The following is a 57,671-nucleotide window of genomic DNA, read 5'->3' as shown; positions in this document are numbered from 1 at the left end:
CGATCCAGGCGGCGATCGGGTCGAAGATCATCGCGCGCGAGAACATTCGTGCGATCCGCAAGGACGTTCTGGCGAAATGCTACGGCGGTGACATCAGCCGTAAGCGCAAACTGCTCGAGAAGCAGAAGGCCGGCAAGAAGCGGATGAAGACCATCGGTCGTGTCGACGTGCCACAGGAGGCGTTCGTCGCCGCCCTGTCCACCGACGCGTCCGCGGACAAGAAGAAGTAGGTCCGCGGTCGCTCCCGCGGGGACACCCATGACCAGGACCCCGCCGGCCGGCACCGGGTCCGCCGCCGACGACGATCCGCCGTCGCTGGCCGACGCGGACCTGCTCCGTACTCCGCCGGCGACGCCGCGCGGAGTGCGCACGCGCGCTGCGCTCGTCGCGGCGGCGCGGGTGGTGTTCGAGCGTGCCGGGTACCTCGACGCCCGTCTCGTGGACATCACCGCCGAGGCTCGCTGCTCGTCCGGCACGTTCTACACCTACTTCGCGAGCAAGGAAGAGATCTTCGCGGCGGTGCTCGAGGTGTCGCAGGACGACATGATGCACCCCGGTACCGAACACGTGCCGGACGACGGTGATCCGGTCGCCGTCATCGAGGCGAGCACGCGCGCGTACTTCGAGGCGTACGAACGCAACGCGAAGCTGATGGAACTGCTCGAACAGGTGGCGGCCATCGACATCCGGTTCCGGCGGCTCCGACGCAACCGTGCCGACGCGTTCGTCCGTCGCAACGCGCGCAGCATCGCCGGTCTCCAGCGACGAGGCCTGGCGGACAGCGGCGTGGATCCCGTCGTCGCATCACTTGCGTTGTCGGGCATGATCTCCCGACTGGCGTTCACCCATTTCGTGGTGGAGCCGTCCCTCGGCGAGCCGCCGACGTGGTCGTCGGATCAGCTGGTGCACGCGGCGACGCGCCTGTGGGTCAACGCCCTCCGACTCGACTGACCGTCAGGAGTGCGGGTGGCCGTGGGCGGGCTGGAACTGCCCGGCCTGCGCTGCCTCCTCCGCCCGGATGACGTGCACCACGGCGTTGATCAGCGCGAGGTGGGTGAACGCCTGCGGGAAGTTGCCCAGGTGCCGACCCGTCTTCGCGTCGATCTCCTCCGCGTAGAGCTTCAGCGGGCTCGCGAACCCGAGCAGCCGTTCACACAGTCGCTTCGCGCGGTGCAGTTCGCCGATCTCGACCAGTGCGGACACCAACCAGAACGAGCAGATGGTGAAGGTGCCCTCCTCGCCGGAGAGCCCGTCGTCCGTGGTGTCGACGCGGTAGCGCAGTACCAGGCCGTCCTCGGTGAGCTCATCGGCGATGGCGAGCACCGTCGCCCGGACGCGCTCGTCGTCCGACGGCAGGAACCGCAGGAGCGGCACCAGCAGCAACGAGGCGTCGAGTGAGTCGTCGCCGTATCGCTGGGTGAAGACTCCGCGCGAGTCGACGCCGTGCTCGAGAACGTCGGCCTTGATCTCGTCGGCGATGCTCGACCATTCCTCGGCGTACGCCTTCTCGCCGTGCAGCACAGCAAGTTTCGCTCCGCGGTCGAGCGCCACCCAGCACATCACCTTGGACGACGTGAAGTGCTGCGGTTCCCCACGTACCTCCCAGATGCCCCGGTCGGGCTCGCGCCAGTGCTCTATCGCTTCCTCCACCTGACGCTTCAGCAAGGGCCACAGCGACTCCGGAACATTCTCCCGCGAGCGCACGTGCAGGTAGACGGAATCGAGCATCGTGCCCCAGATGTCGTGCTGCACCTGGTTGTAGGCACCGTTACCGATGCGCACGGGGACGGCTCCGTCGTACCCGGACAGGTGTCCGAGCTCCTCCTCCTCGAGCGTGCGTTCGCCGCCGATGCCGTACATCACCTGCAGCGGAACGGGTTCGCCGTCCGGGCCCGACGTCACGTCGGAGATGAAGGCGAAGAAGTCGTTGGCCTCGCGATCGAGGCCGAGCGTGTACAGACCCCACAGGGCGAAGGTGGAGTCGCGTACCCAGGCGTACCGGTAGTCCCAGTTCCGCTCTCCGCCCGGCGTCTCCGGCAACGACGTGGTGCTCGCGGCGAGCAGCGCGCCGGTCGGTGCGTACGTGAGACCCTTGAGGGTGAGCGCGCTGCGCTGCAGGAACCCGCGCCACGGATGGTCGGGAAAGCGGCCGATGGTGATCCACTGGCGCCAGCACTCCGCCGTCTGCCACATCTTCTCGGCTGACTCCTCGAAGGTGCGGGGAGGATCGAGCGTCGACCACGACAGCGCGACGAAGACGTTGTCGCCCTCCGTCATCCGAGTCCGGGCGCGGGCCTCTCGCCCCTCGAGGCCGATGCGCAGATTGGTGGTCAACTTGAGGGTGGGTTCGGTGCCGTCGCCCGCCGTGGCGGTGGCCGTCGCCTCCTCGTAGACGTTGCCGGTGTACTCCCACACGGCAGGCTTGCGGTGGTAGTCGAACGCGGGCTCACAACTCATCTCGAGCTCGACCGTTCCACTGACGCACTTCACGCTGCGGATGAGGCAGTGCTCGGCGTCCCAGTCGGACGGGGCCCGGCGGTGCGTGCGGGAGCGCTCGTCCGTGTTGTGCCACTTGCCCATCACCAGAGCGTCGCGGACCACCAACCATCCGGTCTCGGTCTGCCACGTGGTCTCGACGATCAGACCGCCCGGGAGATAGCGCCGCGCCGCGGGCACGTTCTGACCGTAGGGGCCGATGCGAAACTGCCCGGCACCGCGATCGAGCACCGCTCCGAAGATGCTGGGGGAGTCCGGTCGCGGAATGCACATCCACTCCACCGCACCGTTGCGAGCGATCAGACACGTGGTCTCGCAGTCCGACAGGAAGGCGTAGTCGTCGATCGGCGGAAACGTCGTGCGATGCGGCAGCCAGGTCTGGGCCGTGCCGGGAACGGTGTCGAGCGCGCCGCCCTCCTCGGCCGGCTCGGCCGCGCCGGGGCCGAAGACGGCTTCCCCCGCGCTGGCGACGCGGGGGACCACGGACTGTTCGTCGAACGGGCTCATCCGCCCATCATGAAGCCGTCCGGCGCCCCAGTCCACCGCGGAGAGCGAGGGACTACTGTCGTGAGGTGTGAACGCAGTGGCCACGTGGTGGGACGGAGTCGAACTCTGGATCGCCGGGTTGCCGTTCGTGCCCCAGGTCGCCGTCGTCCTGCTGGTGGTCGTGCCGGCAGCGGCACTCACCGCGTACGTCGTCGACATCGTGTTGTCTGCGCTCTTCGATGCCAGGCGGCGCTACTTCCGCCGGACGCCCGCCGACCGGGATCCCGCAGCCGTGACCACCGGCAACTCCGACCCCCGAGAGAAGTGACACCGTGCCCCGCTCCCGTGTGACCCTGGCCCTCATCGCGCTGATCGTGCTGGTGATCGTCGCGTGGCTGTTGACTCGGTAGCAGGCTCTCTCCGACTTTCTGCTAAATTCTCGGCTGTGTCCGACGCAGCCCCGCACCCGATCCGCCATGAACTGGCGCTGATCGCTGTCGGCATGCTCGCGGTCGCTGACGTCGACTGTCGCTGACCCCACACGGCGCGCCCTCACCGATTCCGGCGCGTTCCGCTCGTCAGTTCCGTCCATCACCGCTGTTCATGTCCGTGCCGCCGCGCCCTTGCGTGTGCCGCACTCCTCGAGAGGTCCACCGTGTTCCCATCACGTCGTGTCCGCCTGCTGTCCGCCGCCGCCGTCGCGGCCGCCCTCACCCTGACCGCGTGCTCCACCGGGTCCTCCGACACCGTCGGTGAGACCGCCGCGTCCACGTCCGGTCCGTCGCTCACCCTCGTCGGGTACGCCGTGCCCAAGAACGGGTGGGATGCCATCGGCGCCGCGTTCGCCTCCACCGAGAACGGCGACAACGTCACCATCAACGCCGACTACGGCGCCTCGGGCAACCAGTCGCGCAAGGTCGCCGACGGCGCACCGGCCGACATCGTCAACTTCTCGGTCGAGCCCGACGTCACCCGACTGGTGAAGGCAGGCAAGGTCGACGAGGCCTGGAACCAGAACGCCTACGGTGGCGTGCCGTTCGGCTCCGTGGTGACCATCGTGACGCGACCGGGCAACCCGAAGAACATTCGCACGTGGGAGGACCTGATCCGCCCCGACGTGCAGGTCATCAGCCCCAGCCCGCTCAGCTCCGGCTCGGCGAAGTGGAACTTGTTGGCGCCCTACGCCTCCGTGAGCAACGGCGGCCAGGATCGCCAGGCCGGCCTGGACTACGTCACCGAACTGGTGAAGCACTTCCCGGTGCAGCCCGACTCCGGCCGCTCCGCGTCCGAGGCGTTCCTCCAGGGCCAGGGCGACGTCCTGCTCAGCTACGAGAACGAGGCGCTGTTGCTCGAGGGGCAGGGTCAGCCGGTGGAGCACATCGTTCCGGACCAGACCTTCCGCATCGACAACCCCGTCGCGGTCGTCAACTCCAGCGCGAATCTCGAGCAGGCCAACGCGTTGAACGACTACCTCTACACCGCGGACGGCCAGAAGATCTGGGCCGACAGCGGTTTCCGTCCCGTCGACCCCGCAGTCGCCGCCGACTACACCGACAAGTTCCCGACGCCGCAGAAGCTGTACACCATCGACGACCTCGGTGGCTGGGCTGCGGTGGACAGTGACCTGTTCGGTGAGAACGGTGCCATCAACGCGATCTACAAGGCATCGAGCTGACCATGACGACAGAGGTCGCCGGTCGGCGAAAGTTCCTCCCTCGCCGGCCGGCCTCCGGCCTTCCCGCCCGTCGCCGGCCGGCCTCCGGCCTTCCCGCCTCTCGCCGGCCGGCCTCCCATCTTCCCGGGGGATCGCTCACGCTCGGCACCGTCGTCCTGTGGCTCTCGATCATCGTCCTGCTGCCCCTGGCAGCCGTGCTGAGTCGCTCCCTGTCCGACGGACCCGCCGAGTTCTGGGACGCGGTCACCGATCCGCGGGCGCTGGCCACCCTGCGCGTGACGGTGCAGGTCTCGGTGGTGGCGGCGCTGATCAACGTGGTGATGGGCACTGTCATCGCCTGGGTGTTGGTGCGCGACGACTTTCCGGGCAAGTCGGTCGTCAACGCACTGATCGACCTGCCGTTCGCCCTACCCACCATCGTCGCGAGCCTGGTGCTGCTGTCGCTGTACGGACCGATGAGTCCGGTGGGCATCACGTTGAACGCCACCAAGGCCGGTGTCGTGCTCGCCCTCGCCTTCGTCACACTGCCGTTCGTCGTGCGCGCGGTGCAGCCGGTCCTCATCGAGCTCGACCAGGAAGTGGAGGAAGCGGCCGCCTCTCTCGGTGCGAGCAATCTGGTGATCTTCCGGCGGGTCGTGCTGCCGGTGCTGCTGCCGTCGATCCTCTCGGGTGCCGGACTGGCCTTCTCGCGGGCACTCGGCGAGTTCGGATCCGTCGTCCTCATCGGTGGCAACATTCCCGGCGAGACGCAGATCGCGTCGCAGCTCATCCGCGAGCAGATCGAGACCGATCAGCCCGTCGACGCGGCCGCGATCTCTGTGGTGCTGTTGCTCATCGCCTTTTTGGTGCTGTTCGTGCTGCGCATCGCCGGTAGCCGCCTCGCCCGGCGGGAGGAGCAGAAGTGAAGCTGTCCACCGGAACTCGACTGAGCCTCCGTACGGTCGCGTTGCTCTATCTGGCCGTGCTGGTGGTGTTTCCGCTGGGTGCGATCCTGTACCGCACGTTCGAGAACGGCATCGTCTCGTTCTTCCAGCTCATCACCACACCGGCCGCACAGTCGGCGTTGCAGTTGTCGCTGATCATCGTCGCGATCGTCGTGCCGCTGAACGTGGTGTTCGGCGTCGTCACGGCCCTGGCTCTCGCGCGCGGCAACTTCCGTGGCAAGGGTCTCGTGCAGGCGGTCGTCGATCTCCCGTTCGCGGTGTCCCCGGTCATCGTGGGTGTCGCGCTCATCCTGCTGTGGGGTGCCGGCGGCTGGTTCGGCTTCCTCGCCGAGTGGGGCATCACGATCATCTTCGCGCTGCCCGGCATGGTGCTGGCCACCATCTTCGTCACGCTGCCGTTCGTGGTGCGCGAGGTGGAACCGGTGCTGCACGAGATCGGGCAGGAGCAGGAGGAGGCCGCGGCCACGCTGGGCGCGACGTCGTGGCAGACCTTCTGGCGCATCACACTTCCCGCCATCCGCTGGGGGCTGACGTACGGCGTCGTCCTGACGGTCGCCCGCGCGCTCGGCGAGTTCGGTGCCGTCATCATCGTCTCCACCAACCTGCCGGGCATCTCGCAGACGCTGACCCTGCTGGTGAACGCCAGGTACGAGGACTTCAACCAACCGGGCGCGTACGCCGCGTCGACACTTCTCATGGTCGTCGCCGTCATCGTGTTGCTGCTGATGACGGTTCTGGACCGCAAGCGAACCAAGGAATGAGCACCGTGACGACGACGACCACGACGACAGAGAAGCGCACGGGCGGCATCGAGATCTCCGTCCGGGGAGCGCGGAAGAACTACGGCGACTTCGCGGCCCTCGACGACGTGTCCCTCGACATCCCGTCCGGATCGTTGACGGCGCTGCTGGGGCCCAGCGGGTCGGGCAAGTCGACACTGTTGCGGTCGATCGCCGGACTCGAGGAGCTGGACTCCGGCGTGGTGGTCATCGCCGGCGACGACGTCACCACCGTCAGTCCGCAGAAGCGCGACATCGGATTCGTCTTCCAGCACTACGCCGCGTTCAAGCACCTCACCGTGCGCAAGAACGTCGCCTTCGGGCTCGAGATCCGCAAGCGGCCCAAGGCCGAGATCGACGAGCGCGTCGATCAGCTGCTCGACATCGTCGGCCTCTCGGGTTTCCAGACGCGCTTCCCGGCGCAACTGTCCGGTGGACAGCGTCAGCGCATGGCCCTGGCCCGCGCGCTCGCCGTGGATCCGCGGGTGCTGCTGCTCGACGAGCCGTTCGGTGCCCTGGACGCCAAGGTGCGGGCCGATCTCCGCACGTGGCTCCGTCGACTGCACGACGAGGTGCACGTCACCACGGTGCTCGTCACGCACGATCAGCAGGAGGCGCTGGACGTCGCCGACCGGATCGCGGTCATGAACAAGGGCCGGATCGAACAGGTGGGCGCCCCTCGCGATCTCTACGACACCCCGGCGAACGATTTCGTCATGTCCTTCCTCGGCGAGGTGTCGCGGCTCAACGGCCAGCTGGTCCGTCCGCACGACATCCGGGTCGGCCGCACACCGGATCTCGCGAACGCGCAGCAGACCGGCACGGCCGAGAACGCGGGGGTGTTGCGGGCGACCGTCGAGCGTGTCGTGCACCTGGGCTTCGAGGTGCGGGTGGAGCTGCGCAACGGCGCCACCAACGAGCTGTTCTTCGCGCAGATCACCCGCGGCGACAACGAGGCGCTGGGGCTGCAGAGCGGGGAGACCGTGTACGTGCGTGCCACGCGCGTGCCGGTGATCCCCGGCTGACTCACGCGCGGCCCCGACGCGGGGACGTGCGTCGCGCAACGTGAGTGCTCCGCGGCTGAGCGCACACCACTTGTGTCGAGTGAACACAGGGTGCGGCCTGCCGTAGGGGGTGTGCGCTCGCTACAACTCGTGTGCACACACCGTGCAGCGTCTGCGCTTGCCGCGTGAGTGCTCCGCGGCCGAGCGCGCACCACTTGTGTCGAGTGAACACAGGGTGCGGCCTGCCGTAGGGGGTGTGCGCTCGCTACAACTCGTGTGCACACACCGTGCAGCAACCCCCGACGACCCTGATCCTGGGCACTTGCCCCCGGTTACCGGTGGCTGGAGTCCACGATCAGGGCGCAACCCCTTCGACGGAGGCTACTTCTCCAGGGCGCGCAGCACGGCTGCCGCGACCTCGGCCGGTGTCGCGGTGTCGTCGGCATCGACGTGGTGATCGGTGACCGGGATCCCGGCCGCAGCGATCTCGACTCGCGCGGCAGCGAGATCCTCGCCGTCCGCCGACGAGATGGGCACGATCGCGACCACTCCGGCATCCGCGAACAACCGGGCCAACCGGGCGAGTTGCACCGTCGCGGCGCGGGTTCCGGCTGCGGCGTCGATGTCGAGGACTCCGCGGACGTTGTCACCGCCGACGATGTAGGCGGTGCGACCGGAGGCGGTCAGTGCGTCCTCGAGCGCGACGGCGACGGCGGCCTTGTGCGAGGACGGGTGGCCGGTGAGCCAGATCGTCGCACCGTGCTGACCGGTACGGCGGACACGCTCGTCGCGGGTGATCGACGACGGAACCCAGGACGGGGTGTCCGAGCGGTCGAGCACCGCGCGGGACCCCTCGATGATGCCCGCGGCCACGGTGTCGTTCGTGTGCTCGTCCAGCAGGATGAACGCACCGGAGTCGCGGTTGTCCGCGTAGTCGTCGGTCACGATCACCGCACTGGTCCGCAGCGTCACCCGCGCGATGTCGTTGAGTGACAGGTTCTCCGAGCCGGGATGCTCGTCGAGCGTCTCCGGATCGAGTCGCGAGTGGATGCGCTGCACCGTCGCGCGCACCGTGGTGGTGGTGTGCTTGATCGCCAGTCGGTCGCCGACACCGAGAGGTGCCTCCGCCAGCCAGCACACGGTGGCATCGAATTCCCGTGCGAGCGTGGGCAGGTGGGCGTCGGGCTCGCCACTGACCAGGACGTCGCCGCGGGCCACGTCGATGTCGTCGGCCAGTTCGACGGAGACGCTGAGCGGAGCCACGGCGACGTCGCGGGCGTCGTCCAGCGTGTCGAGTGCCGTGACCACACTGCGCGAACCGGACGGCAGCGCGACGATCGAGTCGCCGATCTGCACGGTGCCGGCGGACAGCCGGCCGGTGTACCGACGGCGTTCGCCGTCGGTGGGGCGAGAGACCCACTGCACGGGCAACCGCAGCTCCGTGGCGACCGGTGCGGGAGCGACCAGGTCGATGCTCTCGAGGTGATCGAGCAGAGTGGGGCCCGTGTACCAGGGCATGGTCGAGGACGGCCGAACGACGTTGTCGCCCAGCTTCGCCGCGATCGGGATGACCAGGATCTCCGTGCCGAGGCGGGCACCGAGGTCGGCGAGCTCGCGCTCGACGTCACGGAAGCGGGACTCGTCGAAGTCGATGAGATCCATCTTGTTGACGGTCGCCACCAGGCGGTCGACACCCACGAGCGTCGCGATCCGGGCGTGACGACGCGTCTGCCGCAACACGCCGGCGCGGGCGTCCACGAGCAGGATGGCGACGTTCGCGTTGGAGGCTCCCGTGAACATGTTGCGCGTGTAGCGCTCGTGTCCCGGGGTGTCTGCGAGGACGTAGCTGCGACTCGGCGTGGAGAAGAAGCGGTAGGCGACATCGATGGTGATGCCCTGCTCGCGCTCGGCACGCAGACCGTCCGACAGGGCGGCGAGGTCGGCCACGCCCTCCTCGTCGGTCACGGCGTCGAGGTGATCGAGCGGAAGACTGTCCGTGTCGTGCAGCAGCCGCCCGATGAGGGTGGACTTGCCGTCGTCGACGGAGCCGGCCGTGGCGATGCGCAGCAGCTGACGCGGGGCGGTGGGGGCCGGGGACACCGGAACGTCCGACATCGGAAGCGGATTGGTGATGGTCATCAGAAGTACCCCTCGCGCTTGCGATCTTCCATCGCGGCTGTGGACGTGCGGTCGTCGGCGCGGGTCTCGCCGCGCTCGGACACGGTGGCCGCGGAGATCTCCGTGATCACCCCGGCGATGTCGGTGGCGTGCGAGCGCACGGCGCCGGTGATGGTGAGGTCGCCCACCGTGCGGTAGCGCACCATCTCGACGGCAGCGGTCTCGTGCTCGGTCGGGGAGGTGAACTCCGAGGTGGCGAGCAGGATGCCGTCGCGCTCGAACACCTCGCGCTCGTGGGCGAAGTAGATGGACGGCAGTTCGAGCTGCTCGAGCTCGATGTACCGCCAGATGTCCAGCTCGGTCCAGTTGCTCAGCGGGAACACGCGGACCTGCTCACCGCGCTTGATGCGGCCGTTGTACAGCGACCACGGCTCGGGGCGTTGGGCCCGCGGATCCCACTGGCCGAACTCGTCGCGGAAGCTCAGCACACGCTCCTTGGCGCGCGCACGCTCCTCGTCGCGCCGCGCACCACCGAAGGCGGCGTCGAACTTGTTCTCCTCCAACGCGTCCAGCAACGTCCGGGTCTGGAGACGGTTGCGTGAGCCGGAGGACCCGCCGACCTCGCGGACGCGACCGGAGTCGATCGACTCCTGGACGGACGCGACGACGAGGCGATGGCCGCCCTCCTCGAGTCGTCGGTCGCGGAACTCGATGACCTCGGGGAAGTTGTGTCCGGTGTCGACGTGCATCACCGGGAAGGGAACGGGGGAGGGGCGGAACGCCTTCTCCGCCAGGCGGAGCAGGACGATGGAGTCCTTGCCCGCCGAGAACAGCAGTACGGGTCGTTCGAGCTCGGCCACCACCTCGCGGATGATGTGCACGGACTCGGCCTCGAGTGCCCGGAGCTCGTCGACGTGGGTGACGTCCACGCTCGTGGCGGCTGTCATCGGGTTCCTTCCTCGGTCGAGTGCAGTCCGCACTCGGTCTTGGTGCTGCCGGCCCAGCGACCGCTGCGCGGGTCCGCTCCGGGAGCGGGCTTGGCCGTGCACGGTGCGCACCCGATCGACGGGTAGCCCTCGTCGACGAGCGGGTTCACGAGGATGCCGTGCTCGTCGATGTAGGACTGCATCTCGTCGTCGGACCACGCCGCGATCGGGTTGATCTTCACCAGGCCGAACGCCTCGTCGAAGGAGATCAGCGGCGAGTTGGCGCGCGTGGGTGCCTCGACGCGGCGGATGCCGGTGACCCAGGCGCTGTAGTTCGCCAGCTCACGCTTCAGCGGCACGACCTTGCGCAGTGCGCAGCAGCGTGCGGGATCGCGGGCGAAGAGATCCTTGCCCTCGAGCCTGTCCTGCTCGGCCACCGACACGGTCGTCTTCGCGTCGATGACGTTGACCCCGTAGACCGACTCGACGGCGTCACGAGTACCGATGGTCTCGGCGAAGTGGTAGCCGGTCTCCAGGAAGAGCACGTCGACACCCGGATGCACCTGCGCGGCCAGATGGACCAGCGCGCCGTCCTGCATGTTCGACGCGACGATGTAGTCGTCGCCGAAGGTGTCCTCGGTCCAGCGTATGAGCTCGTCCGCCGAGGCGCCGTCCATCTCCCGCGCACCCCGCTCGGCGATGGCGCGGAGCTCGGACTCGGTCAGGTGGCGATGGGTGGCGACGCTCATGAGACAACCTTTCGCGGGCGGACGGTCCAGGAGACAACGCGAGGGCGGGACACGCGATTCCCGTGCTCGCTCACTGCAGATCCGCGTCGTCGGCGCGTACGGCCCACTGCGCGAACCGCTCGCCCTCGTCGCGCTGCTTGACGAAGTTGCGGACGACCCGGTCGATGTAGTCGCCCAGCTCGGCGCTGGTGACCTTGTGCTGGCGCAACTTCCGGCCGAAGGCACTGTCGAAGCCGAGGCTTCCACCGAGATGGACCTGGAAGCCCTCCACCTGTCCGCCGTCACCGTCGTCCACCAGTTGGCCCTTGAACCCGATGTCGGCGACCTGCGAACGAGCGCACGAGTTGGGGCAGCCGTTGATGTTCACGGTGATGGGGGCGTCGAGTTGCGCGTTGACGTCGGCCAGCCGCTGCTCGAGTTCGGGGACGAGCACCTGCGAACGCTTGCGGGTCTCGGCGAAGGACAGCTTGCAGAACTCGATGCCGCTGCACGCCATCAGGTTCTTGCGCCAGATGGACGGCCGCGCCGGCAGACCCAGCGCGTCCATCTCGGCGATGAAGTCCTCGAGCTTCTCGTCGGAGATGTCCAGGACGATGAGCTTCTGGTACGGGGTGAACCGGATGCGATCCGACCCTGCCCGCGCGGCCGCGTCGGCGACCTTCGTCAGGATCGTGCCGGACACGCGGCCCGCGATGGGGGCGAGTCCGACGGCGTTGAGGCCGTTCTTCAACTTCTGGACCCCGACGTGGTCGACGGGCCGGGTCGGCTTCTCCGGGGCGGGGCCGTCGAGAAGCGGCCGCTTCAGGTACTCGGTCTCGAGCACTTCCCGGAACTTCTCCACGCCCCAGTCCTTGACCAGGAACTTCAGCCGCGCCTTGTTGCGCAGACGCCGGTACCCGTAGTCACGGAAGATCGAGACGACGCCTTCCCACACGTCGGCGACCTCGTGCAGCGGCACCCAGACCCCGAGCCGCTGCGCGAGCATGGGATTGGTGGACAGACCGCCGCCGACCCAGACGTCGAGGCCGGGACCGTGCTCGGGATGGTTCACCCCGATGAAGGCGATGTCGTTGACCTCGTGGACCACGTCCTGCTGGCCGGAGATCGCGGTCTTGAACTTGCGGGGGAGGTTCGAGTACTCCGGCCGGCCGATGTAGCGCTCGACGATCTCGTCGATGGCAGGCGTGGGATCGAGGACCTCGTCGAGCGACTCGCCGGCGAGCGGGGAGCCCAGCACGACGCGCGGGCAGTCGCCGCACGCCTCGGTGGTCTTCAGACCGACCGACTCGATGCGGCGCCAGATCTCGGGGACGTTCTCCACCTCGATCCAGTGGTACTGCACGTTCTCCCGGTCGGACAGATCGGCGGTGTCGCGGCCGAACTCCTGCGAGATCTCACCCAGAGTGCGCAACTGCAACGCGCTGAGTGCGCCGGCATCGCAGCGGATGCGCATCATGAAGTACTTCGCTTCGAGCAGGTCGATGTTCTCGTCGCCCGTGAAGGTGCCGTCGTAGCCCTGCTCGCGCTGGGTGTAGAGCCCCCACCAGCGGAAGCGCCCGCGCAGATCGGCCTTGTCGATGCTGTCGAAACCCTGCTTGGAGTAGATGTTCTCGATCCGCGCGCGGACGTTGAGCGGGTTGTCGTCCTTCTTGCTCTGTTCGTTCGCGTTGAGCGGTTCCCGGTAGCCGAGTGCCCACTGGCCCTCGGACCTCCGCTTGGCGGGACGGGTCGACCGTGCGCGCGGCGCAGCGGTGTCGGGGGTGTTCGTCATGGGCGCTCCAAGGTCGGGCGCCGAACAGGAAGGGGTGTCTCGGAGGGCTGGTCCGCACACCTCGTCCCTGACCGGCCGGGGGGTGTGCGGGCTGGCGGGAGGGTCAGACGAGCGGCCTCAGACAGCTGCAGACGCGTGCGAGATCGACGTGGCGCCGAGCCACGAGCATGATCTCCACGACTGTCATGAGCCCCATTCTGCCACGACGCGGGTGCCTCCCCCGACCAGGGCGTCGACGAGGAGGGAGGAGGACACTGGTCCGGTGATCCCCGTTCCACTCGCTCCTCCCGCTGTCGGTGTGCTCGCACCCGAGTCGTTCGTCGATCGTCCGGCCGCGCCGTTCGGCCTCTACCTCCATGTGCCGTTCTGCGCGACGCGCTGCGGTTACTGCGACTTCAACACCTACACCGCCGGGGAGCTCGGAACGTCGGCGTCACCGCAGTCCTGGCTCGACGGGGTGCGCCGCGAGCTCGACCTCGCCGCGGCGACGTTCGCGCGGGAGTCGGGCAGCGTGCCCAGCGTCGACACCGTGTTCGTGGGCGGCGGAACGCCGTCGCTGCTCGGTGCCGACGGCCTCGCCGATCTCCTCGGTGCCGCGCGCTCGTCCTTCACGTTCTCGGCCGATGCCGAGGTGACGACGGAGTCGAATCCCGAGTCGACGTCGCCGGCCTTCTTCGACGGAATCCGCGCGGCCGGCTACACACGTGTGTCGTTGGGCATGCAGTCGGCGGCACCGCACGTGCTCGCGATCCTCGACCGCACCCACACCCCGGGACGCGCCGGGGACGCGGCACGGGAAGCGGCGGCGGCCGGGTTCGACCACGTGAACCTCGACCTCATCTACGGAACGCCGGGAGAGAGTGACGACGACCTCGACGCGTCGTTGACGGCGGTGCTCGAGGCCGGTGTCGACCACGTGTCCGCGTACGCGCTCATCGTCGAGGACGGGACGGCCCTGGCGAGACGGGTGCGCCGGGGCGAGCTCCCGGCTCCGGACGACGACGTGCTGGCGTCGCGCTACGAGCGGATCGACGCGCGTCTCGGCGCGGCCGGCTTCGGGTGGTACGAGGTGTCCAACTGGGCGCGGGGCGACGGTGCGGAGTGCCGGCACAACCTGGGGTACTGGGACGGCGGTGACTGGTGGGGCATCGGTCCCGGCGCACACAGCCATGTGAACGGGACGCGGTTCTGGAACGTCAAGCATCCGGCGCGATACGCGGAGACGCTGGCGAACGGGGCGCTGCCGATCGCGGACAGCGAATCTCTCACGAGCGACGAGCAACACATGGAACGTGTCATGTTGACCGCGCGGCTGCGGGCGGGAATGGCCGCTGGTGATCTGTCGACGGACGAGGTGGCCCGTGCGGACTCGATCGCGTCCGACGGACTGCTCGTCCGTCTGGGCGATCGGTACGTCCTCACCGACCGTGGGCGGTTGCTCGCCGACGGGGTCGTGCGCGACATTCTCGAGTGAGTGCCGCTCAGGCCCCGATCGCGTCGTAATCGAACACCCGCGCGTGCAGGACGACACGGTTTCGCAGCGCAGCCCGCACCGCCCGGTGCAGGCCGTCCTCGAGGTACACGACGCCGTGGTAATGCACGGCATGGGGAAACAGGTCCCCGTAGAACGTGCTGTCCTCGGACAGCAGACGGTCGAGTTCGAGCACCTTCGTGGTGGTCACGATCTCGTCGAGGCGCAACTGACGTGGCGGAATCTTGGACCAGTCGCGGAGCGACAGACCGTGCTCCGGATACGGCTTGCCGTCGCGCACTCCCTTGAAGATCACACCGGTCACAGTAGTGACTCGGGCGAGCGGAATGGGGCACCCGCGCGTCGCCGACTAGAATCGGCTGGTCCCGCACAGCCACCGGTCCCGAGCGTAGGAGGGTTGCGATGTCGAGTACGGAGGATCGACGTTTCGAGGTCCTGCGTGCCCTGGTCGCCGACTATGTCGCGACGCAGGAGCCCATCGGATCGAAAGCACTGGTCGATCGACACAATCTGGGAGTGTCCAGCGCTACCGTGCGCAACGACATGGCCGTGCTGGAGGCCGAGGGCTACATCACGCAGCCGCACACCAGCTCGGGTCGTATCCCCACAGACAAGGGCTACCGGCAGTTCGTCGACCGCATCGCCGACGTCAAGCCGCTCTCCGCGGCGGAGCGACGGGCGATCCTGCAGTTCCTCGACACCGGCGTCGACCTGGACGACGTGCTGCGGCGCGGTGTTCGCCTGCTCGCCCAGCTGACCCGTCAGGTCGCCGTCGTGCAGTACCCGACCCTGTCCGCGTCGTCGGTCCGCCATCTCGAGGTGGTGGCCCTGACGCCGGCGCGACTGTTGCTGGTGCTCATCACCGACTCCGGCCGCGTCGATCAGCGCATCGTCGAACTCGGCGACGTCATCGACGACGAGGACCTCTCGCGTCTGCGGTCGCTGCTCGGCGGCGCGCTGGAGGGCAAGCGTCTCGCCCTGGCGTCGGCCGCGGTGGCCGAACTCGCCGAGACGGCGCCCGAGGATCTGCGCGACGCCGTGGTGCGCTCGTCGACCGTGCTGGTCGAGACGCTCGTCGAACACCCGGAGGAGCGGCTCGTGCTCGGGGGGACCGCCAACCTGACGCGCAACGCCGCCGACTTCGCCGCGCTCAGTGGGTTCCCGGGGTCGCTGCGCTCCGTGCTCGAGGCGCTGGAGGAACAGGTCGTGGTGCTCAAGCTCATCGCGGCGACCCAGGACACCGGCCGAGTGACCGTCCGGATCGGCGAGGAGACCATGGCCCCGGAGATGCGGGGCACCTCGGTGGTCTCCACCGGCTACGGCTCGGCGGGCAACGTGCTGGGCGGTATGGGTGTGCTCGGCCCCACTCGCATGGACTACCCGGGAACGATCGCGTCGGTCGCGGCTGTTGCTCGATACATCGGAGAGGTGCTGGCCGAACGATGACGGCCGGTGCACTCACCTGCCCCACCCGAACTTTTCCCGACCCACCTTCCACCAAGAGGATATGAGTACACACGTGGCACGCGACTATTACGGAACTCTGGGCGTCGACAACAAGGCGTCGGACCAGGAGATCAAGCGCGCGTATCGCAAACTCGCGCGTGAGTTCCACCCCGACGTCAACCCCGACGAGTCGGCCCAGGCCCGCTTCAAGGACATCAGCTCGGCGTACGAGGTGCTGTCCGATCCCGAGAAGCGACGCATCGTCGATCTCGGTGGCGATCCGCTCGAGAGTGGCGGCGGAGGCGGAGCAGGCGGCTTCGGCGGTGCCGGCTTCGGCGGCGGACTCGGCGACGTGTTCGAGGCGTTCTTCGGCGGCAACGGCGGCGGCACCCGCGGACCCCGCGGTCGCGTCCAGCCCGGCTCGGACTCGCTGCTGCGCACCACGCTGACGCTGGAGGAGTGCGCCACCGGCGTCACCAAGCACATCGCCGTCGAGACAGCCGTGCTGTGCGACGTGTGCACCGGTTCCGGGACCAACGGCGACTCGACGCCGGTCCGCTGTGAGACGTGCAACGGTGCCGGCGAGGTCCAGTCGGTCCAGCGGTCGTTCCTCGGACAGGTCATGACGGCGCGTCCGTGCCCCACCTGCCGCGGCGCGGGCGAGACGATCCCCGATCCCTGCCGCAAGTGTGGCGGCGACGGGCGCGTGCGTGCCCGCCGCGAACTGGCCGTGAAGGTGCCGGCCGGTGTCGGCAGCGGGATGCGCATCCGCCTCGCGGCGCAGGGCGAGGTCGGCCCCGGCGGCGGTCCCGCCGGTGACGTGTACGCCGAGGTGGTCGAGAAGTCGCACGACGTGTTCGTCCGCGACGGCGACGATCTGCACTGCACCATCCGCGTGCCGATGGCGGACGCCGCCCTGGGCACGTCCGTCAGCGTCGACGCGATTCTCGACGGTCCCACGACGATCACCGTCGACCCCGGCACGCAGCCCGGCTCGGTGCAGGTCCTGCGCGGTCACGGCATGCCCAAGCTGCGCAGCGGTGTCCGCGGCGATCTGCACGCGCACCTCGAGGTGGTCGTCCCGGCCCGCCTGGACTCCACGGAGACCAAGTTGCTGCAGCAACTGCGTACTCACCGCGAACGCGACAACGCCGAGGTGGTCACCACTGCATCGCAGCACACCGGGGGACTGTTCTCCCGTCTGCGCGACGCCTTCAGTCGCTGATCGGGCGCGGGACCACTGGTGGCGGCGACCGTCTACTTCCTCGATCCGCTGCCGTCTCCGGGGGAGTCGGGCGCGTTGGACGGGGCCGAAGGTCGGCACGCGGCCACGGTGCGCCGGACGACCGTCGGTGAGCGGCTGGTGCTGTCGGACGGCCGCGGCTCGCTCGCGGCCGTCGAGGTCACCGGCGTCGAGAAGGCCCGGCTCTCGTTCACGGTGCTCTCCGTCACCACCGCGGAGCCGCCCCGGCCCACGGTGACCGTGATCCAGGCGCTCCCGAAGTCGGAGCGCTCGGAACTGGCCGTCGAGACGGCGACCGAGGCGGGTGCGGACGCGATCGTGCCGTGGCAGTCGCTGCGCTGCGTGTCGCGATGGGACGGCCCGAAGGCCGTCAAAGGTGTCGCGAAGTGGCGGAACGCTGCCTCCGCGGCCGCCAAGCAGGCGCGGCGTGCCTTCGTTCCCGACGTCGCCGACCTGCACGACACTCGGATGGTGCGCAGCCTGGTCGAGGGCGTCGTCGCACGTGGGGGCATCGTGGTCGCGCTGCACGAGGCTGCGCCCGGGGCCTTCGCGGACCTCCCGTTCCGCGGCGCACCCGAGGTGGTGCTCGTCGTCGGACCCGAGGGCGGGCTCGACGACACGGAGATCGACATGCTCGTCGGTGCCGGCGCGACGCCCGCGCTCCTGGGGCCGACCGTCCTGCGGACATCGACCGCGGCGGCCGTGGCGTTGGGCGCGCTCGGCGTCCTGACCGATCGCTGGTCCGGCGCGCCCCCTGCTTGATCTGCGGCGCGGGCCGCTGGTGCACGTGCTCCGGTTTCCGCAACCCGCTCCTGTTGTGACCGGAGCAGGTTGTTGCAACCGGAGCACCTGGCGCCGCCCGGCCCGTGTGCGGGAAGGGGCAGCTACGAGGGTTGCGCGCGACATACTGGAATGCGCTTCTCGGGGGAGACGTTAAAGTGGTGAGAGGTTCCCGTCGCGGCGAACCGAGTATCGAAACCCGAGAGAAGGCCATAGCCACCACGTGAGTGACAACATCCCTTTCGTCGGCACCAGAGGTGACGATGCGCAGGACACCACTCGTGCGTCCCGCGCGCAGAAGCGGCAGTCCTCACGCCCGGTTCTGACCGAGGCGCGTGTGACCGAGTCCATCGAACTCGACCCCGCCGTGATGTTCCCTCTGCTCGGGTCCGCCGACGGTAATCTCCGGGCGCTCGAGCAGGTGCTCTCCGCCGAGATCCACGTACGCGGCAACGTCGTCACGTTCGAGGGGGCACCGTCCGACATCGCCGTCGGCAAGCGGGTGCTCACCGAGCTCGCCGCCGTCGTGGTCGCCGGCGGACCGGTCACTCCGGACGCGGTGCGGCGCACCGTCGCGATGCTCAGCCGCGGCGTGAGCGAGTCTCCCGCCGAGGTCCTGAGCCTGGACATCCTGTCCCGACGCGGCAAGACCATCCGGCCCAAGACGCTGAACCAGAAGCGCTACGTCGACGCGATCGACGCCAACACCATCGTGTTCGGCGTGGGTCCCGCCGGAACGGGCAAGACCTACCTGGCCATGGCCAAGGCGGTGCAGGCTCTGCAGGCGAAGCAGGTCAGCCGCATCATCCTCACGCGCCCGGCCGTCGAGGCGGGGGAGCGACTCGGGTTCCTCCCCGGCACACTGCACGACAAGATCGATCCGTACCTGCGTCCGCTCCACGACGCGTTGCACGACATGATGGACGTCGAAGCCATCCCGAAGCTCATGCAGGCAGGCATCATCGAGGTCGCACCGCTGGCCTACATGCGTGGCCGCACGCTGAACGACGCGTTCATCATCCTCGACGAGGCGCAGAACACCACGGCCGAGCAGATGAAGATGTTCCTGACCCGCCTCGGCTTCAACTCGAAGATCGTCGTCACCGGTGACATCACCCAGGTGGATCTCCCCGGGGGATCGCGTTCGGGACTGCGTGCCGCCACCGAGATCCTGGTGGACATCGACGACATCCACTTCGCCAAGCTCGACAGCAGCGACGTGGTCCGGCACCGACTGGTCTCCGACATCGTCGACGCCTACGACCGTTTCGACGCCGCGGACGCCAAGTCCGCCAACCGCGCTGCGCGTCGCAGTGGCGGTCCCCGCGCCGCGCACCACTGATGTGGGCGTGCACGGGCACGGGGGCGTCGCCGCGCACTAGTACGGTGTTCGCATGAGCATCGAGGTCTCCAACGAATCCGGGATGGACGTCGGAGAAGAGGATCTGATCGCGGTCGCGCGCTACGCCATCGCGCAGATGGACGTGCACCCGGCAGCCGAGCTGTCCATGGTCCTCGTCGACTCCGCCACCATGGCCGATCTCCACATGCGCTGGATGGACCTGCCAGGTCCCACCGACGTGATGTCGTTCCCGATGGACGAGCTCGAGCCGGGCGGTCGCCCGGACTCACCGGACCCCGGTCCGTCGATGCTCGGAGACATCGTGCTGTGCCCGTCGTTCGCGGCGGACCAGGCCGAGAAGGCCGGGCACCCGCTCGAGCACGAACTCGCACTCCTCACCGTGCACGGTGTGCTGCACCTCCTCGGCTACGACCACGCGGAGCCGGACGAGGAGAAGGAGATGTTCGGCCTGCAGAACAGCATCCTCGAGGACTGGTACGAGAGTCTGCGCCAGGCCGAGCGCGACGCTCTGTCGGCTGCGCGAGACGCGAAATTGTTGGGCAGCACCGGCTTCGCGAATCCCCGGACCGATGCCGGTGGTGAGTCGACCCGGTGACCAGCGCTCCGGCACTGATCGTGCTCGCGGTTGTCCTCGTCCCTCTCGGTGGCCTCTTCGCCGCCATCGACTCCGCCGTCAACACCGTCTCCTCAGCACGCGTCGAGGAGATGGTGAAGGAATCTCGGGGCGGGGCGAGCGAACTGCTCCGCATCCTCGAGGATCGTCCGCGGTACGTCAATCTGATGGTGCTGCTGCGCATCCTGTGCGAGATCGGGTCCACGGTTCTGCTCGCCGGAGCGTTGCTGGACCTGCTCGCGCCGGCGCAGGCACTGGCCATCGCCGCCGGCGTCATGGTGGTGGTCGACTACGTCGTCATCGGCGTGGGGCCCCGCACACTCGGCCGCCAGCACGCGTACTCCATCTCGCTGGGGTCGTCCTACCCGCTGCGCGCCATCGGCATCCTGCTGGGCCCGGTGAGCCGGTTGCTCATTCTCGTCGGCAATGCGATCACGCCCGGCCGCGGCTTCCGTAACGGTCCCTTCGCCTCCGAGATCGAACTGCGGGAACTGGTCGACATGGCGCAGGAGCGCGGCGTGGTCGCCGACGACGAGCGCCGCATGATCCAGTCCGTGTTCGAGCTCGGCGACACCTCCGCACGCGAGGTGATGGTGCCGCGCACCGAGATGGTGTGGATCGAGCGTGACAAGTCTGCCGGACAGGCGACCACCCTCGCCGTGCGGAGCGGGCATTCGCGGATCCCGGTGATCGGCGAGAACGTCGACGACATCCTCGGCGTCGTCTACCTCAAAGACCTCGTGCAACAGACGTACACGTCGTCCGACGGTGGTCGCAGCGTGCGTGTCGACGAGGTCATGCGTCCCGCGGTGTTCGTCCCGGACTCCAAGCCGCTGGACAGCCTGCTGGCCGAGATGCAGAGGGACCGCAAGCACATGGCCGTCCTGGTGGACGAGTACGGCGGCGTCGCCGGACTCGTCACCATCGAGGACGTGCTCGAGGAGATCGTCGGCGAGATCGCGGACGAGTACGACACCGACGAGGTGGCCCCGATCGAGGAACTCGAGGACGGCCGCTTCCGGGTGTCGTCCCGGCTTCCTCTCGAGGATCTCGGCGAACTGTTCGACATCGAGATCGACAACGACGAGGTGGACACCGTCGGCGGCCTGCTGTCCTACGAGATCGGGCGCGTCCCGCTGCCGGGTGCCCGTGTCGAGGCACACGGGTTGATCCTGGTGGCCGAGGGCGGCTCCGATGCGCGCGGACGAGTGCGCGTGAGCACCGTGACCGCCGAGAAGCTTCCCGAACCGGACTCCGACGACGAGGACTCCGAGTCGCCGGACGAGAGAGACGAGATCGACCATGACCGAGACTGACGATTTCCACTCCGGGTTCGTGTGCTTCGTCGGACGGCCCAACACCGGCAAGTCCACTCTGACGAATGCCCTGGTGGGGGCCAAGATCGCCATCACGTCCTCTCGGCCCCAGACCACACGCCACACCATTCGGGGCATCGTGCACCGGGACCACGCGCAGCTGATCCTCGTGGACACCCCGGGCCTGCACCGGCCGAGGACCCTGCTCGGGCAGCGTCTGAACGACCTTGTGCGCGACACCTACTCGGAGGTCGACGCCATCGGTCTCTGCATCCCGGCGGACGAGAAGATCGGCCCCGGCGATCGCTGGATCCTGGAGCAGGTCCGCCACAACGCGGGCAGGACAGCGCTGGTCGGTCTGGTGACCAAGATCGACAAGGTCTCCAAGCAGCGCGTCATGGAGCAGCTGATCGCCGTCTCCAACCTGCTCGGTCCCGACTGCGAGGTGGTCCCCGTGTCCGCCGCGTCCGGCGAGCAGGTGGAGGTCGTCGTCGACGTCTTCGCGAAGGTGCTGCCGCCCGGGCCTGCGTTCTACCCCGACGGTGAGCTGACGGACGAGCCGGAGGAGACCCTCATGGCCGAGTTGATCCGGGAGGCAGCGCTCGAGGGAGTGCACGACGAGCTCCCGCACTCCCTCGCCGTGGTCATCGAGGAGGTCGGGCCCCGCGAGGGGTCGGACACGATGCTGGACGTGCACGCCATTCTCTACGTCGAACGTCAGTCGCAGAAGGCGATCGTCATCGGCAAGGGTGGGGCCCGACTGCGCGACGTGGGCACCGCGGCTCGCGGTCAGATCGAGAAGCTGCTCGGCACCCGCATCTACCTCGACCTCCGCGTCAAGGTGGCCAAGGACTGGCAGCGCGATCCCAAGCAGATGGGCAAGCTGGGCTTCTGACCCCGCGCTACCGTGCCGCGATCGATCGTCGCGACACGGTAGCCGGGTGCAGGTTCAGGACAGGTGCTCAGGCTCCGTCTGGGTCTTGTGGTGCTCGTCGGAGCGCATGGCGTCCTGGCCGCCGTGCCCCACTCCCGGGCTGCCGGCCCTGGCCGGACTCAACGAGACGACGATCGACTTCGACGTGGGGCAGTTGCTGTCGGTCGCCGACGAGTCCAGCGGAACCAGCGGGTTGGTCTCCGGGTAGTAGGCGGCTGCGGACCCCTTGGGCGTCTGGTACTCGACGATCCGGAAGTTCTCGGCGACGCGCACCACGTCGTCGTCGTCCCACTTGGTGGTGATGTCGACGAAGTCGCCGTCCTTCATGCCGAGTTCCGCGATGTCGCCGCGGTTGACGAACACGACGCGGCGGCCGCCCTCGATTCCCCGGTACCGGTCGCTGAGTCCGTAGATCGTGGTGTTGAACTGATCATGGCTCCGGAACGTCTGCAGCAGAAGATGTTTCGGCGGCACCTGCAGAGCCTCGATGGGCGAGACGAAGAACTCGGCGAGGCCGGACTCCGTCTGGAAGGTCCGCGAGTCCCGCGGCGGGTGGGGGAGGACGAAGCCTCCGGGGCGCCGAGCGTTGACCTCGTAGCCCTGGCATCCCGGAACCACCCGCGAGATGTGCTGACGGATGGTGCGGTAGTCGTCGCGCATGCCCTTCCAGTCGAGACCGTAGCGGTCGCCGATCGTGGCTTCCGCGATCTGCGTGATGATCTCGACCTCGGACTTGACGTGCGGGCTCGGCGGATCGAGCGGACCGCGGGAGGAGTGCACCGAGCACGTCGAGTCCTCGACGCTGATCCACTGCGGCCCGCTGGCCTGGATGTCCTTCTCGGTGCGGCCCTTGGTCGGCAGGATCAGCGCCACGTCCCCGGTGACGAGGTGCGAGCGGTTGATCTTCGTCGAGATGTGCACCGTCATGTTCGTCTTGCGCATGGCATCGAAGGTGACGGTGCTGTCCGGCGTGGCCTGGGCGAAGTTGCCGCCGAGACCGAGGAAGAACTTCACCTTGCCGTCGCGCATCCCGCGGATCGAGTCGATCGTGTCGAGACCGTTCTCGCGGGGCGGATCGAAGCCGAACTCGCTCTCGAGTGCGTCGAGGAAGTGCTTCGGTACCCGCTCCCAGATGCCCATCGTGCGGTCGCCCTGCACGTTCGAGTGACCGCGCACGGGCAGCACACCCGCGTTCGGCTTACCGATGTTGCCCTGAGCGAACGCGAGGTTGGTGATCTCCTTGACGGTGTTCACGGCGTTGCGGTGCTGCGTGATGCCCATGGCCCAGCAGAAGACGGTGGCCTTCGAGTCACGCAGGAGCTTCGCTGCGTCTGTGATCTGGGCTCGGGAGAGACCGGTGACCGTCTCCACCTCGTCCCAGTCGACCGCCGAGACGTGCTGCTTCCACAGATCGAAGTTGTTGGTGTACTTCTCGATGAACTCGTGATCGAGGGCGTCCCACTCGACCAGCAGCTTGCCGATGGCCTGGAAGAGCGCCAGGTCGCCGTTGATGCGGATCGGCAGGTGCATGTCCTCGAGATCGGTGCCGGGTCCCACCATGCCGCGCGGGGTCTGCGGATTCTTGAAGTTGATGAGGCCGGCCTCGCGCAACGGGTTGATCGCCAGGATCTTGGCGCCGTTCTGCTTGGCCTTCTCCAGCGCGGACAGCATGCGCGGGTGGTTGGTGCCCGGGTTCTGTCCGGCCAGGATGATGAGGTCCGCGCCGTACACGTCGTCGAGCACGACGCTGGCCTTGCCGATGCCCATCGACTCCTGCAGAGCGAACGACGTGGACTCGTGACACATGTTGGAACAGTCCGGCAGGTTGTTGGTGCCGTACGCGCGAACGAAGAGCTGGTACACGAACGCGGACTCGTTCGACGCGCGGCCCGACGTGTAGAACGTGGCCTCGTCCGGGTGCAGCGAGCGCAGCTCCTCGCCGATGAGGTCGAATGCCTCGTCCCACCCGATCGCCTCGTAGTGGGTGCCGCCCGACCGCTTGACCATCGGGTGCGTGATGCGTCCCTGCTGACCGAGCCAGTGCTCACTGTGCGAGTCGAGGTCGGCGATGCTGTGGCGCGCGAAGAACTCCGGGGTGGCGCGGCGCTTGTCGGCTTCCTCGGCGACGGCCTTCGCGCCGTTCTCGCAGAACTCCGCGGCGTGACGGTGACCCGGATCCGGATCGGGCCACGCGCAGCTCATGCAGTCGAAGCCCTCGGCCTGGTTCAGGTCGAGCAGGGTCCGTGCGGTCCGCACCGGGCCCATGCGCTCGAGCGAGCGCTTCATCGAGACGGCGACGGCGGTCGGACCGGCGGCATGCGTCTTCGGCTTCTCGATCGACAGGTCGGCCTCGTCGTAGTCCCGAGAGTCGTGTGTGCGTGTCATCGATCCGTCACTCCATTCATGTCGCGCGTGCCCCTCTGGTCGAGGGTAGTGCGCGGCGCCGACACGACCGGTCGGACGACGCGCTTCCACTCCTGTCTACCCGCGCCGACGATTCCGTACCCGTCGCCTAGCGTGAGGCCATGACGAGAACTCGCACCGTGTCCGATCACGTCGACGTCGCGGCATCGCCCGACGAGGTCTACGCACTGGTCAGCGATCCGACGCAGACGCATCGGTGGAGCCCCGAGAACACGGGAGCGCTGGTGGACGAGCCGCGCCGTGGAGGTACCTACGAGGGCATGACGTTCGTCGGCCGCAACAAGCGCGGCCGGGCGACGTGGAGCACGCGGTGCGTGGTGACAGCCGCCGAGCCCGCACGGCGATTCGCGTTCCGGGTGGAGGTCATCGGACCCGGCAAGCCGATCGTCCGCGCACGGAACGCGAGCTGGGAGTACACCTTCGCGCCAGTGGACGGCGGCACCCGCGTCACCGAGACGTGGACGGACGATCGGCCGTGGCCCGACGCGGTGGCCGCGCTGTTCGACAAGGTGGCCACCGGGGGCAGTTCCTTCGCGTCCTTCCAGCGCCGCAACATCGCGCGGACGCTGGCGAATCTGCAGGCCGAGCTCGGCGCTCCCTGACCTCGCCCGGTCGTCCTGCGTGGGACAATGACACGGTGCCGGCGAGCAGAGGTGGAGTGTGAGGTCGTATCGCGATCATGCCGTCGTCCTGCGCCAGCACAAGCTCGGTGAGGCCGACCGCATCGTCACGCTCCTCACCCGCCGCCACGGACTGGTGCGCGCAGTGGCGAAGGGCGTGCGCCGCACGACGTCGAAGTTCGGCGCCCGGCTCGAGCCGTTCGCCTACATCGACGTGCAGCTGTATCCCGGTCGCAACCTCGACATCGTGACCCAGGTACAGACCGTCGAGTCGTTCGCGTCCGACATCGTCGCCGACTACGGCCGCTACACCACCGGGTGCGCCGTCCTCGAGACCTCCGAGCGACTGGCGGGTGAGGAGCATGCTCCGGCGCCTCGTCTGCATCACCTGACCGTCGGCGCGCTGCGCACCCTGGCCTCCGGGGCTCGCGACTCGGAACTGGTGCTGGACGCGTTCCTGCTGCGGGCGATGAACTTCGCCGGGTGGGCTCCGTCGCTGGACGAGTGCGCGACGTGCGCTGCGCCCGGTCCGCATCGCGCGTTCCACGTCTCCGCCGGGGGAGCGGTGTGCACCCACTGTCGCCCCGCCGGGTCCAGCACACCCTCGGTGGGTGTGCTCGACCTGATGTCGGCCCTGCAGAGCGGCGACTGGGCGGGTACCGAGGCGTCGACCGACTCGATGCGCGTGCAGGCGAGCGGTCTGGTGGCCGCGCACCTGCAGTGGCATCTCGAACGGCAACTGCGGACGCTCCCGTTCGTCGAACGCAGTGGCGGGTCCGGGACCGCCGGGTCCGCACCTGCCGGAGAAACTCCGGTCGGGCAGGATGAGACCCGTGATCCGTCGAAGTCCACGCGAGCAGCCCACCCGGCGTGAGGTCCGCGCGCCCGATCCGCACCCGTCCGGTGCCCGCGCGCCGATCCTGCAGCCGGAGCTGATTCCCCGCCACGTGGCGCTCGTGATGGACGGCAACGGACGCTGGGCGCAGGATCGCGGACTGCCCCGCACCGCCGGACACGAGCGCGGCGAGGCCGTCCTCATGGACACGGTCTGCGGATGCATCGACATCGGCGTGCGGTGGCTGTCCGCCTACGCGTTCTCGACGGAGAACTGGCGCCGCAGCCCGGACGAGGTGAAGTTCCTCATGGGCTTCAACCGCGACGTCATCCGCCGCCGCCGCGACGAGATGCACGAGATGGGGGTGCGCGTCCGCTGGGCGGGGCGCCGACCGCGTCTGTGGCGCAGCGTCATCAACGAACTCGAGACGGCCGAAGAGCTCACGAAGGACAACACCGTCATGACGCTGACGATGTGCGTCAACTACGGCGGCCGCGCCGAGATCGTGGACGCAGCCCGCGAGATCGCCCGTCGCGCAGCAGCCGGACAGCTCGATCCCGACAAGATCTCCGAGGCGTCCTTCGCGAAGTACCTCGACGAACCGGACATGCCCGACGTCGATCTCTTCCTGCGGCCGTCCGGCGAGCAGCGCACGTCCAATTTCCTGATCTGGCAGTCCGCGTACGCGGAGATGGTGTTCCAGGAGAAGCTCTTCCCCGATTTCGATCGCCGCGACCTGTGGGCCGCGTGCGTCGAGTACGCCTCGCGTGACCGCAGATTCGGTGGTGTGAAATGACGGAGCAGGACATCGTGGCGGCCCTGCAGGACCGTGCCCGGCTGGCACTCGGACAGTTCGCGGACGTGTCCGTGGGCGACGACGGATCGCTCGGGTTCAGCTACGCGGGCGCACTCTGCTCGCTGCGTGCGGTCGCTCTGAGTCCGGGACTCGAGGTGCTCGCTCTGACGGCCGTGCTGGCCTGGGACCGTCCGTCGTCGGGAACGCTGCGGGCGCGAGTGGCGGTGCGCAACAGCGAGTCCCAGTTCGGCTCGATCTCGCTCACGACGCACGGGTCGCAGGCCGACGTCGTGATGCGCTACACGTTCCCGGCGTCGGGTCTCGACGACGAACCACTCATGACGATGCTCGTCCTGGTGCTCTCGGGTGTGGAGAAGGCGCGCGTCGGCCTGGTGCCGTGACTCATCGCGCGGCGCACTCGCTGCAGGTGCCGAAGATCTCGGCGGTGTGGCTGACGTCGCTGAACCCGTGCTTCGAGGCCACCGACTTGGTCCAGCGCTCCACGGCGGCACCTTCCACCTCGACGGTGAAGCCGCAGTCGCGGCACACCAGATGGTGGTGGTGACCGTCGGAGCACCGGCGGTAGACGGACTCACCGGAATCGGTCCGTAGGACGTCGATGGTGCCGGCGTCCGCGAGGGCCTGCAGGGTGCGGTAGACGGTGGTGAGGCCGATACCGTCGCCACGCTTGCGCAGTTCGTCGTGCAGCTCCTGCGCCGACCGGAACTCGTCGACGGTCTCCAGCAGTTCGGAGATGGCGCTGCGCTGCTTGGTCGAGCGCACACCGATGGTGCGGGGAGCGGTCACGAGTGGTTCTCCTCCCGAGCGTGGGCGACGGCGTCGACGACGATGTGGGCGAGGTGGTCGTCCACCAGGCGGTACAGGACCTCGCGTCCGGCACGCTCACCGCGGACGACGCCCGCGGCCTTGAGGACACGCAGGTGCTGGCTGATGAGGGGCTGCGTGACGCCCAGCGCACCGACCAGCTCGTGCACGCACCGTTCCGACTCGCGCAGTTGCAGCACGATCGCGATGCGCACCGGAGCAGCGAGTGCACGCAGCAGGTCGCCCGCGCCGCCCAGCACGTCCTTGGACGGCAGCGGAACGGGGCTCGGAGCCGCGGGAGGGACCACCGTGTCGTCGATGCTCATGAAGGTCCTCCTGCACTGTCGGGTGGTGCTTAATGGAAACAGTAACCACTTTCGACATCTACTCTGATATGCGCGGACGTGCATGTCAACTCACCGGTGCTCGAAGACCGGGACGTCGCCGGATAGTCTGATGTGTCGCGAGCAGAGGGACACCCCCTCGCTCGGCAGTACTACCGACCACCCGAGATGGAGAGCTGGCCCCGTGGCACCGAAGTCCAAGATCGATACCGTCGCCAACCTGGCCAAACGCCGGGGACTCGTCTATCAGTGTGGCGAGATCTACGGCGGAACCAAGTCGGCCTGGGATTACGGCCCCCTCGGCGTGGAGCTGAAGGACAACATCAAGAAGCAGTGGTGGCGCAACATGATCACCAGCCGCGAGGACACGGTGGGTCTCGACTCGTCCGTGATCCTGCCGCGCGAGGTGTGGGAAGCGTCCGGCCACGTCGAGACGTTCTCCGATCCGCTGGTCGAGTCGCTCCACACCCACAAGCGCTACCGCGCCGATCACCTTCTCGAGGCGTACGAGGAGAAGCACGGCCACCCGCCGGAGAACGGACTCGCCGACATCCGTGATCCCGAGACCGGCGAGCCCGGTTCCTGGACGGAGCCGCGCGCGTTCTCCGGACTGCTCAAGACGTTCCTCGGACCTGTCGACGACGAGGCAGGCCTGCACTACCTCCGCCCCGAGACGGCGCAGGGCATCTTCGTCAACTTCGCCAACGTGCTCACCACGTCGCGCAAGAAGCCGCCGTTCGGCATCGGCCAGATCGGCAAGAGCTTCCGCAACGAGATCACGCCCGGCAACTTCATCTTCCGCACCCGCGAGTTCGAGCAGATGGAGATGGAGTTCTTCGTCAAGCCCGGCGAGGACGAGCAGTGGCACCAGTACTGGATCGACTACCGCATGAAGTGGTACACCGATCTGGGCATCGACCCGGAGAACCTGCGCCTGTACGAGCACGCGCAGGAGAAGCTGTCGCACTACTCCAAGCGCACCGTGGACATCGAGTACCGCTTCGAGTTCCAGGGCAGCGCGTGGGGCGAGCTCGAGGGCGTCGCCAACCGCACCGACTTCGACCTGTCGACGCACTCGAAGCACTCGGGCACCGACCTGAGCTTCTACGACCAGGCCAACGACGAGCGTTACACGCCGTACGTCATCGAACCTGCTGCGGGACTGACTCGTTCGCTCATGGCCTTCCTCGTCGACGCGTACCACGAGGACGAGGCGCCCAATGCGAAGGGCGGCGTGGACAAGCGGACGGTGCTGCGACTCGATCGTCGTCTGGCGCCGGTCAAGGCCGCCGTGCTCCCGCTGAGCCGCAACGCCGACCTGACGCCCAAGGCCAAGGACCTCGCGGCGACTCTGCGACAGAACTGGAACGTCGAGTTCGACGACGCCGGCGCCATCGGTCGCCGCTACCGTCGCCAGGACGAGATCGGCACCCCGTTCTGCATCACGGTCGACTTCGACACGCTGGACGACCATGCGGTCACCATCCGCGAGCGCGACAGCATGGCACAGGAGCGGATCGCCCTCGATCAGGTCGAGGGCTACCTCGCCACCCGCCTGCTGGGCTGCTGACCGCTACTTCTGCAGAGCAGCGATCATCTGCTCCTCGGTCTCTTTCCCGACCCGCTCGAAGGCGATGCCTGCGAGCGGGTCGGCCAGTTTCGCGAGGCCGTTGAACTCGATATTCGCGTGATAGGTGATCTCGGTAGAGGTCGGGCCGGCCTCGTTCAGCGTGATGTCGTCGGTGCTCGTCGCGGTCTTGTTCGTGCCCTTCAGAACGATGTGGCCGGGCTCGTCGACCTCGAGGCGATACGTCAGCTCGGTCGAGATCCCGTACAGCTTGGACGTGTTGTTCCATTCCGTGCCGACGGCGACCGGTCCGGGTGTGGCCTGCGTGCACGCCACGGTGCCCGGATCCCACTCGGTGGCGTTGGCGAAGTCGCGGAGGTACGCGGCGACGTCCGCTCGGGCGCGGGAAACGGTGAACGTGCGGGTGACATCGACCATGGGTGGGGCTCCTGATGCTAGGTGGGTGACTCCAGAGTGCCCGTTCGCGCGCAGTACTGAAACACCACGTCAGCGGACACAGGAGTGCTGCTGGTACTCCACCAACTGGCGCTGCACCGACACGGGTACCGGGATGCGGGTGTAGACCGGCACACCGTCACCCACTGCGATCCACGCGGGGAACACGAAGGGCTTCCTGGCGTCCGCGATGACATGCGGTTCGCAGGACGCCGTCGACAGCGTGACCGGGACGTCGATGCTCGCTGTTCCCGACGCCAGCGTGACCGGCACCTCCTCGCTGCTCAGCGCGTAGAGGAGGCTGCCGCGAATCTCGTCGAGGCGCAACGGGTCGTCACCGCCTCGGCGATCCAGGGTGAGCACCGCCGACAGAGGCGCCGCGGGGTCCGCCGGTGGAGGGCCGGGAACCAGGGTGACCGCGACGATGTCGGCGAGTTCGGCGGCGGCACATTCTTCGGCGTGGATTCGGTTCAGGGTGTCGTTCTGCGACGCGAGCGGCACCTCGACCGCGATGTCGTCACTCGTCTCGACGACCGCTGTCGCCGGTTCCGCTCCGACATCGCACAGCGCTGTTCCGTACGGCACGGTGACGTCGATGCGGGAGCCGCGGTCGAGCGTGATCTCGCGAGGTGTCGCGTCGACCGTCTCGAAGCCGGGAGAACGCAGTGCGACCGACCGGACGGTGACCGGCTGCTCCGACGCGCCGGTGAGCGTCACCTGAAGCTGTCCGCCCACCGCGTCGTCGTCGCGGCTCCGGTAGGTGGATGCGCTCACGGGGGCGCGGACCTCCGGCGGCGACGGTGCGCAGCCGACGAGGAGAGTCAGGGCGAGGGCGCTTGCCGCGACCCGAGCGGTCACCGGCTCAGAAACGTCCGCCGGACGAGCGTCCGATGCGTCCCGAGCTGCCGGAGCCGCCGAACGAGCGCGGACCGCCGCCGAATCCGCCGTAGCCACCGCCACGACGGTTCCCGTACGAGCGGCCCCCGGAGAAGCCGCCCCGCAGCACGCTGTCGATGAGCACGCCGGTGAGGATGCCGCCCGCCGAGGACGAGCCGCCGTACCCACCGCTGTGCCGAGGGCGCTGTGTCGCCTCCCAGTCGGCGACGTCCGCCTGAGCGAGGTGCGACGCCTGCGCAGCGAGGGACAGGGCGGCCGCGGCGTGCTGCAGAGCGCGTGGCGCGTCCGTGGCACCCAGCTGCTGGGCGGCTTGGACGTGCCGTTCGGCCTCGGCGAGCCGCGTACGCGCCTGGACCTTCACCGCGCCGCTGCGGGCGCCGATGTACTCGCTCGCGGCCCGCACCTGTGCCTGCGCCGACGCGAGGTCCCGGTCCAGTCGAGCGCGGGCATGGTCGTCCTGTTCCTTGCTCTGTGTGGCGACGGCGAGTGCGGAGTCGAGTTGCGCGTCGGCTGCGACGAGGGCGTTCATACTGCCCAGCGGATCCTGCGTGCCGCGGGTCCGTGCCCGACCCAACGCCTCGGCGACGGCGGCCCGTGCCGCGGCGAGTCGGTCTCCGCCGTGCGAGGCGAGGCGGTCCGCCGACGCGATGTCGGCTTCCGCGTCGGCCATCGCCGCGTCGAGCCCGGAGCGCGCGGCCTCGATGTCGGCGTCGGCGTGCTCGACGGCGTCGAGCAGCGATCGGGCGCGCGACAGCGCACTCTCCGCGGTGCGCACCGCGGCCACCACCGGTCCCTGGTGACCCACCGGTTGCGCGGCGGCATCGCGCCCCTCGTCGATGCTCGCGTCGGCGAGCTCGAGCTGTTCCTTCGCCAGGTCGACGTTGTTCGCCACCGGCGCGAGGACGGAGCTGTCGTACCGCCCCGCGAGGCTCGTCAGGGTCGTCGCCGCCGCGACCAGCCGCGCCGTCTGCTCCACCTGCCCGCGCGTGAGCGCGTCGAGACGGGAGTCCGCGTCGATCAACAGGTTCCGGATCTCGTCGAACTCGGCGACCTTCTCGTCGAGGTGCCGGTCCGCGTCACTGCACGAGGTGATGATCGACAGGAGCATCTGGCGCCGCTCGTCGGGCGACTCGGGGATCGCGTCGTCCAGACGCTGCCTCGTCTCGAACGCGGCCGCGAGCGCGCGGCGGGCGCCGTCGAGAGCCTCGACGAACGGGCGAGCCGCGGCCTGTCCGAGTTCGCCGACGGCAGTGGACAACTCGTCGGCACTGGCCCGGATCGCCTCGTCGGTCTCCACCAGCAGAGCGCGGGAACGCTCGTCCAGGACGTCGAGCGGGAGAGCGGCGAAGGCCGCGGGGTCACTGCCGTCCAACTGCTCGGCGGCCTCCAGTGCATCGGCTCGCCGCCGCCGTGCGCGCAGCCGAGTGAAGGCGAAGGCGCCCAGTACGAGGACGAGGATCACGCCGACGGCGACCCAGAGACCTGCCGATCCCGAGCCGGTGGTCGACGCCGCCTTGCCCAGGCCGGTGGCTGCCGCCGTCGCCGCGCCCGCCCAGTTCTCCTCGCGCAGCGCCGGTTCGATCGAGGCCTGCTCGAGTTCGGAGATCTCCGAGTCCGAGATGCTCGACAGCGCCTGGGGAACGTTCAGGACGTACGAGCGGGCCTGCGTCGCGACCGCCATGAGCACATCACGGTCCCCGAAGTCGCTGGTGGACGCCGTGCGCTCACCCCACGAGGTGGCAGCCTGGCCCGAGAAGTCGTCGACGAAGACCACCCAGAGCCGGAAGCCCTGCTCGTCGTAGAGGGTGTCGACGGCGGACTGCACCTCGGACACCTCACCGGCATCGAGTGCGCCGGCCTGATCGGTGACCTGCTCGGGCACTCGGAACGGTTCCTCGGCGGAGGCGGGCACGCCCACACCGACCACGGCGAGGACGAACAGGATCGCGGTGGTGGCGGCACGCAGGAGCACTCGGACCCGGGTCATGGTGGGAACCTACCGGGAGCGTGGCCGAACGGTGCGAACGAGGACGAGAGACCCGTGACAACTGTCATGCCGCGGTCGTGACGCACGAACGAGGGTTCGTCCCTCGCATCGGAGCAGTGTTCTTCTCATGACCACACCAGCGATTCACCTCGACCATCTGCGGAAGTCGTTCGCCGGGCCGGGCCACACCCGTGTCCAGGCCGTCGACGACCTGTCACTCGTCGTCCACCCGGGCGAGATCGTCGCGTTCCTCGGGCCCAACGGCGCCGGCAAGACCACCACGATCGACATGATGCTGGGCCTCGGTCGTCCCGACGAGGGCTCCGTCGCCCTCTTCGGCGGATCGCCCGAGGACGCCGTCGCGACGGGCCGCGTGTCGGCGGTGATGCAGAGCGGGGGACTGCTGAAGGACATCACCGTCGAGGAGACCGTGCGCCTCATCGGCACGCTGTACTCGTCCACCCGGCCCGTCTCGGAAGTCCTGGCACGCGCAGGCATCGCGGACATCGGGGGCCGGATGGTGGGGAAGTGCTCCGGCGGTCAGCAGCAGCGGTTGCGGTTCGCGCTCGCCCTACTCCCGGATTCCGATCTCATCGTGCTCGACGAGCCGACCACGGGCATGGACGTGGAGGGCCGACGTGAGTTCTGGGCCGCCATGCGCGAGGACACCTCGCACGGGCGCACGGTCCTGTTCGCCACGCACTACCTCGACGAGGCGGACGCCTACGCCGACCGCATCGTGCTGCTGCGCGACGGGCGCATCGTGGCGGACGGCACCGCGGCCGAGATCAAGAACGTGGCGTCCGGCCGGCGGGTCTCGGCGATCCTGCCGGGCGCGCGGGCAGCCGATCTGCTGGCCGTTCCCGGCGTCGACGACGTCGAGATCCACGGTGACCGGCTCACCGTCCACGCGACGGACTCGGATGCAGTCGCTCGATACCTGTTCGCACACACCGCAGCTCGCGAGGTGGAGATCGTTCCCCACACTCTCGAGGACGCGTTCCTGACCCTCACCACCGACACCACCGGGAGCCTCGCATGACCGCCACCGATTCGACCACCGCCACCGTTCGGACGCTGCCGGCTCGGGGCGGATTCAACGCCGGCTTCCTCGCGCTCGAGATGCGCCGGATGTTGCGGAACCGCCGCACCGTCGTCTTCGCACTCGTCGTGCCGCCGATCTTCTTCCTCATCTTCGGGCTGCAGGGTGATCTGAAGACCGAGTCGGCAGGATCGGCGAACGTCACCGGCTACGTCATGGTGAGCATGGCCCTCTACGGCGCGATGCTGGCCACCACGAGTGGCGGCGCCATGGTCTCGATCGAACGCGGACTCGGATGGAGCCGTCAGCTGCGGCTCACCCCGCTGACCCCCACCGCGTACATCGCGGTGAAGGTCGTCGTCGCCATGGCGCTCGGGCTCGTGTCCGTGGCCGTCGTCTTCGCCGTCGGTGCGGCGACAGGCGCGACTCTTCCCGCCGCGGCATGGGTGGAGTGCTTCGTGCTCGCCTGGATCACCTCGATCGTGTTCGCGGCGTTCGGCCTCTTCATGGGGTACCTGCTGCCGTCGGAGAACGTGATGCAGATTCTCGGACCCGGTCTCGCTGTGCTCGCGTTCGCCGGTGGTCTCTTCGTCCCGGCGAGTGGATGGTTCGCGACCGTGGCGAAGTTCGTCCCCACCTACGGGGTGGCCACGTTGGCGCGATCTCCCCTCGGGGACACCTCGTGGACGTCCCTGGTGGAGGCGCTCGTCAACGTGGCGGTGTGGACGACGATCTTCGTGATCGGCGCGATGACGATGTTCCGCAAGGACACCGCCCGCGTATGACACGTCCGGACACCAGTGGGTCTAGCGTGGCGGCGGTGAGCAGGACCACCGCCGCCACGCTCGGCCGTCGTCAGGGCCTCGTGCAGTCACTTCGGTCGCACTTCGTCATCGAACCGCGCGAGGTGAACGTCGACGACAGTGAGGGGACGCGACTGCGCGCCGCCGTGCGCCGAGGCTGGATCTTCAGTGCGGTGTGGCTGGCCTACCTGATCTATCCGGTGCGGGCGGTGTGGAGTTACGACGGGCCCGTCCACTGGCAGGTGGCCGCAGCGCTGTGTCTGCTCGCCTTCGCCGCGGTGTTCCTGGGTGGTTTCCGCGACTTCCGTGGTCGGCTGCACGCCGAGGCGCAGGTGCGAGTACCCCGACAGTGGGCTGTGGTGGTGGCGCTGATGCTGCTGCTGGTTCCGGTCGCTCCCGCAGCCGGCGACTCCGTGTTGACGGGATGCGTGTTCGTGGCGGTTCTCGCCGTCATGACCCTCCCACCCCGATCGGGTCTCCTCGTGCTCGCTGCGAACGTCGCCGCGGTCGAGGTGCTTCCCCGTGTCGTCCCGACGTGGACCCCGGACGATTCCGCCGGGTTCACCGTGGCGGTGGCCGCGTTCGCCGCCTGGGGAATCAGCCAACTCGTCGCTCGCAACATCCAGCTGACCGAGGCGCGCCGCCGCCTGTCCGACCTGGCCGTGGTCGAGGAGCGCGAGAGAGTCGCTCGCGACGTCCACGACATCCTCGGCCACTCGCTGACCGTCATCACCATGAAGGCCGAGCTGGCCGGGCGACTCGTCGAGGTGGATCCGGCGCGTGCCGCCGTCGAGATCGCCGACGTCGAGAGCCTTTCGCGCGCAGCGCTCGCCGACGTGCGATCGACGGTGGGCGGGCTGCGTCACCTGCGACTCGACACCGAGATACGGGGAGTGCGCAGCGCCGTCGAAGCGGCAGGGATGACACTGCACATCGAGGGGTCGGTGCGTGACGTGGCGGAGGAGTTCCGTGAGCTGTTCGCCTGGGCGCTCCGGGAAGCGGTGACGAACGTGGTGCGTCACAGCGGCGGAACCGAGTGCCGGGTGCGACTCGATGCCCGCCGTATCACCGTCGCGGACAACGGCATCGGGCCGCAGGGCGAGTCCACGGGCACCGGCCTGCGGGGACTCACCGACCGCGCGGACGCCCTCGGCGCCGTCGTCCGCGTCGCGCGCGGAGGAGACGGTGGGTTCACGGTGACGGTGACGGCGCCGTGACGATCCGACTCCTGCTGGCCGACGACCAGGCCCTGGTCCGCGGCGCTCTGGCCGCCCTGTTGGGACTCGAGCACGATCTCGACGTCGTCGCGGAGGTGGGGCGCGGCGACGAAGTGGTGCCCGCAGCGCTCGAGCACCGTCCCGACGTGGCGCTTCTCGACGTCGAGATGCCCGGGGGAGACGGCATCGCGACCACCGCCCTGCTGCGGGCGGCAGTCCCCACGTGTCGCGTGCTCGTGGTCACCACCTTCGGACGGCCCGGGTACGTGCGGCGGGCCATCGACGCCGGTGCCGGCGGATTCGTGGTCAAGGACACGCCCGCTCGCCAGCTCGCCGAGGCGGTCCGGCGGGTCCACGCCGGGATGCGCGTCATCGACCCGGCACTGGCGACGGAGACACTGACGGCCGGGAACTCGCCCCTGACACCGCGGGAGCGGGACGTCCTGTCCGCGGCGCGCTCCGGGACCACCGCCGGGTCCATCGCCGCCGCGCTGCACCTCTCCGAGGGCACGGTGCGGAACCATCTCTCCGCCGCCATCGGGAAGACCGGTGCCACCACGCGCGCCGAGGCCGTGCGCATCGCGGAGGACAACGGGTGGTTGTGAGGCGCGCCGGACCGATCTCCGCGGGTGCGGCTGGCAGAATCGACGTGTGAGTACCGACTACCGCTACGACGACCCGTACGTGCCGCAGCCCGATCGTCTCGGCTTCGGCGGCACCGTCGCGCGCTGGCTCCGTCGGCTCGTCGCGGGCGTGGTCCTCGTGGGAGTGCTCCTCGTCGGTGGGACCGCCGTGCGGGTGTGGCAGGTGGCTCGGATCGACGATCACACGCCGTCGGACGCCATCGTCGTGCTCGGCGCGGCCCAGTACGACGGCGTCCCCTCGTCGGTCTTCGAGGCGCGACTCGAACAGGCGTCGGCGCTGTTCTCCAGCGGGGTCGCTCCGCTGATCGTGACGGTCGGTGGCAAGCAGGTGGGCGACAACTACACCGAGGCGGCGTCGGGTCGGAACTACCTGATGGACCAGGGTGTTCCGGGCGAGGACATCGTCGCCGTCGAGGAGGGGTCGGACACCCTGCTCAGCATCGAGGCCGTCGCGGCGGAGTTGCAGTCGCGAGGACTGACCGACATCACCCTGGTGAGCGATCCGTGGCACTCGCTGCGCACCCGCACCATGGCGCGCGACGCCGGTCTGGACGCGTGGACGTCGCCCACCCGCCAGGGCCCCGCCGTGTTCACCCGCGAGTCGCAGATCCACGGGATCGCCAGGGAGACAGCGGCTCTGCTGTGGTACCAGCTGACGCACTACTCCGCGGACTTCCAGTACACGGCCAGCCAGTGACGCAGTACGACGCGGCGGACCTCGAACGACTGGTGGCGGAGGGGCCGAAGACGGCCGCGCTGGTGCTCACCGAGACACCCGGCGATTCGCGAGGACACTTCGCCCGTGATCGCGCCCGGGTGCTGCACTCGGCCGCGTTGCGACGCCTCGCCGACAAGACTCAGGTCACCGGTCCCCGTGAGGGCGACACGCCCCGCACCCGATTGACGCACTCTCTGGAGGTCGCCCAGATCGGGCGCAGCATCGCCGACGGCATCGGGTGCGACCCCGATCTGGTGGAACTGGCCGGGCTGGCTCACGACATCGGCCACCCGCCCTACGGACACAACGGCGAGCGGGCCCTCGACGAGGTGGCCGAGTCCTGCGGCGGGTTCGAGGGCAACGCTCAGAACCTTCGGATCCTCACGGTGCTGGAACCGAAGGTCCTCACCGAGGACGGCGCCAGCGCCGGGCTGAACCTCACTCGTGCCTCGCTCGATGCCGCGATCAAGTACCCGTGGCTGCGGCCGCGGCCGGGCGCGAAGTTCGGCGCCTACGACGACGACGCCGACACCCTCACCTGGATCCGCGAGGGCGCACCCGAGGGTCGTCAGAGCCTGGAGGCGCAGGCGATGGACTGGGCCGACGACGTCGCGTATTCGGTGCACGACGTGGAGGACGGCATCATCGCCGGGCGCATCGACCTCCGGTCGCTGGCCGACCCCAGCGAGCAGTCGGCCCTCGCCGAGATGTCGGTGAGCGAGTTCCGCGGCTTCGACCGTGACCACATGCGCGAGGCCGCTCAGCGGTTGTCGGAGATGCCGGTGGTCACCGATGCGTCCGGCTACGACGGCACTCTCGTCCGCTCGGTGGCGCTCAAGCGGATGACGAGCGAACTGGTGGGCCGATTCACCACCGCCGCCATCTCCAGCACCCGGGAGGCGGCCGACGGCAGGCCCGTGCGGCGCTACGAGGCCGATCTCTCCGTCCCGTCGCTGGTCCGAGCGGAGGTGGCGTTGCTCAAGACGATGGCGCTGCGTTACGTGATGTCCGACGCCGGGCACCGGCTCCGGCAGGACCGTCAGCGCGATCGCATCCACCGCGTCGCGGCCTGGCTGCTGTACTCGGCACCGACCTCGCTCGATCCGATGTTCGTTCCCGTGTGGAACGCCGCCGCGGACGACTCCCAGCGCATCCGCGTCGTGGTGGATCAGATCGCGTCCTACACGGAGTCGCGGCTCGAACGGGTGGACAAGAGCAGCCTCGGAGCGCAGGCGTCCTGGGGTTAGCGGGTCCGGGTCGGTACGGCGGGGGAGCCGTGTCGGACCCGGCACTAGACTGGGCTCGTGGCCGGCCGGATACCTGAACGCGATGTAGCCGCCATTCGCGAACGCACTCGCATCGAGGACATCGTCGGCGAGTACGTCGCACTGAAGGCTCCGCGAGGCGACTCCATGAGCGGGCTCTGCCCGTTCCACGACGAGAAGAACCCGTCTTTCCACGTCCGGCCGAATCACGGCACCTTCCACTGCTTCGGCTGTGGTGAGGGCGGCGACGTGTACACGTTCCTGCAGAAGATCGAGCACATCACGTTCGTCGAGAGCGTCGAGCAACTCGCGGATCGGCTGAGCTACTCCATCTCGTACGAGGGTGGCGGCACCTCGGTCCAGCGTGATCGTGGGACCCGGTCCCGCCTCGTCGCGGCCAATGCGGCAGCGCAGCAGTTCTACGCCGAGCAACTCGGATCACCCGAGGCGCAGGCGGCGCGGGACTACCTGACGCAGCGCAACTTCGATGCCGCTGCGGCACAGGAGTTCGGGTGCGGGTTCGCCCCGAGTGGGTGGGACACGCTCACCAAGCATCTGCTGAACAAGGGCTTCGAGTTCAAGGAACTCGAGGCGGCCGGGCTGTCCCGCGAGGGCAAGCGGGGTCCGATGGACCGGTTCCACCGTCGATTGCTGTGGCCCATCCGCAACCTGTCCGGTGACGTCATCGGCTTCGGCGCACGCAAGATCTTCGACGACGACACGATGCCGGGAAAGTATGTCAACACCCCGGAGACGTTGCTGTACAAGAAGTCTCAGGTGCTGTTCGGCCTCGACCTGGCGAAGAAGGACATCGCCAAGGGGCATCAGGCCGTCGTCGTCGAGGGCTACACCGACGTCATGGCCATGCATCTGGCCGGGGTCAAGACGGCGGTCGCCTCGTGCGGTACCGCCTTCGGTGACGAGCATCTCGCGCTCCTGCGTCGGCTGCTGATGGACGACAAGTTCTGGCGCGGCGAGATCATCTACACCTTCGACGGGGACTCCGCTGGCCAGGCTGCCGCGATGAAGGCCTTCTCGGGAGACCAGAAGCTCGCCGGCCAGACGTTCATCGCGGTGGCTCCGGACGGGATGGATCCGTGCGACCTGCGCCTCGAGAAGGGCGACGCGGCTGTACGTGATCTCGTCGCGCGTCGTACCCCACTCTTCGAGTTCGCCATCCGCGGCGCACTGTCCGAGTGCGATCTCGACACCGCCGAGGGGCAGGTCGAAGCACTGCGCCGCACCGTGCCGATGGTCGCGCAGATGAAGGACCGTGCGCTGCGCGACAACTACGCGGCTCGGCTCAGCGGCTGGGTGGGTTGGATCGACGAGCGCATGGTGGTCAACCGGGTGCGCGAGGAAGCGGCGAAGATCGCGAAGGGTGGCGCGCCGGCGCCGCTCCGGCGGCCGGTCCGCAGTACCGAGACCGAGAAGGCCGCGCCGGTCGGTCCGGCGCATCCGGCGCGCAACGACCCCACCCTGTGGCCGCAGCGCGAAGCCCTCAAGGCCGTCATGCAGCACCCCGGTATCGCCGGGTCCGTGTTCGATTCGCTGCCGCCCGAGACGTTCGGGCACCCGGCGTACGCCGCGGTGTCCGAGGCGGTCCGCGAGGCCGGTGGAACGGCCGCGGGGCTCGGGGGCGGGGAGTGGCTCGATGCCGTCGGCAAGAAGGCGGAGCCGAAGGGATTGCGCTCACTGGTCACGGAACTGGCCGTCGAGGCCATGCCCATCTCCGACGAGGCGACCCCGCGCTACATCTCGGGTGTGCTCGCGCGCCTGCAGGAAGTGTGGGTAGGCCGGCAGGTCGCGGAACTGAAATCGAAGCTGCAGCGCATGTCACCCATCGACAAGCCGGACGACTACAACGCGCTGTTCGGCGACCTCATCGCGCTCGAGCAGTACCGCCGCAGCCTGTTGGAGCAGGCAGTCGGCAGCACCACGGACGCGGAGTTCCCCGCTGTCTAGAGCTTGTCGTGCGGGATGTAGAGCTGAGTGTCGTCGACCTGCTTCATCGGCTCGAGCTTCGGCTGTGTACTGAGGGTGTCGGCCAACTTCTGGCGTCCGGCCGACACGACCTTCTTCGTCGCGGGACTCGACGCCACCGCCTTCGTCGCGCGGCTGATCTGTTCGTAGCGCGCCCGCCCCGCCTTGGTGCCGAGCACGTATCCGGCAGCGATGCCGGCCAACATTCCCATCATGTGAGCGTGAGTCCTTTCGAGACGTCTGAGACCATCCTGCCCGACGTGACCGGGCACGGCGAACTCCCCGGGGCGGGTGCGGCGAAACGAGAAGAGCCCGTGACCGACAACGGTCACGGGCTCTGCGTGCTCCCCCATCTGGACTTGAACCAGAAACCCTTCGATTAACAGTCGAATGCTCTGCCAATTGAGCTATGGGGGAATGTTCGTGGCTCCGACAGCACCCTCTCGGATGCATCCTCGCCGAGAAGAGACTCTAACCCATGGCACCCGTCGACCACCAAATCGCCTCGTCCTGGCACCACCACACCCGGCCTGGTCAGGGTAACCTAACTCGGAACGACGACCTCGACTGCGGGAGCACCGACGATGACCGACGACACCGAGCCGACCTTCTACTGGGCCGAGGTGGTGGACCGGACGACACTGAGCCCCAACCTCGTTCGCCTCACCTTCGGCGGAGAGGACCTGCGCCGGTACCGCCCGGCCGGTGTGGCCGACGAGTGCGTCGCGCTCTACTTCCCGGCTCCCGGCGACGCTCGGCCGCCGGCCATGCAGTGTGTCGACGGGGTGTGGTGGTACCACGACGACGCCACCCGTCCCGAGGGACGCAACTACACGGTGCGACGGGTGACGGACGCCGGTGAGCTGGTGATCGACTTCGTCGCCCACGACGGCGGGGTGGCCGCCTCCTGGGCGCTGTCGGCGCGACCGGGCGACGTCGTGGTCGTCACTCCGCCGCGGCACTGGTTCGCGCCGCCGGCGGACACCGCGTGGTTCCTCCTCGCGGCGGATCTCGCCGGGCTTCCGGCGCTGGGCCGAGTGCTCGAGGAGTTGCCCGCGAACACTCGGGCCCACGCGATCGTCGAGGTTCTCGACGAGGCCGACGTGCAGACGTTCGAGTCGGCGGCCGAGGTGACAGTGCAGTGGTGCATCGGGTCCGGTAACGGGCACGGTCCCGGAGTGCTGCCGGACGCGGTGCAGGCGTGGGAGTTCCCGCCGGGCGAGGGTTACGTTTTCTTCGCGGGGGAGGCCGCGGACTCGCGTGCCGTCCGCAAGTACGTGCGCCGCGAGCAGGGTATGGGCGTCGACCGTTTCGACATCATCGGCTACTGGCGCGTGCGAGCCGAGCAGTGGCTCGCGAAGTACACGGCGGTGGAGAAGGAGGTGTCCGCCGTCTACGTGGGCGCGCTGCAGGAGGGCCGTTCGGAGTCCGAGGCAGCCTTGATCTACGACGAAGCGCTGGAGAAGGTGGGGCTCTAGAACGCGGTCCACGCGCTCCCCGGCGTGCAAGGATGCCCCATGAGCTCACTGCAGCCGTTCCACGTCATCGTTCTCCTGCTGATCGTGCTGGCGGTGGTGGGCCTGATCTACGCACTGGTGCGGCGGCGCTGACGCCCACCCTCCCGGCGCACTCCTCGGCGCGCGAACTCCAGGAGCACCGCACCCGAAGCGACTCCTGCCACGATGTCGATCCACATTCGGTCCGCCCCGGCGACGGCCAGGACGAAGCCGAGCACCCCGAGAACGGTCAGCACCGAGCCCAGGACGTCGAACAGTCGCAGGTGCCACAGGCGCGCCAGGACGACGAAGTGCACGCCGACCACGACGGCGACCCAGGCGACCCCGGCCTCGGGCAGTCCGAGAGGCCCCGCCACGATGCGGATGCCGACGAAGAGCAGCACCACCTCGGCGAGCACGATCACGACGTAACCGCGTCCGAACGGTGTGACACCCGCGGGCACCGTGGCCACGGGATTGCGCGCGATTCCCACGAGAACGGTGATCGCGGCCGCCGCAGCGGCCACACAGAACGCGAGACGCAGGAGTGTCGGCGACGACGTCGAGTTGACCACCACGAACACGAGTCCGAACACGGCGCCGATGAGGGATCCGAGCTTCTGTGGGGGCAACCGGCGTCGGGTGGTCATGGACTCAGTGTGGACGGTCTCCGGTCCGCGCGGTCACTTTCCGCGGGGGAGGTGCGGTCCTGGAGTGGAATACATTGCCCTCCGAATCGTCTTTGGGCTCGCGTGCGATGCCGAAACGCCACATCAACGGCCCGACGAGTCGATCGAAGACCGCCGGCACCAGCGAGTAGCCCGCCGACGCGAACTTGTTGACGAGACCGAACACCGCATCGGCGTCCCGCTCACGTTGTGGGCGCCGGACGACCGCCGCGACGGCACGGGCGATGACCTCGGGCTCCGCGACGGGGGGAGGCGGCGATCCCGCTCTCCCGACGACGGTGGCGGCCTGCTCGTAGATCGGCGTGTTCACGGCACCGGGTGCGACGGCGCTGACGTGCACGCCGGGATACTGCCGAACCTCCTGCTGGAGAACACGGGTGAGGCCGCGCAGCCCCCACTTGGACGTGACGTAGGTGCCCATCCACGGCACCGCGATACGGCCCAGCAACGAGCCGATGACCACGAGGTGGCCGTGCTCCTGGTCGCGGAACACCGTCAGCGTCGACCGTGCGACGTTCGCGGACCCGAGCAGGTCGACCGACACGGCGTGATCGAACACCTCTGCCGGGGTGTCGAGGAACGTCCCGTAGGACATCACGGCGGCGGAGTGCACGCAGACGTCGAGGCGGCCGAACTGCTCGACGACCTCGGTGACGACCTTGGTCACGTCGTCGCCGCGCACCACGTCGACCGGCTTGACGGCCACCGCGGCGGCGCCGCGTTGCAGGCATTCGTCGGCCACGGCGGCCAGACCGTCACGGCCACGGGCACACACGACGATGGACCAGCCGCGCTCGGCGTAGAGGTGGGCGGTGGCGCGGCCGATACCGCTGGACGCGCCGGTGATCAGGATCGTCCCGGCGGATCGACGATCGGTGGGAGAGATGGACTGGGTCATGGATCACCTCGAGTATCGACGCGCTGCCGACGTCGGCGCGCGTCCGGAGAGTCGACGGCCGAGACCGTCGATGGTGACGCCAGTTCTCGACGCCGTCGACGCCGCGGATGTGACCGGCGGCGTCCCAGAGCAGTACCCCGAATTCGGAGTCACGAGCAGGACGAGACCGATCAACGCCGATATTTCTCGCGATACATCGCGTTGTCCGCCCGCCTCATGAGTTCGTCGAGGTCCGGGCCGACGCCGCCGGGGGCGGGGTTCCACACCGCGACCCCCGCACTGACGGAGAGCCGCGCGGCGCCGAGCCCGTCGAGGGCGGTCGCCCCGAGGTCGAGGACCTCCTGTTCGCCGGCCCCGGGGAGGACGACCACGAACTCGTCGCCGCCGACGCGGGCGATCAGATCGTCGGAGCGAAAACTCCTGTGGAGAATTCCGGACAGTCGTACCAGCGCCGTGTCGCCCGCGTCGTGGCCGGCTCGGTCGTTGATCTCCTTGAGACCGTCGAGATCGAGATAGAGGACACCGACGGGCACGGCATCACGTTCGCAGTCGGCGAGCGCGGGCGAGGCGCCCCGCGCGAGACCGCGCCGGTTCAGCAGCCCCGTCAGGTCGTCTCGGTGAGACAGCGAATCGGCTCGAGCGCGTGCTCGATCCACCGACCGGTAGCGCTCCCACAGCAGACCGATGGTGCGGATCCGTACGTAGTGGATCAACCCCGCCACCAGAACGGTGCGCACGATCGCGGCCGCGAAGGTGCGCACCCCGACGTCTCCGATCCCGTTGACCGAGGCAAGGGCGATCCAGGCCAGTACGCCCCCGGTGACGACGACGACCACGTGCCATCGTCGTTGCAGCAGCGCGGCGGCGGCGACGATGGAGAGCGCGAGTCCGAAGGCGGGGAAACCGGAGTCCGCATCGGCGTTGCCCAGAACTGGACTGGCGATGATCAGGGCTGCGGCGACGAACGTCACGACGTCCGTGTGACGGTAAAACCACACGGCCCGCGGCGTGTGCAGTGCCCAGAACGTCGTGGCCGCGAGCGCTGAAACCAGCAGGTTGTAGGACTGAACCCACCAGTGGACCGCGTAGTCGGGGTCCGTCACCACCCACAGGAACACCGCTCCGTACAGGACGGTGCTCAGCACGCAGATCGCGGCGAGGCCCTGGACGACCACCACGTCCGATCGCACCGGATCGCCGTCGTGGGCGCTGTCGCGCCACTGCCGACGCGCTCGGCGTGCGGACGCCACCAGCGCGCCCGCCCCCGTGTCACTCACTCGCGCAGACCGCCCTCGCTCCGGGCTCCCATGGCCCGTGTCACCACCACGCTACCGGGCGGACGAGTCCTCGCCACGTGAGAGGCGCAGGGCGCGACCACGTTCGACGTGTTCGCGATCGGTCTCCTCGTTCTTCTCCGAGACGCGCGTGTCGCGCGGTGGAAGCTGCAGATGGTCCTCGGCCTCGATGCCGGCCTGGAGTTGGCGGCCGCGTTCCAGCTCGGAATCGAGTTCCGCCCCGAACAGCAGAGCGAGGTTCGTGATCCAGAGCCACAGCAGGAAGATGATCACGCCGGCCAACGAGCCGTAGGTCTTGTTGTAGCTGCTGAAGTTCGCGACGTAGAAACCGAAGAGCACGGACGCGAGGATCCACACGACGATGGCCATGCCGGCCCCTGTGCTGATCCATCGGAACTTCGGCTGCTGCACGTTGGGTGTGGCGTAGTAGAGGATCGCGACGGCCAGGACGATCAGCGCGAGGACGACGGGCCACCGCGCGATGTTCCACACCGTCAGTGCGGTGTCGCCGGCACCGATCGCGTCACCCACGGCCGTGGCGACGGGACCGCTGACGGCCAGCATGAGTCCCGCTGCGGCGATGCAGATCAGGCCGACCAGAGTGACGACCAGCATGACCGGTCGCAGCTTCCAGATCGGTCGGCCCTCGTCCACCTCGTACATCCGATTCATGGCGCGGCCGAACGCGCCCACGTAGCCGGACGCCGACCAGAGGGCGCCGGCCAGACCGATGATCAGGGCGAGTCCGGCGGTGGGCGCCTGGACGAGCTGCTCGACCGGTCCGCGCAGTGTGTCGACGGCGGACGAGGGCCCCAGGTCGGACACGATGTCGAGCACCGCGGTGACGGTGCGCTCGCCCTGCCCGAACACGCCGAGAAGGGACACGACGGCGAGAAGAGCCGGGAACAGCGACAGCACCGCGTAATACGTGAGAGCAGCGGCCAGATCGGTGCACTGGTCCTTGGAGAACTCGCGCGCGGTCTTGCGCAGGACGTAGAAGAACGACGGCTTGGTGAGATCGGTGGGTGAATCGGGCTTTCGAGGATCGTCCGGGTCCGCGTGGGCCGGGTCATCACCCGTCGTCTGCTCTCGGGTCATGGACTGCGGACTACCCGCACTCACCCGACGCAAACCGCCGCCGGGTCACGCGGACAGCGGCGGGGTCGGGACGTCCTCCACCTCGTGCACGCCGCGGACGAACTCGGCGAGAGCGTCCTGCGCGGTGTGTCGAGGCGCCCACTCCAGCAGGTCGCGGGCGCGACCGGAGTCCATGATGGGAAGCCGCAGCACCGCGTCGAACAGGCCGGGGTCGGTGGGAACGAGGCGTGCGGTGAACAGAGCATCGAGGGCGAGTCGCACCGCGGACGCGGGCAGAGGGATCAACCGCGCGCGGAGAATTTCCGCGAAGGTGGCCGGGGTGATGACGGGGTCCGCCGCGAGGTTGAACGCGCCCGACACCTCGCGCACCGCCGCCGCGGCGAATGCTCGTCCGACATCGCGGGAGTGCACTCCCTGGAACACCAGATCCGCGATGTCAGGGAAGACCGGGACGAACGCGGGTCGCACCAGCCGGGCCGGGACGAAGGGTCCGCCGAACAGTCGACGCTGTTCCGTGGACGCCGACGCCTCGAAGACGAAGGCCGGGCGCATCCGGACGACCCGGAGGTCGGGATTCCGCGTCTCCACCCGGTCGAGCACACGCTCGAGATACGACTTCTCGCGCGTGTAGGCCGCGCCCTGCCAGCCGTGCGTCGGCCAGTCCTCGGTCACCCGAACGTCTTTCGATCCCGGGGAGTAGGCACCGACCGACGACGCGTGCACCAACGCGCTCACTCCGGCCGCCGCCGCGGCGTCGAAGACCCGCATCGCGCCGACGACGTTGACGTCCCAGGTCTGCACCGGATCGCGCGACGGCTGGAACTGCCACGCCAGGTGTACGACGACGTCGACTCCGTCGAACAGCGGGACCAGGTCGTCCCGTGCGATGTCCGCCTCGACGAACGTCGTCCGTGCGGGAGCCCACGCCGGACGACCGTTCGCCGGCACGGGCGAGCGCCGCGCGATCGCACGGACCGCGGAGACCGCCGGGTCGTCGACCAGCGCGTCGACGACCGAGGTCCCGAGGTTTCCCGTCGCTCCGGTCACGGCCACGACGAGCCCACTGCGTTGTTCCGGCATGTCGTGGCGATACCCGTGCGTCGGGGAGCCAAACGGGTACCCCGGCTCCCGCGTCGCCGTTCAGCGCCGTGACTTGACCCGATACATCGCGTTGTCGGCGCGCCTCGTCAGGTCGTCGAGATCCGGCGCGTGTGGTCCCGGACTCCACACTGCCAGTCCGACACTGACGGACACCTCGGTGGTCATCGAGAGATCGCGGATGGACGCACCCAGATCCAGCGCCACGGTCCGGTCCGTGTCGGGGAGAACCACGACGAATTCGTCACCGCCGACGCGGGCGACGATGTCACTGCCGCGGAACGCGGTCCCCAGCATCTCGGCGAGTCGTACCAGTACGGCATCTCCGGCATCGTGCCCGAGGGTGTCGTTGACATCTTTGAGACCGTCCACGTCGAGGTAGAGAACGCTCACGGGCCGAGACTCTCGTCGGCACCGATCGAGTTCGGTCGCCGCACGTCGCTGAAGGCCGCGACGGTTCGCCAGGCCGGTCAGATCGTCGACGTGCGACAGGGAGTCGGCCCTGGCACGTTGCTCGTCGACCATCCGATACTTCTCCCACAGCAGGTCGATGGTCTTCATGCGGAAGTAGTGGATGACCGCGACGACGAGAACGGTTCGCAGCACCGACACCGCGAAGGTCTGCACGCTCACGTCGGTGCCGTGAGCCACCGCCAACGCCGTCCACGCGCACACCGCCAGCGTGGTGAACGTGACGATGTGGGCGCGACGTTGGAGTATTCCGGCGAAGGCCACGATGGCCAGAACGAGTCCGAAGGCCGGGTACGCAGACCCCGCGCTGGCATAGGCGAGGACCGGACTGCCGACGACGAGAATCGCGGCCACCAGGGTTACCGCGTCCGTGTGCCGGTAGAAGATGCCGGCACGCGGGGTGTGCAACGCACACCAGGTGACTGCGGCGGTCACCGTGACCCCGAAGGTGTAGGTCTTCGACCACCAGGAGAACGCGTAGTCGTCGGCCGTCGTCATCCAGACCAGGACAGCGCCGAACAGGAGCGTGCAGAGTGCCGTGATGGTGGCGAGTCCTTCGACGATGACGAGGTCGGAGCGCACCGGATCACCCGCGCGCGCCGTGGATCGCCACACCGTCCGTGAGTGCTGCGCACGGTCCGTCCACGAACCGGGACCGGTGATTCTCGCCATGTAGACCGTCCTCGTGACCAGCCCCCGTCACCCGCTTCCAGGTGAAATGTACTCGACCCGACCCGTTCGTGATCCCGTTCGCGCGACCTGCCGGAACCGGACGTCAGGGAGCGTCGGTGAGGTACCCGCCGCCGCGGGGGAAGTACTCCGCCGCGGGGATCGTGCGGTCGTCGTCCTCGGTGCGCACCGCGTCGATCACGAGCGCTCGGTTACGGCCGAGGTGGGCGTTCGGGCCGGAGACGATCGCCATGCCGTCACCCTCGTGGATGAAGACGCGACCGGGTGTACCGCCGTAGATGCCCTGCGACACATGCGCTTCGACGATGCGGAGCCGACGGCCACGGTGATGGGTCCACGCGTTGGGGTAGGGATCGGACTGAGCGCGGACCAGACGGTCGATGTCCTCGGCCGGCCACGTCCAGTCGATACGGCTGTCGATGTCCGCACGCTTGTGGAAGAACGTCCGCTGCGAGAGGTCCTGCGGGGTCCACACCGCGGTACCGCTCTCGATCGCGCCGAGCGCCTCGAGCAGTACCTCGGGAATGAGGTCGATGGTCGCCTGCACCAACTGGGTCGCGGTGTCGCGCGGGCCGATCGGAACGGACCGCTGGATGACGACGTCGCCGGTGTCGAGTTCGTCGTCCATACGGTGCGCGGTCAGGCCGGTCTCGGCCGCGCCGCTGATCAGCGACCAGATCACGGGGGAGAAACCCGTGAACCGGGGCAGCAGTGAGTCGTGCAGGTTGAGGGTGCCGTGCGGCGGCATGTCGTAGATGGACCGGGGCAGCTTGGTGCGCCAGTTGTTCGCGACGATGATGTCCGGCTTCGCCTCCTCCAGTGCGACGCGCAGCGCATCGTCCGGAGTGAGGGCGAGGTGGACCGGCACGTCGTGGGCGCGTGCCAGATCTTCCACGGAATCCGACCAGATCGACTCGTACGAGTGCTCACTGGGAGGATGGGTGACGGCCAGGACCACCTCGTGATCGGACTCGATGACCGTCCGAAGCGTCGTGTGTCCCCAGGTCTGATAGCCGAACATCGCCACTCGCATGCTGGTTAGCCTAACCTTGCCCGACCACCGCTCGGCATCAGCCCCTGAGCATCACCGGGACGCCCTGGTAGGGCTGCAGGGTCATCGGGAAACTGCCCAGCTCGTCGACGACGGCGATGTCCTGGTCGGTGAACAGGTCCACCACCGTGGCCCCGCCGGTGAGGTGCTTCGACTGCACCGTCGCGTGGATCTCGTCGCCCGTGAAGTTCAGCACCGTCGCCGAGATGGATCCGTTGCCCAGCTGGTGCACCAGGACGAGCAGTCCCTTGTGCGACACGGACGGGACGTCGAGCTGGGTGGCCGTCGCGATGCCGTACCTCGTCCGCACATCGAGGATGCGGGACAGCTGACGCGCGAACGACGTCGAGTCCTTCATCTGCTCCGGCAACGAGCCGTAGAGACTGCGGCCGCGGGGGATCCCGGACTCCGACCGGGTGGCGTCGGGCGAGGTGTTCATGAGGTCGTGAGCCCCACGGTTGATCCAGCGGGTGTCGCCCTCACGGATGAGATCGGCGACCTCCTCCGCCGGCACCGGGAGGATGCCGGTGAGGTCCCAGCCGGACAGCGCGAACACGCCCGGTTGCAGGGCGTTGTACATGGCCAGCATGAGATGGGCGCGCTTGACCGTCTCGATGTCGGTGTCGTCCATCCGGTCGAGGTCGCGAATGCCCAACGACGCCGTGATGACCGACGCGGTGGTGCACGCGATCCCGTTGTTGGTGAACGTGCGGTTGTACGGTGCCCACCGGCCGGTGAGTCGTTCGCACAGTTCGGCGCGGATCTGGTCCCCCAGATCGCCGCCCTTGATCACGTCGCCGCCGTACGAGAACTCGTCCTCACGGTGCAGGGTCGCGAAGTGCACCAGCTCGAAGGTCATCTCGTCGTGATTCTGCAGCGCGTGCACCAGCGAGGCGGTGTCCACACCGTGGTCCCGCGCCAGATTCATGGTGAGCCTGAGGAACTCGGTGTTCCCCATGACGAGCGCGTGGTGATAGGCGGGGCGGTTGATGAAGTCGTAGGACAGATCGGCGCCGCTGCTTCCCATCGCCTTGATGTCGTCGATGGTGAGGTTCAGCTCCTGGAAGGTGAAGCCACCCATCTTGCGCACCACACTGGAGATGAGGTGATTGGCGGCCTCCGAGAGCGGGTGGCCCTCGGACCATCCCGGACCCTCGGTCCGGCGCTCGACTCCGAGGAACCCGTTGGCGTCGAGACGCAGTGCGCCGGCGCCGAGGTCCGCGATGGAGTGGCAGGCGTCGCCGATGACGAGGCGCATACCGGCGAACGAGGGATCGAGCCAGTTGATGGAGGGCTGACCCGCCTTGAAGTAGTGCAGGTACACCCAGCGGCGCTCGACCCCGTCGACTCCGCGGATGACCGGCGTGGCACTCCAGTTGGTCTCCTTGACGCCCATCTCGTAGAAGATGACGCGCTGGAGCTGGCCGACGATGTACCCGGCACGAGCGAGATTGGCCTCGGACTCGGCATCGATGTTCACCGAGTCCTGGCCCGCCTTCACGCGGGGGAGCAGGTGCCAGTCCTGCGGCTCGATCTCCACCATGTGGTAGATGCCGGGGTAGTCGGAGACGTTCATCTCCGCCAATCGGAAATCGGCACCCTTGCCGGTGTGTCCGGGGACGATGTCGTCGATGACGATGCCCTCGTAGGCGGACGCGACGACGCACAGCCGCCGGAACTCCTCCTCGGAGCCGAACGCCGGGTCGATCTGCATGCTGACGCGGTCGAAGTGGCCGTCGACCGACGGTGTGGCATGCCACCCGTGCAGTCCGCCGGCCTCCTTGACGGGGCCGGTGTGCACGGCCGTGATGCCGATGTCCGAGAACACCTGCCACAGGGCCTCGTCGCCGAGCGTGCCGAGAAAGCTCTGTCCTGGAGCCGCGATGAGCGAGATGGGATACGCGGTGAACCACACGGGTGCGCGCTCGACGGCTCCGCGCGGATCCGGCGACGCGTAGGGGTTCTGCCACATGCTGCCCTTGCCGGACAACTGTTCCGCGATCAGCTTGGCATCGTGCAGCATCGACCGGTCGACGAGCCACGACACGTACTCGGGATTGGAGGCGTCGGCGTCACCCTGGGGCAGCGCGCCCGCAGTGCGGTACGCACGACGCACCGACGGCTTCAACGGGCGAGGCCTGGCCGGGTAGAAGCTCTCGTCGTACGTGATCTCGCTGGGTTCGTGCTGAACTTCCGGATCCACTGTTCCTCCGATGTGACGGGACGCGCGGACATCTTCGATGGGAAGCTCCCACAGGCGTGCCTGGTCTGCATGCCGTCCGGGGAACTACCCGAGGGTCGACGAACCGAAACGCCGACCGCACCTCAGACTACGCACGGACCGACGGAGTGTGCCGAACACGCCTCGGTGGATCGGCGGGCGTGTGATCGAATGGTGCAATGGACACGGAAGGGCGGGCCGAAGGTGGCCTGACACCCGAACGACTCGGTGAGATCGTCGGCTCGCTGGGTCGACGCATCGAGGACACGGACGAGCTCGGCGAGTTGCTGCAGCGGTCGGTGGATCTCGCGCACGACGTCATCAGAGGCGCCGACAGTTGCGGCGTGACAATCGATTACGACGGCACCACGTACACGGCGGTCTACACCGACAGCACCACCCTCGCAGTGGACGAGATGCAGTACGAGACCGGCGAGGGTCCGTGCCTCGAGGCGTCCCGTAGCGACACCACGATCGTCGTCGACTGCGACAGCACCGAGCAGCGGTGGCCGGAGTTCGCGGCCGCGGCGCGCACCGAGGGTGTGCACTCGTTCCTCGCCTCGCCCATCAGGACTCTCGACGGCGTGATCGGCTCGTTCAACCTGTACGGCTCGTCCGCCGACGCCTTCGACGACATGGACGCCGACATCCTGGACAGCCTCACCACCACGGTGGGACGGGCCATCGGCGAGCATGCTCGCTACACCGACGCCACCACCACGGTGAGCGGACTGCGCGATGCCATGGCGCGACGCGCCCCCATCGAGCAGGCCAAGGGCATTCTGATGGCGATGCGCGGTCTCGACGCGGACGCGGCGTTCGACGTGCTCTCGCGTGAGGCGCAGCGCCGGAACGTGCGAGTTCGCGAGGTGGCCGCCGACTTCGTGCGCGATGCCACCAGGACCGATCCGGCCGGCTGACGGTCAGCCGGCGCGTCGCTCCAGCAGCATCGAGGTGACCTCGTTCGCGCTGGCCGGGTGGGCGAGCCAGAAGCCCTGGGCCAGATCGCAGCCACTGTCCCGCAGACGGTCGAACTGGGCCTGTGACTCGACACCCTCGCCGACGACGGCGACGTCGAACGCGTGTGCCAGGGACACGATGGCGGACACGATGGCCTCGGGCTGCTTGCCCGGCATGGCCTGGATGTACGTCTGATCGATCTTGAACGCCTCGATGACGGGATACCGGCTGAGGTAGGTGACGGAGCTGTGGCCGCTGCCCAGATCGTCCAGGAGGATGGACACGCCCATCTCGTGCAGTTCGGTGAGGGCGTCCCGCACCTGCGCCGTGTCCGCGAGCCACACCGTCTCGGTGATCTCCAGGCCGAGTCGGCCCACCGGCAGACCGGAACTGGCGAGGATGCGGGCGACGCTGGCCACGAACTCGGGCTGGCGAAGCTGCAGGGCACTGACGTTGACTCGCACGCCGACGTCCGAGATGGCCTGCCACTCCGCCGCCTGCACGCACGCGGTGTGCAGAGCCCACAGGCCGAGGGTGTTGATCTGGCCCGTGCGCTCGGCGATCCGGACGAAGGTCTCCGGGCTCACCGAGCCGAGGGTGGGGTGCTGCCACCGCGCGAGTGCCTCCACGGCGGTGATGCGGCCGGTCGCGATGTCGAAGATGGGCTGGTACGCGAGCGTCAGGATCTGGCTGTCGAGAGCCGACCGGAGATCGGCCGACAGAGCCAACTGGTTGCGGCGGTGCTCTCGATCGTCGGTGTCGAACACCGCGACGTTCCCGCGACCGGTGTCCTTCGCGCGATACATCGCCACGTCGGCGCGGCGGATGAGCTCGTTGCCGGGCACGGTGTCGTCCGCCAACGCGACGCCGATGCTCGCGGTGATGCGCAGTTCGTTGCCGTCGACGACGATGGCCGCCCGCACGGCGTCCGCGTAGGCCTGCGCCACGGCGATCGACTCCTCCGGACCGGAGAGGTTCTCGCAGACCGCCACGAACTCGTCGCCGCCCAGGCGAGCCACGGTGTCGCCGGGGCGCGATGCCCGGGTGAGGCGGTTGCCGATGGACACCAGAGCCGAGTCGCCCGCCTCGTGCCCCAGCCCGTCGTTGATGGACTTGAAGTCGTCGAGGTCGATGAGCATGACGGCCGTCGTGGTGGCCTTCGCGACGCCCCGCTCGACGGCGGACTCGATGCGGTCGTACGCCAGTGCGCGATTGGGGAGCCCCGTCAGCGGGTCCCGGAGGCTGCGGTAGCGCAGTTCGCTCTCGACGCCGACACGATGCACGGCTGCGGACACGACGTCGGACACCGTGTCGAGGGCGCCGGTGTCGAGCATCGGATTGTCCGGGACCAGAATCGGCGGCCCCGCCGTCGTGATGTCGATGATCGGCACGGACGACCCGGTGGCGGACGAGAGATAGCGCGAGTCGACCCCGAGGACGGTCAACACACCCCACGGCTGGCCGGTGCCGTCGATCGGCACGGCGACCGCGTTCTCGACACCACCCGCGACGAGGGCGGCGACGTCGAACCTGGACTCGTGCGCGTCCCCGGACCACACGATCCGGGTGGCCGATCGGCTGGCGAACGCGGTGATCGAGGAGGGCCCGGTGGCGCACAGATCGTGCGGTGCGTCGTCCCCCGTGGCGGCGACGATCTCGAGAGTGGCAGGCAGGTCGTGCGCGCGGGTGATGACGGCGCACCGCGCCCCGTACAGCGTCACGACGGCGTCGGTGGCCGCCGACAGAAGGTCGTCGAGCCGGCCGCGCAGAGCGAGCCTGCTCAGCTCGGCGACGACCCGCTGCTCGGACGCCCGGAAGGTCGACGCGTCCAGAGCCTTCTGCAGGAGATGGTCGTCGGCATTCTGTGCAGAGGCGTCGCGATGGATCGAGACGACCAGGGACGAGTCGTCGTCGTGGCCGCGTACGGCGAATGCTGAGGTGGACACCGCGAGCCTTTCTCCTGTGAGGTGATGCACCAGTTCTGTTCGGCCGAGCCAAGTTCCGTGGAGCTGGACAGCCGAGAGGATGTCCGTGAGCGTCGTGGGGGGAGTGGGGACGACGACGGCGTCCACGGTCGGTTCGTCCGGCGGCCCGTGCTCACCGCCGTCGAGTCCGAGAGTCCTCGACGCCTCGGGATTCGCGTGGACGATCCGGCCGTCGGACGTGGACACGAGCACCACGTCGGGGGAATGGTCGAACACCGTCGCGAGACCGAGTCGCGAGGACATGAAGGCCTCCGACAGCGTCGGGCGCGGGTCTGATCCATCCTCGTCGGGCATCATCGTCGTTCCTCACGGCTCTGCCGTCGGTCCTGCCTCTCTCGTCACCGTTCGGAGTCGACGAACAGACGGGTAGCCGGGTCGATCGCTTCGAAACAAACCTAGAGTTCAAAATATAGCAGACGAACAGCCGAAACGACGGTGTGTGCGTGTCGGGACAACGGTGTCCCGACGAGGGGGACGTCCTGGCCTGACGACCGAGGTGCGGGAAGGCGAAGGGTCCGAGTGGGGCGGGCGGGGCTCGAACCCGCGACCAATGGATTATGAGTCCACGGCTCTAACCGACTGAGCTACCGCCCCCGGCGCTGACGCGCGCTCACGATACCTGGGCGGGATCAGCGACGGCGGCCGCGGGTACGCGTGCCGCATGACCGAACCGAACGGCGACTCGCCCGTGTCCGACGAACCCTGGACCTCCTCGGAGAGGCCCTACGACTCCTCGCGCGACCCCGACGCGGACCCGTCGGAACTGGACGACGCGGCCGGAACGCAGCCCGATCAGGCGGAGGGCTGACGTTCAGCTCGGTGTGAGCGTTCCGACTCGCAGCATCTCAAGGACGACGTCGGCGGGCTGGGGGCGGGCGTAGAGGTACCCCTGCGCGCGCGAGCACCCCAGTTCCAGCAACACGGCACGGGCGTCGACGTCCTCGAGCCCCTCCGCGATGAGGTCGAGGTCGTAGGCCCGAGCGAGGGCGGTGACGGCCTCGACGATCGCGCGGTCGTCCCTACTGGTCGCGAGGTGGGTGACGAACTCGCGATCGATCTTGACGGCGTCGACCGGCAGCGTCTTGAGATGCGAGAGCGAGCTGTACCCGGTGCCGAAGTCGTCGATGGCCACGCGTACCCCGAGTGCACGGATGTCGCGCAGAGCCCGTGCGGCCAGGACGATGTCGTGGACCACCGCCACCTCGGTGATCTCGATGCACAGGTACTGCGGCTCGAGGGAGTACCGGGACAACGCCTCTCGTACGGTGTGCACGAAGTCGAGCGAGACCAACTGTGCGGGTGACACATTGACCCGCAGTGCGATGTCCAGTGTTCCCAACGTAGAGCGCCACGACGCGTACGTTCTGCACGCGGTGTGGAGCACCCACCGTCCGAGGTCGGTGGCCAGGTTGACGGCCTCGGCGATGGCGATGAACTCGACGGGCGGCAGCATGCCCCGGGTGGGATGCTGCCACCGCACCAGGGCCTCGACCGCGGTGATGCGGTCGGTCGTGAGGTCGATCTCGGGTTGGAAGTACAGGAGCAGTGACTCGCCCTCGATCGCTGCGCGCAGATGCAGCTCGATGTCGTTCTGCAACTCGTTGCGTTCGCGGATCTCGGAACTGAACAGCGAGACCTGATTGCCCCCGGCCGTTTTGGCGGCCAGCGCAGCCTGGTCGGCGTCCGCGATCACCGAATCGACCGTACCGCTGCCGGGGATGCCCAGTGCGACACCGATACTGGCGGTACGTGAGACGTACTCGCCCGCCATGTCGACCCGTGCGGTCACCACGGTGAGAATGCGGCAGGCCTCGGCGTACGCGTCGTCCTCCGTCATCGGACCGGGAAGAACGACCACGAACTCGTCGCCGCCCCACCGTGCGAGAAGAGTGTCCGCGTCCGAATGCCGCTGCAGCCGTGCACCGACCGTGCGGAGGAACGTGTCACCGGCCGAGTGCCCCAGGAAATCGTTCAGGGCCTTGAGGCGATCGAGGTCGAAGTAGAGCACCGCGAATGCGTCACCGCCCCCGGCGAGTCGAGCGGACAGCAGCTCCGAGACACCCCGCCGGTTGAGCAACCCCGTCAACGCGTCGTGCGTGGCGGCCCACCGCAAGTGCTCCTCGGCGGCGATCCGAGCCTGCAGTTGGGAGAAGAGGGTGGCGATCGCCTCGAGCGCGTCGACCTCCTCGTCCGACCACTCGCGGTCGCCCGACGCCACGAGTCCGATGACCCCGGTGGTGATGTCGTGAGATAGCAGGGGTACGGACACCATGGAGGTGCTCGTGTATCCCGAGGCCGCCTCCACGCGGTGCCGATAGTCCTCCATGGCTGGGTCCGGACGAAAGAGAAGCGGCTCACGGAGGAACTCCGCGGCGGCGAAGACCGGGTCCGCGTCGGCAAAATGTACGACTCCGAGTGGATCAGGATCCGGAACGTCGACCCTGTCGGGCCACTCGGCCACCATGTGTGTGGCTCGACGGGACCGATCATGATGTCGCAGGAACCCTGCGTCGACAGCGAAATAGTCGACCAGGTCCTCCAGCGCGGACCGATATCCTGCAGCAACCGTCGAGGCGTTCACGCCGATCAGGTGGGTCGCCACACGGGTCACCAATACGTCGAAGCTCGGACGGCGCTCCAACGTCGGGTCTCCTCGCGTGGCTGCGGAGCGCAGGACTGCACTCGTTCAGCCGACTGTACCGCGAGAGTGCCGTCAGCGAGGTCGACGCCGACTTCGAACGGCGGGAATTGCGCAGTGAGACAGCCGCAATACGAGGCCGACCGGTTTGTCTCGCGGCTGACCAGCGGTATCGAGGAAGCGGTGACGCAGTGTGCGTAGTCGCTCGGCGTAACGCGGGGACAGAGCGTCGAATTCGTGATCCTCCGAGGCGTAGAGGAACACGGGAGACACGGGATGGACTGTCAGACCGTGCAACTCGGCCGTGATCCACGCACGCTCCACTGCACCGCCGGCGACGACGTGATCGCGGCCGGTGGGTCCCGGCGCGAACACGACGAGTACCGCGGACGTGGTCGCCATCCGATCGCGCGTGTCGTCGCCCAACGCCCTGCCGGTGTCCCAGTCCGCGAGAAGACGCATCACGTCGGGTCGTCGGGCGACGTCGAGCTTGACCAGGTCGGTGGCGTCGAGGGCCAGAGTG

The 57,671-nt window shown here is 68.5% G+C and carries 55 protein-coding genes and 2 tRNA genes (2 of these 57 cut by a window edge); 31 read left to right on the top strand and 26 right to left on the bottom strand.

Translation table 11 applies throughout. The features are described from left to right. Together lepA and HQ312_RS09350 are read left to right on the top strand one after the other, a co-directional pair. Positions 1-230, top strand: partial view of a translation elongation factor 4 gene (gene lepA / locus HQ312_RS09355; protein WP_269320095.1) — the end only. 1,657 nt of this gene lie to the left of the window's left edge; the window shows 230 of its 1,887 coding nt (coding positions 1,658-1,887); the start codon falls outside the window, past its left edge; its stop codon occupies positions 228-230. Between the two features lie 28 nt (positions 231-258). Then, positions 259-951, top strand: coding sequence for a TetR/AcrR family transcriptional regulator (locus HQ312_RS09350; protein WP_051613349.1), 693 nt, complete (start codon positions 259-261; stop codon positions 949-951). A gap of 3 nt (positions 952-954) precedes the next feature. Here HQ312_RS09350 and HQ312_RS09345 read toward each other — a convergent pair whose 3' ends face one another. After that, positions 955-3,003 carry a glycoside hydrolase family 15 protein gene (locus HQ312_RS09345; RefSeq protein ID WP_027505707.1) on the bottom strand — a complete coding sequence of 683 codons (2,049 nt, stop codon included), beginning with the start codon at positions 3,001-3,003 and terminating at the stop codon, positions 955-957. 67 nt (positions 3,004-3,070) lie between these two features. Between HQ312_RS09345 and HQ312_RS09340 the strand changes: the two genes are divergently transcribed. From HQ312_RS09340 to HQ312_RS09320, 6 genes are all read left to right on the top strand, one after another. Beyond that, positions 3,071-3,310, top strand: coding sequence for a hypothetical protein (locus tag HQ312_RS09340; RefSeq protein WP_037185709.1), 240 nt, complete (start codon positions 3,071-3,073; stop codon positions 3,308-3,310). Positions 3,311-3,373: 63 nt separating this feature from the next. Next, on the top strand, positions 3,374-3,517 hold the full coding sequence (locus HQ312_RS22300; protein WP_374198288.1) for an Ms4533A family Cys-rich leader peptide: 144 nt from the start codon (positions 3,374-3,376) through the stop codon (positions 3,515-3,517). Between the two features lie 120 nt (positions 3,518-3,637). Further along, a complete protein-coding gene (locus HQ312_RS09335) occupies positions 3,638-4,657 on the top strand; it encodes a sulfate ABC transporter substrate-binding protein (RefSeq protein ID WP_222638424.1) in 1,020 nt (339 codons plus the stop codon). A 2-nt stretch (positions 4,658-4,659) separates the two neighbouring features. Continuing rightward, positions 4,660-5,562 (top strand): sulfate ABC transporter permease subunit CysT, encoded by a 903-nt coding sequence (gene cysT / locus HQ312_RS09330; RefSeq protein ID WP_222638423.1) that lies wholly within the window; start codon positions 4,660-4,662, stop codon positions 5,560-5,562. Next, on the top strand, positions 5,559-6,362 hold the full coding sequence (gene cysW / locus HQ312_RS09325) for a sulfate ABC transporter permease subunit CysW (RefSeq protein WP_027505710.1): 804 nt from the start codon (positions 5,559-5,561) through the stop codon (positions 6,360-6,362). The genes cysT and cysW overlap by 4 nt, the downstream gene beginning before the upstream one ends. After that, the gene (locus HQ312_RS09320) at positions 6,359-7,405 is read left to right on the top strand and encodes a sulfate/molybdate ABC transporter ATP-binding protein (protein ID WP_051613350.1); all 1,047 of its coding nucleotides are present in this window, start codon (positions 6,359-6,361) and stop codon (positions 7,403-7,405) included. The genes cysW and HQ312_RS09320 overlap by 4 nt, the downstream gene beginning before the upstream one ends. A gap of 360 nt (positions 7,406-7,765) precedes the next feature. Here the strand turns inward: HQ312_RS09320 and HQ312_RS09315 are convergent, their stop codons facing one another. The 4 genes from HQ312_RS09315 to HQ312_RS09300 form a co-directional block, all read right to left on the bottom strand. Continuing rightward, a complete protein-coding gene (locus tag HQ312_RS09315; RefSeq protein ID WP_261782211.1) occupies positions 7,766-9,499 on the bottom strand; it encodes a GTP-binding protein in 1,734 nt (577 codons plus the stop codon). Between the two features lie 23 nt (positions 9,500-9,522). Next, the gene (gene cysD / locus HQ312_RS09310; RefSeq protein ID WP_222630395.1) at positions 9,523-10,449 is read right to left on the bottom strand and encodes a sulfate adenylyltransferase subunit CysD; all 927 of its coding nucleotides are present in this window, start codon (positions 10,447-10,449) and stop codon (positions 9,523-9,525) included. Continuing rightward, entirely contained in the window at positions 10,446-11,177 is a 732-nt protein-coding gene (locus HQ312_RS09305) for a phosphoadenylyl-sulfate reductase (RefSeq protein ID WP_222638421.1), read from the bottom strand. Before HQ312_RS09305 ends, cysD begins: the two co-directional genes overlap by 4 nt. A 70-nt stretch (positions 11,178-11,247) precedes the next feature. Continuing rightward, complete coding sequence (locus tag HQ312_RS09300; RefSeq protein WP_222638420.1) at positions 11,248-12,948, bottom strand: nitrite/sulfite reductase; 1,701 nt, start codon at positions 12,946-12,948, stop codon at positions 11,248-11,250. Positions 12,949-13,246: 298 nt separating this feature from the next. Here HQ312_RS09300 and hemW point away from each other — a divergent pair, with 298 nt between their 5' ends. After that, positions 13,247-14,422: a radical SAM family heme chaperone HemW gene (hemW, locus tag HQ312_RS09295; RefSeq protein WP_308123871.1), complete on the top strand. Its 1,176-nt coding sequence runs from the start codon at positions 13,247-13,249 to the stop codon at positions 14,420-14,422. Between the two features lie 7 nt (positions 14,423-14,429). Here the strand turns inward: hemW and HQ312_RS09290 are convergent, their stop codons facing one another. Further along, the gene (locus HQ312_RS09290) at positions 14,430-14,735 is read right to left on the bottom strand and encodes a type II toxin-antitoxin system VapB family antitoxin (protein ID WP_027505715.1); all 306 of its coding nucleotides are present in this window, start codon (positions 14,733-14,735) and stop codon (positions 14,430-14,432) included. 107 nt (positions 14,736-14,842) lie between these two features. Here HQ312_RS09290 and hrcA point away from each other — a divergent pair, with 107 nt between their 5' ends. From hrcA to era, 7 genes are all read left to right on the top strand, one after another. Continuing rightward, entirely contained in the window at positions 14,843-15,886 is a 1,044-nt protein-coding gene (hrcA, locus tag HQ312_RS09285) for a heat-inducible transcriptional repressor HrcA (protein ID WP_027505716.1), read from the top strand. A 73-nt stretch (positions 15,887-15,959) separates the two neighbouring features. After that, positions 15,960-17,111: a molecular chaperone DnaJ gene (dnaJ, locus tag HQ312_RS09280; RefSeq protein WP_027505717.1), complete on the top strand. Its 1,152-nt coding sequence runs from the start codon at positions 15,960-15,962 to the stop codon at positions 17,109-17,111. A gap of 18 nt (positions 17,112-17,129) precedes the next feature. Then, positions 17,130-17,891, top strand: coding sequence for a 16S rRNA (uracil(1498)-N(3))-methyltransferase (locus HQ312_RS09275; RefSeq protein ID WP_056445787.1), 762 nt, complete (start codon positions 17,130-17,132; stop codon positions 17,889-17,891). Between the two features lie 340 nt (positions 17,892-18,231). Continuing rightward, positions 18,232-19,251, top strand: a complete 1,020-nt coding sequence (locus tag HQ312_RS09270; protein ID WP_056446329.1) for a PhoH family protein — start codon at positions 18,232-18,234, stop codon at positions 19,249-19,251. A gap of 52 nt (positions 19,252-19,303) precedes the next feature. Further along, positions 19,304-19,867: an rRNA maturation RNase YbeY gene (gene ybeY, locus HQ312_RS09265; protein ID WP_027505720.1), complete on the top strand. Its 564-nt coding sequence runs from the start codon at positions 19,304-19,306 to the stop codon at positions 19,865-19,867. Further along, on the top strand, positions 19,864-21,201 hold the full coding sequence (locus HQ312_RS09260; protein WP_222638418.1) for a hemolysin family protein: 1,338 nt from the start codon (positions 19,864-19,866) through the stop codon (positions 21,199-21,201). The genes ybeY and HQ312_RS09260 overlap by 4 nt, the downstream gene beginning before the upstream one ends. Next, the gene (gene era, locus HQ312_RS09255) at positions 21,188-22,096 is read left to right on the top strand and encodes a GTPase Era (RefSeq protein ID WP_027505722.1); all 909 of its coding nucleotides are present in this window, start codon (positions 21,188-21,190) and stop codon (positions 22,094-22,096) included. The genes HQ312_RS09260 and era overlap by 14 nt, the downstream gene beginning before the upstream one ends. A 54-nt stretch (positions 22,097-22,150) precedes the next feature. Here era and HQ312_RS09250 read toward each other — a convergent pair whose 3' ends face one another. Further along, entirely contained in the window at positions 22,151-24,520 is a 2,370-nt protein-coding gene (locus tag HQ312_RS09250; RefSeq protein ID WP_027505723.1) for an FdhF/YdeP family oxidoreductase, read from the bottom strand. 140 nt (positions 24,521-24,660) lie between these two features. Between HQ312_RS09250 and HQ312_RS09245 the strand changes: the two genes are divergently transcribed. From HQ312_RS09245 to HQ312_RS09230, 4 genes are read left to right on the top strand one after another with little or no spacing between them, the layout of a single operon-like run. Then, on the top strand, positions 24,661-25,161 hold the full coding sequence (locus tag HQ312_RS09245) for an SRPBCC family protein (RefSeq protein ID WP_222638417.1): 501 nt from the start codon (positions 24,661-24,663) through the stop codon (positions 25,159-25,161). Between the two features lie 58 nt (positions 25,162-25,219). Continuing rightward, the gene (gene recO, locus HQ312_RS09240; protein ID WP_027505725.1) at positions 25,220-26,053 is read left to right on the top strand and encodes a DNA repair protein RecO; all 834 of its coding nucleotides are present in this window, start codon (positions 25,220-25,222) and stop codon (positions 26,051-26,053) included. Next, a complete protein-coding gene (locus HQ312_RS09235; protein ID WP_027505726.1) occupies positions 26,004-26,810 on the top strand; it encodes an isoprenyl transferase in 807 nt (268 codons plus the stop codon). Before recO ends, HQ312_RS09235 begins: the two co-directional genes overlap by 50 nt. Continuing rightward, positions 26,807-27,211 (top strand): hypothetical protein, encoded by a 405-nt coding sequence (locus tag HQ312_RS09230; protein ID WP_027505727.1) that lies wholly within the window; start codon positions 26,807-26,809, stop codon positions 27,209-27,211. Before HQ312_RS09235 ends, HQ312_RS09230 begins: the two co-directional genes overlap by 4 nt. A 1-nt stretch (position 27,212) precedes the next feature. Here the strand turns inward: HQ312_RS09230 and HQ312_RS09225 are convergent, their stop codons facing one another. Together HQ312_RS09225 and HQ312_RS09220 are read right to left on the bottom strand one after the other, a co-directional pair. Beyond that, positions 27,213-27,617: a Fur family transcriptional regulator gene (locus HQ312_RS09225; protein WP_027505728.1), complete on the bottom strand. Its 405-nt coding sequence runs from the start codon at positions 27,615-27,617 to the stop codon at positions 27,213-27,215. Next, positions 27,614-27,961, bottom strand: coding sequence for a metalloregulator ArsR/SmtB family transcription factor (locus HQ312_RS09220; RefSeq protein WP_222638416.1), 348 nt, complete (start codon positions 27,959-27,961; stop codon positions 27,614-27,616). Before HQ312_RS09220 ends, HQ312_RS09225 begins: the two co-directional genes overlap by 4 nt. Before the next feature lie 202 nt (positions 27,962-28,163). Between HQ312_RS09220 and HQ312_RS09215 the strand changes: the two genes are divergently transcribed. Then, positions 28,164-29,549 (top strand): glycine--tRNA ligase, encoded by a 1,386-nt coding sequence (locus HQ312_RS09215; protein WP_027505730.1) that lies wholly within the window; start codon positions 28,164-28,166, stop codon positions 29,547-29,549. A 3-nt stretch (positions 29,550-29,552) separates the two neighbouring features. Here the strand turns inward: HQ312_RS09215 and HQ312_RS09210 are convergent, their stop codons facing one another. The 3 genes from HQ312_RS09210 to HQ312_RS09200 all read right to left on the bottom strand — a co-directional run bounded on the left by HQ312_RS09210 (position 29,553) and on the right by HQ312_RS09200 (position 32,886). After that, the gene (locus HQ312_RS09210) at positions 29,553-29,984 is read right to left on the bottom strand and encodes an SRPBCC family protein (RefSeq protein WP_222638415.1); all 432 of its coding nucleotides are present in this window, start codon (positions 29,982-29,984) and stop codon (positions 29,553-29,555) included. Between the two features lie 69 nt (positions 29,985-30,053). Beyond that, entirely contained in the window at positions 30,054-30,776 is a 723-nt protein-coding gene (locus tag HQ312_RS09205; protein ID WP_222638414.1) for a hypothetical protein, read from the bottom strand. Between the two features lie 88 nt (positions 30,777-30,864). After that, the gene (locus tag HQ312_RS09200) at positions 30,865-32,886 is read right to left on the bottom strand and encodes a TPM domain-containing protein (protein WP_222638413.1); all 2,022 of its coding nucleotides are present in this window, start codon (positions 32,884-32,886) and stop codon (positions 30,865-30,867) included. A gap of 127 nt (positions 32,887-33,013) precedes the next feature. Here HQ312_RS09200 and HQ312_RS09195 point away from each other — a divergent pair, with 127 nt between their 5' ends. The 7 genes from HQ312_RS09195 to dnaG are packed head-to-tail and all read left to right on the top strand — an operon-like array spanning position 33,014 to position 40,540. Beyond that, positions 33,014-33,928 carry an ABC transporter ATP-binding protein gene (locus HQ312_RS09195; protein WP_222638412.1) on the top strand — a complete coding sequence of 305 codons (915 nt, stop codon included), beginning with the start codon at positions 33,014-33,016 and terminating at the stop codon, positions 33,926-33,928. Beyond that, positions 33,925-34,713, top strand: coding sequence for an ABC transporter permease (locus HQ312_RS09190; protein WP_222638411.1), 789 nt, complete (start codon positions 33,925-33,927; stop codon positions 34,711-34,713). Before HQ312_RS09195 ends, HQ312_RS09190 begins: the two co-directional genes overlap by 4 nt. Positions 34,714-34,748: 35 nt before the next feature. Beyond that, positions 34,749-35,948, top strand: coding sequence for a histidine kinase (locus HQ312_RS22190; protein WP_222638410.1), 1,200 nt, complete (start codon positions 34,749-34,751; stop codon positions 35,946-35,948). Further along, complete coding sequence (locus tag HQ312_RS09180; RefSeq protein ID WP_027505737.1) at positions 35,945-36,553, top strand: response regulator transcription factor; 609 nt, start codon at positions 35,945-35,947, stop codon at positions 36,551-36,553. The genes HQ312_RS22190 and HQ312_RS09180 overlap by 4 nt, the downstream gene beginning before the upstream one ends. A gap of 46 nt (positions 36,554-36,599) precedes the next feature. Next, positions 36,600-37,289, top strand: coding sequence for a YdcF family protein (locus HQ312_RS09175; protein WP_027505738.1), 690 nt, complete (start codon positions 36,600-36,602; stop codon positions 37,287-37,289). Further along, on the top strand, positions 37,286-38,557 hold the full coding sequence (locus HQ312_RS09170) for a deoxyguanosinetriphosphate triphosphohydrolase (RefSeq protein WP_027505739.1): 1,272 nt from the start codon (positions 37,286-37,288) through the stop codon (positions 38,555-38,557). Before HQ312_RS09175 ends, HQ312_RS09170 begins: the two co-directional genes overlap by 4 nt. A 57-nt stretch (positions 38,558-38,614) precedes the next feature. Further along, complete coding sequence (gene dnaG, locus HQ312_RS09165; protein ID WP_027505740.1) at positions 38,615-40,540, top strand: DNA primase; 1,926 nt, start codon at positions 38,615-38,617, stop codon at positions 40,538-40,540. On the opposite strand, the gene HQ312_RS09160 is transcribed toward dnaG, so the two are convergent. Together HQ312_RS09160 and HQ312_RS09155 are read right to left on the bottom strand one after the other, a co-directional pair. Next, positions 40,537-40,773 (bottom strand): hypothetical protein, encoded by a 237-nt coding sequence (locus HQ312_RS09160; protein WP_027505741.1) that lies wholly within the window; start codon positions 40,771-40,773, stop codon positions 40,537-40,539. The genes dnaG and HQ312_RS09160 overlap by 4 nt on opposite strands. Before the next feature lie 129 nt (positions 40,774-40,902). Beyond that, positions 40,903-40,975: transfer RNA gene (locus HQ312_RS09155), tRNA-Asn, on the bottom strand. Positions 40,976-41,142: 167 nt separating this feature from the next. Here HQ312_RS09155 and HQ312_RS09150 point away from each other — a divergent pair. Further along, positions 41,143-42,036, top strand: coding sequence for a siderophore-interacting protein (locus HQ312_RS09150; RefSeq protein WP_056445764.1), 894 nt, complete (start codon positions 41,143-41,145; stop codon positions 42,034-42,036). A 107-nt stretch (positions 42,037-42,143) separates the two neighbouring features. On the opposite strand, the gene HQ312_RS09145 is transcribed toward HQ312_RS09150, so the two are convergent. The 8 genes from HQ312_RS09145 to treS form a co-directional block, all read right to left on the bottom strand. Further along, positions 42,144-42,704: a hypothetical protein gene (locus HQ312_RS09145; protein ID WP_222638409.1), complete on the bottom strand. Its 561-nt coding sequence runs from the start codon at positions 42,702-42,704 to the stop codon at positions 42,144-42,146. Between the two features lie 4 nt (positions 42,705-42,708). Next, entirely contained in the window at positions 42,709-43,641 is a 933-nt protein-coding gene (locus tag HQ312_RS09140) for an SDR family oxidoreductase (RefSeq protein ID WP_051613353.1), read from the bottom strand. Between the two features lie 170 nt (positions 43,642-43,811). After that, positions 43,812-44,918: a diguanylate cyclase gene (locus HQ312_RS22185; protein ID WP_222638408.1), complete on the bottom strand. Its 1,107-nt coding sequence runs from the start codon at positions 44,916-44,918 to the stop codon at positions 43,812-43,814. 51 nt (positions 44,919-44,969) lie between these two features. Continuing rightward, on the bottom strand, positions 44,970-46,034 hold the full coding sequence (locus HQ312_RS09130) for a YihY/virulence factor BrkB family protein (RefSeq protein ID WP_027505889.1): 1,065 nt from the start codon (positions 46,032-46,034) through the stop codon (positions 44,970-44,972). Positions 46,035-46,079: 45 nt separating this feature from the next. Then, positions 46,080-47,114 carry an NAD-dependent epimerase/dehydratase family protein gene (locus HQ312_RS09125; protein ID WP_222638407.1) on the bottom strand — a complete coding sequence of 345 codons (1,035 nt, stop codon included), beginning with the start codon at positions 47,112-47,114 and terminating at the stop codon, positions 46,080-46,082. Between the two features lie 60 nt (positions 47,115-47,174). After that, positions 47,175-48,275, bottom strand: a complete 1,101-nt coding sequence (locus HQ312_RS09120) for a diguanylate cyclase (RefSeq protein WP_222638406.1) — start codon at positions 48,273-48,275, stop codon at positions 47,175-47,177. 103 nt (positions 48,276-48,378) lie between these two features. Then, complete coding sequence (locus tag HQ312_RS09115; RefSeq protein WP_056445750.1) at positions 48,379-49,326, bottom strand: methionyl-tRNA formyltransferase; 948 nt, start codon at positions 49,324-49,326, stop codon at positions 48,379-48,381. A 37-nt stretch (positions 49,327-49,363) separates the two neighbouring features. Continuing rightward, entirely contained in the window at positions 49,364-51,547 is a 2,184-nt protein-coding gene (gene treS, locus HQ312_RS09110; RefSeq protein ID WP_027505747.1) for a maltose alpha-D-glucosyltransferase, read from the bottom strand. A gap of 197 nt (positions 51,548-51,744) precedes the next feature. On the opposite strand from treS, the gene HQ312_RS09105 reads away from it, so the two are divergent. Next, positions 51,745-52,485 carry a GAF and ANTAR domain-containing protein gene (locus HQ312_RS09105; protein WP_222638405.1) on the top strand — a complete coding sequence of 247 codons (741 nt, stop codon included), beginning with the start codon at positions 51,745-51,747 and terminating at the stop codon, positions 52,483-52,485. 3 nt (positions 52,486-52,488) lie between these two features. Here the strand turns inward: HQ312_RS09105 and HQ312_RS09100 are convergent, their stop codons facing one another. Together HQ312_RS09100 and HQ312_RS09095 are read right to left on the bottom strand one after the other, a co-directional pair. After that, positions 52,489-54,807, bottom strand: coding sequence for an EAL domain-containing protein (locus HQ312_RS09100; RefSeq protein WP_056445744.1), 2,319 nt, complete (start codon positions 54,805-54,807; stop codon positions 52,489-52,491). A 223-nt stretch (positions 54,808-55,030) separates the two neighbouring features. Then, positions 55,031-55,104, bottom strand: a tRNA-Ile gene (locus HQ312_RS09095). 67 nt (positions 55,105-55,171) lie between these two features. Here HQ312_RS09095 and HQ312_RS09090 point away from each other — a divergent pair. Then, a complete protein-coding gene (locus HQ312_RS09090; RefSeq protein WP_200933841.1) occupies positions 55,172-55,318 on the top strand; it encodes a hypothetical protein in 147 nt (48 codons plus the stop codon). A gap of 3 nt (positions 55,319-55,321) precedes the next feature. Here HQ312_RS09090 and HQ312_RS09085 read toward each other — a convergent pair whose 3' ends face one another. Beyond that, positions 55,322-57,112, bottom strand: a complete 1,791-nt coding sequence (locus HQ312_RS09085; RefSeq protein ID WP_308123861.1) for an EAL domain-containing protein — start codon at positions 57,110-57,112, stop codon at positions 55,322-55,324. Positions 57,113-57,223: 111 nt separating this feature from the next. Continuing rightward, positions 57,224-57,671, bottom strand: partial view of an Rv1355c family protein gene (locus HQ312_RS09080; protein WP_261782207.1) — the 3' end only. The gene runs 1,667 nt beyond the window's last position; 448 of the gene's 2,115 nt are visible here — the last part of the coding sequence; the start codon falls outside the window, past its right edge; its stop codon occupies positions 57,224-57,226.

The sequence above is a fragment of the Rhodococcus sp. BP-316 genome, from assembly GCF_019836105.1.
Taxonomy (GTDB): domain Bacteria; phylum Actinomycetota; class Actinomycetes; order Mycobacteriales; family Mycobacteriaceae; genus Rhodococcoides.
The sequence above is the reverse complement of the archived record's forward strand: the minus strand, read 5'-3'. Positions and strand labels throughout refer to the sequence as shown.

Coding starts and splice junctions, on each gene's coding strand:
- era (WP_027505722.1), top strand. CDS start 21,188: ATGACCGAGACTGACGATTTCCACTCCGGGTTCGTGTGCTTCGTCGGA.
- HQ312_RS09320 (WP_051613350.1), top strand. CDS start 6,359: ATGAGCACCGTGACGACGACGACCACGACGACAGAGAAGCGCACGGGC.
- HQ312_RS09305 (WP_222638421.1), bottom strand. CDS start 11,177: ATGAGCGTCGCCACCCATCGCCACCTGACCGAGTCCGAGCTCCGCGCC.
- HQ312_RS09125 (WP_222638407.1), bottom strand. CDS start 47,114: ATGCCGGAACAACGCAGTGGGCTCGTCGTGGCCGTGACCGGAGCGACG.
- HQ312_RS09145 (WP_222638409.1), bottom strand. CDS start 42,704: ATGACCACCCGACGCCGGTTGCCCCCACAGAAGCTCGGATCCCTCATC.
- HQ312_RS09115 (WP_056445750.1), bottom strand. CDS start 49,326: ATGCGAGTGGCGATGTTCGGCTATCAGACCTGGGGACACACGACGCTT.
- HQ312_RS09090 (WP_200933841.1), top strand. CDS start 55,172: ATGACCGAACCGAACGGCGACTCGCCCGTGTCCGACGAACCCTGGACC.
- HQ312_RS09100 (WP_056445744.1), bottom strand. CDS start 54,807: ATGATGCCCGACGAGGATGGATCAGACCCGCGCCCGACGCTGTCGGAG.
- HQ312_RS09350 (WP_051613349.1), top strand. CDS start 259: ATGACCAGGACCCCGCCGGCCGGCACCGGGTCCGCCGCCGACGACGAT.
- HQ312_RS09140 (WP_051613353.1), bottom strand. CDS start 43,641: ATGACCCAGTCCATCTCTCCCACCGATCGTCGATCCGCCGGGACGATC.
- HQ312_RS09250 (WP_027505723.1), bottom strand. CDS start 24,520: ATGACACGCACACACGACTCTCGGGACTACGACGAGGCCGACCTGTCG.
- HQ312_RS09160 (WP_027505741.1), bottom strand. CDS start 40,773: ATGATGGGAATGTTGGCCGGCATCGCTGCCGGATACGTGCTCGGCACC.
- HQ312_RS09120 (WP_222638406.1), bottom strand. CDS start 48,275: ATGGCGAGAATCACCGGTCCCGGTTCGTGGACGGACCGTGCGCAGCAC.
- HQ312_RS09345 (WP_027505707.1), bottom strand. CDS start 3,003: ATGAGCCCGTTCGACGAACAGTCCGTGGTCCCCCGCGTCGCCAGCGCG.
- HQ312_RS09230 (WP_027505727.1), top strand. CDS start 26,807: ATGACGGAGCAGGACATCGTGGCGGCCCTGCAGGACCGTGCCCGGCTG.
- HQ312_RS09130 (WP_027505889.1), bottom strand. CDS start 46,034: ATGACCCGAGAGCAGACGACGGGTGATGACCCGGCCCACGCGGACCCG.
- HQ312_RS09235 (WP_027505726.1), top strand. CDS start 26,004: ATGAGACCCGTGATCCGTCGAAGTCCACGCGAGCAGCCCACCCGGCGT.
- HQ312_RS09245 (WP_222638417.1), top strand. CDS start 24,661: ATGACGAGAACTCGCACCGTGTCCGATCACGTCGACGTCGCGGCATCG.
- cysT (WP_222638423.1), top strand. CDS start 4,660: ATGACGACAGAGGTCGCCGGTCGGCGAAAGTTCCTCCCTCGCCGGCCG.
- HQ312_RS09210 (WP_222638415.1), bottom strand. CDS start 29,984: ATGGTCGATGTCACCCGCACGTTCACCGTTTCCCGCGCCCGAGCGGAC.
- HQ312_RS09315 (WP_261782211.1), bottom strand. CDS start 9,499: ATGTCGGACGTTCCGGTGTCCCCGGCCCCCACCGCCCCGCGTCAGCTG.
- HQ312_RS09220 (WP_222638416.1), bottom strand. CDS start 27,961: ATGAGCATCGACGACACGGTGGTCCCTCCCGCGGCTCCGAGCCCCGTT.
- HQ312_RS09105 (WP_222638405.1), top strand. CDS start 51,745: ATGGACACGGAAGGGCGGGCCGAAGGTGGCCTGACACCCGAACGACTC.
- hrcA (WP_027505716.1), top strand. CDS start 14,843: ATGTCGAGTACGGAGGATCGACGTTTCGAGGTCCTGCGTGCCCTGGTC.
- HQ312_RS09200 (WP_222638413.1), bottom strand. CDS start 32,886: ATGACCCGGGTCCGAGTGCTCCTGCGTGCCGCCACCACCGCGATCCTG.
- HQ312_RS09190 (WP_222638411.1), top strand. CDS start 33,925: ATGACCGCCACCGATTCGACCACCGCCACCGTTCGGACGCTGCCGGCT.
- cysD (WP_222630395.1), bottom strand. CDS start 10,449: ATGACAGCCGCCACGAGCGTGGACGTCACCCACGTCGACGAGCTCCGG.
- HQ312_RS09300 (WP_222638420.1), bottom strand. CDS start 12,948: ATGACGAACACCCCCGACACCGCTGCGCCGCGCGCACGGTCGACCCGT.
- HQ312_RS09150 (WP_056445764.1), top strand. CDS start 41,143: ATGACCGACGACACCGAGCCGACCTTCTACTGGGCCGAGGTGGTGGAC.
- ybeY (WP_027505720.1), top strand. CDS start 19,304: ATGAGCATCGAGGTCTCCAACGAATCCGGGATGGACGTCGGAGAAGAG.
- HQ312_RS09195 (WP_222638412.1), top strand. CDS start 33,014: ATGACCACACCAGCGATTCACCTCGACCATCTGCGGAAGTCGTTCGCC.